Source organism: Psychrobacter nivimaris (assembly GCF_904846365.1).
Taxonomy (GTDB): Bacteria; Pseudomonadota; Gammaproteobacteria; order Pseudomonadales; family Moraxellaceae; genus Psychrobacter; species Psychrobacter nivimaris_B.
In genome coordinates, this window is sequence record NZ_CAJHAL010000009.1 from 57672 (window position 1) to 98490 (window position 40819).

General features: G+C 43.3%; 33 protein-coding genes and 4 tRNA genes. 18 read left to right on the plus strand and 19 right to left on the minus strand.

What is annotated here, in order from left to right; genetic code table 11:
* Window positions 1-10 precede the first annotated feature (10 nt).
* Entirely contained in the window at window positions 11-796 is a 786-nt protein-coding gene (rpsB, locus tag JMX63_RS05710) for a 30S ribosomal protein S2 (RefSeq protein WP_201571511.1), read from the plus strand.
* A gap of 376 nt (window positions 797-1172) precedes the next feature.
* Window positions 1173-2054 (plus strand): translation elongation factor Ts, encoded by an 882-nt coding sequence (gene tsf / locus JMX63_RS05715; protein ID WP_057758434.1) that lies wholly within the window; start codon window positions 1173-1175, stop codon window positions 2052-2054.
* A 156-nt stretch (window positions 2055-2210) separates the two neighbouring features.
* On the opposite strand, the gene JMX63_RS05720 is transcribed toward tsf, so the two are convergent.
* The 4 genes from JMX63_RS05720 to hflX form a co-directional block, all read right to left on the minus strand.
* Entirely contained in the window at window positions 2211-3017 is an 807-nt protein-coding gene (locus JMX63_RS05720) for a lytic transglycosylase domain-containing protein (protein WP_201571512.1), read from the minus strand.
* Window positions 3018-3502: 485 nt separating this feature from the next.
* Entirely contained in the window at window positions 3503-4192 is a 690-nt protein-coding gene (locus JMX63_RS05725; RefSeq protein WP_201571513.1) for an LrgB family protein, read from the minus strand.
* A gap of 16 nt (window positions 4193-4208) precedes the next feature.
* Window positions 4209-4643, minus strand: coding sequence for a CidA/LrgA family protein (locus JMX63_RS05730; RefSeq protein WP_201571514.1), 435 nt, complete (start codon window positions 4641-4643; stop codon window positions 4209-4211).
* Window positions 4644-5021: 378 nt separating this feature from the next.
* Window positions 5022-6449 (minus strand): ribosome rescue GTPase HflX, encoded by a 1428-nt coding sequence (gene hflX, locus JMX63_RS05735; protein WP_201571515.1) that lies wholly within the window; start codon window positions 6447-6449, stop codon window positions 5022-5024.
* Between the two features lie 306 nt (window positions 6450-6755).
* Between hflX and JMX63_RS05740 the strand changes: the two genes are divergently transcribed.
* Complete coding sequence (locus JMX63_RS05740; protein WP_201568507.1) at window positions 6756-7556, plus strand: lysophospholipid acyltransferase family protein; 801 nt, start codon at window positions 6756-6758, stop codon at window positions 7554-7556.
* Between the two features lie 173 nt (window positions 7557-7729).
* Here JMX63_RS05740 and JMX63_RS05745 read toward each other — a convergent pair whose 3' ends face one another.
* A complete protein-coding gene (locus JMX63_RS05745) occupies window positions 7730-8770 on the minus strand; it encodes an aldo/keto reductase (RefSeq protein ID WP_201571517.1) in 1041 nt (346 codons plus the stop codon).
* Window positions 8771-8869: 99 nt separating this feature from the next.
* Complete coding sequence (locus JMX63_RS05750) at window positions 8870-9367, minus strand: FKBP-type peptidyl-prolyl cis-trans isomerase (RefSeq protein ID WP_134292630.1); 498 nt, start codon at window positions 9365-9367, stop codon at window positions 8870-8872.
* 175 nt (window positions 9368-9542) lie between these two features.
* Here JMX63_RS05750 and JMX63_RS05755 point away from each other — a divergent pair, with 175 nt between their 5' ends.
* Entirely contained in the window at window positions 9543-10211 is a 669-nt protein-coding gene (locus JMX63_RS05755) for a DUF1294 domain-containing protein (protein WP_227673251.1), read from the plus strand.
* 137 nt (window positions 10212-10348) lie between these two features.
* Here the strand turns inward: JMX63_RS05755 and lspA are convergent, their stop codons facing one another.
* From lspA to JMX63_RS05775, 4 genes are all read right to left on the minus strand, one after another.
* On the minus strand, window positions 10349-11005 hold the full coding sequence (gene lspA / locus JMX63_RS05760; protein WP_201571520.1) for a signal peptidase II: 657 nt from the start codon (window positions 11003-11005) through the stop codon (window positions 10349-10351).
* A complete protein-coding gene (gene ileS / locus JMX63_RS05765) occupies window positions 10998-13859 on the minus strand; it encodes an isoleucine--tRNA ligase (RefSeq protein WP_201571521.1) in 2862 nt (953 codons plus the stop codon). Before ileS ends, lspA begins: the two co-directional genes overlap by 8 nt.
* Before the next feature lie 450 nt (window positions 13860-14309).
* Entirely contained in the window at window positions 14310-14858 is a 549-nt protein-coding gene (locus JMX63_RS05770) for a protein disulfide oxidoreductase (protein WP_201571522.1), read from the minus strand.
* Window positions 14859-15044: 186 nt separating this feature from the next.
* Window positions 15045-16682 carry a carbon-nitrogen hydrolase family protein gene (locus JMX63_RS05775; protein ID WP_102094613.1) on the minus strand — a complete coding sequence of 546 codons (1638 nt, stop codon included), beginning with the start codon at window positions 16680-16682 and terminating at the stop codon, window positions 15045-15047.
* Between the two features lie 513 nt (window positions 16683-17195).
* Here JMX63_RS05775 and JMX63_RS05780 point away from each other — a divergent pair.
* Window positions 17196-17825, plus strand: coding sequence for a BLUF domain-containing protein (locus JMX63_RS05780; protein WP_114701153.1), 630 nt, complete (start codon window positions 17196-17198; stop codon window positions 17823-17825).
* A 92-nt stretch (window positions 17826-17917) separates the two neighbouring features.
* Here the strand turns inward: JMX63_RS05780 and JMX63_RS05785 are convergent, their stop codons facing one another.
* The gene (locus JMX63_RS05785) at window positions 17918-19354 is read right to left on the minus strand and encodes an FAD-binding oxidoreductase (RefSeq protein WP_201571523.1); all 1437 of its coding nucleotides are present in this window, start codon (window positions 19352-19354) and stop codon (window positions 17918-17920) included.
* Window positions 19355-19690: 336 nt separating this feature from the next.
* Between JMX63_RS05785 and serA the strand changes: the two genes are divergently transcribed.
* Window positions 19691-20917: a phosphoglycerate dehydrogenase gene (serA, locus tag JMX63_RS05790; RefSeq protein ID WP_057758460.1), complete on the plus strand. Its 1227-nt coding sequence runs from the start codon at window positions 19691-19693 to the stop codon at window positions 20915-20917.
* A 150-nt stretch (window positions 20918-21067) separates the two neighbouring features.
* Here the strand turns inward: serA and trhO are convergent, their stop codons facing one another.
* From trhO to metX, 4 genes are all read right to left on the minus strand, one after another.
* A complete protein-coding gene (gene trhO, locus JMX63_RS05795; protein ID WP_201571524.1) occupies window positions 21068-22126 on the minus strand; it encodes an oxygen-dependent tRNA uridine(34) hydroxylase TrhO in 1059 nt (352 codons plus the stop codon).
* A gap of 259 nt (window positions 22127-22385) precedes the next feature.
* Window positions 22386-22967 (minus strand): tetratricopeptide repeat protein, encoded by a 582-nt coding sequence (locus JMX63_RS05800; RefSeq protein ID WP_057758462.1) that lies wholly within the window; start codon window positions 22965-22967, stop codon window positions 22386-22388.
* 413 nt (window positions 22968-23380) lie between these two features.
* Entirely contained in the window at window positions 23381-23989 is a 609-nt protein-coding gene (gene metW, locus JMX63_RS05805) for a methionine biosynthesis protein MetW (RefSeq protein ID WP_160021497.1), read from the minus strand.
* Window positions 23986-25371, minus strand: coding sequence for a homoserine O-acetyltransferase MetX (gene metX, locus JMX63_RS05810; RefSeq protein ID WP_227673254.1), 1386 nt, complete (start codon window positions 25369-25371; stop codon window positions 23986-23988). The genes metW and metX overlap by 4 nt, the downstream gene beginning before the upstream one ends.
* A 468-nt stretch (window positions 25372-25839) precedes the next feature.
* On the opposite strand from metX, the gene hemH reads away from it, so the two are divergent.
* Complete coding sequence (gene hemH, locus JMX63_RS05815; RefSeq protein WP_134292812.1) at window positions 25840-26859, plus strand: ferrochelatase; 1020 nt, start codon at window positions 25840-25842, stop codon at window positions 26857-26859.
* A gap of 113 nt (window positions 26860-26972) precedes the next feature.
* Here hemH and JMX63_RS05820 read toward each other — a convergent pair whose 3' ends face one another.
* The 4 genes from JMX63_RS05820 to JMX63_RS05835 all read right to left on the minus strand — a co-directional run bounded on the left by JMX63_RS05820 (window position 26973) and on the right by JMX63_RS05835 (window position 32060).
* Window positions 26973-27347 carry a hypothetical protein gene (locus tag JMX63_RS05820; protein ID WP_134292811.1) on the minus strand — a complete coding sequence of 125 codons (375 nt, stop codon included), beginning with the start codon at window positions 27345-27347 and terminating at the stop codon, window positions 26973-26975.
* 288 nt (window positions 27348-27635) lie between these two features.
* A complete protein-coding gene (locus JMX63_RS05825) occupies window positions 27636-28094 on the minus strand; it encodes a hypothetical protein (RefSeq protein WP_201571526.1) in 459 nt (152 codons plus the stop codon).
* 365 nt (window positions 28095-28459) lie between these two features.
* Window positions 28460-31438 (minus strand): DNA polymerase I, encoded by a 2979-nt coding sequence (gene polA / locus JMX63_RS05830; protein ID WP_201571528.1) that lies wholly within the window; start codon window positions 31436-31438, stop codon window positions 28460-28462.
* Between the two features lie 208 nt (window positions 31439-31646).
* Entirely contained in the window at window positions 31647-32060 is a 414-nt protein-coding gene (locus JMX63_RS05835) for an organic hydroperoxide resistance protein (protein ID WP_201571530.1), read from the minus strand.
* Window positions 32061-32326: 266 nt separating this feature from the next.
* Between JMX63_RS05835 and JMX63_RS05840 the strand changes: the two genes are divergently transcribed.
* The 11 genes from JMX63_RS05840 to JMX63_RS05885 form a co-directional block, all read left to right on the plus strand.
* Window positions 32327-33229 carry a hypothetical protein gene (locus JMX63_RS05840; RefSeq protein ID WP_201571532.1) on the plus strand — a complete coding sequence of 301 codons (903 nt, stop codon included), beginning with the start codon at window positions 32327-32329 and terminating at the stop codon, window positions 33227-33229.
* 182 nt (window positions 33230-33411) lie between these two features.
* Window positions 33412-35007 carry a peptide chain release factor 3 gene (locus JMX63_RS05845; RefSeq protein ID WP_102094627.1) on the plus strand — a complete coding sequence of 532 codons (1596 nt, stop codon included), beginning with the start codon at window positions 33412-33414 and terminating at the stop codon, window positions 35005-35007.
* A 203-nt stretch (window positions 35008-35210) separates the two neighbouring features.
* On the plus strand, window positions 35211-36062 hold the full coding sequence (locus JMX63_RS05850) for an RsiV family protein (protein ID WP_201571533.1): 852 nt from the start codon (window positions 35211-35213) through the stop codon (window positions 36060-36062).
* A 157-nt stretch (window positions 36063-36219) separates the two neighbouring features.
* On the plus strand, window positions 36220-37482 hold the full coding sequence (locus JMX63_RS05855; protein WP_201571534.1) for an FHA domain-containing protein: 1263 nt from the start codon (window positions 36220-36222) through the stop codon (window positions 37480-37482).
* Window positions 37483-37656: 174 nt separating this feature from the next.
* Window positions 37657-39153 carry an anthranilate synthase component I gene (gene trpE, locus JMX63_RS05860; RefSeq protein WP_201571535.1) on the plus strand — a complete coding sequence of 499 codons (1497 nt, stop codon included), beginning with the start codon at window positions 37657-37659 and terminating at the stop codon, window positions 39151-39153.
* A 192-nt stretch (window positions 39154-39345) separates the two neighbouring features.
* Window positions 39346-39421, plus strand: a tRNA-Thr gene (locus JMX63_RS05865).
* Window positions 39422-39488: 67 nt separating this feature from the next.
* Window positions 39489-39572: transfer RNA gene (locus JMX63_RS05870), tRNA-Tyr, on the plus strand.
* Between the two features lie 84 nt (window positions 39573-39656).
* A tRNA-Gly gene (locus tag JMX63_RS05875) sits at window positions 39657-39730 on the plus strand.
* Window positions 39731-39833: 103 nt separating this feature from the next.
* Window positions 39834-39908: transfer RNA gene (locus JMX63_RS05880), tRNA-Thr, on the plus strand.
* Between the two features lie 209 nt (window positions 39909-40117).
* Window positions 40118-40435, plus strand: coding sequence for a DUF6122 family protein (locus JMX63_RS14490; RefSeq protein ID WP_227673252.1), 318 nt, complete (start codon window positions 40118-40120; stop codon window positions 40433-40435).
* Window positions 40436-40713: 278 nt separating this feature from the next.
* On the plus strand, window positions 40714-40819 hold a 106-nt coding region (locus JMX63_RS05885; RefSeq protein ID WP_087553676.1), incomplete at its 3' end, for a GTP-binding protein.

Below are 40819 nucleotides of genomic sequence, written 5' to 3' on the forward strand. Positions count from 1 at the left end.
ATATATTCTCATGGCTACAAAGAATCCAACCAAAATCGAAATGCGCGACTTACTACAAGCAGGCGCTCACTTTGGTCACCAAACACGTTTTTGGAACCCAAAAATGGGTCCATACATCTTTGGCGCACGTAACAAAATCCATATCATCAACTTAGAGCACACCGTAAAAGCGTTCAACGAAGCGTTGACTTACGTAAACGGCCTAGCTGCTAAGAAAAACAAAGTATTATTTGTTGGTACTAAACGCGCTGCAAGCGGTATCGTACGTGAGCAAGCAGCTCGCGCTGGCATGCCATACGTTGACCATCGCTGGTTAGGTGGTATGCTGACTAACTGGAAAACTCTACGCCAGTCAATCAACCGTCTAAAAGAGCTAGAAAAGCAATCAGAAGACGGTACTTTTGCGAAGTTAACCAAGCGTGAAGCGCTAGAGCGTACCCGCGATATGGAAAAGCTTGAGCGTTCACTAGGCGGTATCAAAGACATGGGCGGCCTACCTGATGCAATCTTCGTTGTAGACGTAGATCACGAAGCCATCGCTATTAAAGAGGCTAAAAACCTAGGTATCCCAGTTATCGGTATCGTTGATACTAACTCTAGCCCAGACAACGTTGACTACATCATCCCAGCTAACGATGATGCTATCCGTGCTGTGACTTTGTACGTAACTTCTATGGCTGATGCTATCATCGCTGGTAAAGAATACGCACAAACTCAAGCTGGCGGTAAAGCTGAGCAAGCACCTGCTACTGAAGAAGCACCAGCTGCAGAAGAAGCTACAACTCCAGCAGAGTAAATAGCTGAGTTAAAAAGTTTAACTTTGTAAGGATATCTTGATAGTGTGGCTATCAGCATCCATATAATGTTATGAACAGCGTATAAGCTCATAATAGGCATGATGTAGTTTTACTCGTCATGCCTTGTTATTGAATAGAGCATTATTAATGAGGCCGTTATACATAACTGAGTAGCTAATGGGCGAGTATTATCGTTCGTACTGGCTATAGCACTATGTTTTTAAGATGTTATCTTTTTGACATCATTGATGGCTATATTAGAAATGACTCAAAATGAGCTGTCTGCTAGACTTTAAGTAATACCAAGATATCGAATAGAAATACAGCATTTAGAAATACAGCACTCCTATACATAACTATACTAAGGTGACTCTTATGACAGAAGTAAAAGTATCTGCCAAAATGGTAAAAGAATTGCGTGACCGTACTGGTCTTGGCATGATGGAATGTAAAAAAGCGTTAGAAGAATCAAACGGTGATGTTGAAGTTGCCATTGATAACCTACGTAAATCTGGTCAAGCTAAAGCAGCTAAAAAAGCGGGTAACATCGCAGCTGACGGCGCTATCATCATCGCTCAAGGCGAAAACAAAGCATTCTTGTTAGAAGTTAACTGCCAGACTGACTTTGTTGCAAAAGATGATAGCTTTACTGCATTTGCAGAAAAAGTTGCTAACCTTGCGCTAGAAAACAACGTAACTGACGTTGCTGCTATCTCTGAATTGTCTTATGGCGAAGGTCAGACTGTTGAAGAAGCACGTGTATCACTAGTTCAGAAAATCGGTGAAAACATCCAGATTCGCCGTGTTGAAACACTTGAAGGTGCTAACATCGCTGCATACCGTCATGGTCTGCGTATCGGTGTAGTGGTATCTTTTGAAGGTGGCGACGCTGACACTGGTAAAAACCTTGCTATGCATATCGCTGCATTCAACCCTGTTGCTGTAGATGACGAAGATGTTGCTGCTGACGTATTGGCACGCGAAAAAGACATCATCGAAGCGAAAGCTCGTGAGTCTGGCAAGCCTGACAACATCGTTGAAAAAATGATCGAAGGTGGCCTACGTAAGTACCTAGACGAAGTAACTTTACTACGTCAGCCATACGTTATGGACAACGACAAGAAAGTTGGCGAAGTCCTAAAAGCTGAAGGCGTAAAAGTACTTGGCTTTAAACGTCTAGAAGTTGGTGAAGGCATCGAGAAGAAGCAAGAAGACTTCGCTGCTGAAGTTGCTGCAACTCAGGCTGCTAACAAGTAAGTAGCAAATAGTGTTGGATCAGGCTGTGAGTCCTTAATTGTGGCTCACAGTTTGGCTTTATTACTCTTAATGCATCAAGATATAAAGCATCCAAACACAAAAAAGCCCATTAATTCGTTAATGGGCTTTTTTATGTTTGGATTTTAGGTAACTGGCTTAGCGTAAAGCAGCATAGGCTGAGTTGGCATAGCTGGCACTATTCACATTGCTGCTAGTGCCATAACTGACATTTTGTAAGCCATTACTTGTACTGGTGCTACTGGTTTGATTGTTAGCACTGATACTTGCACCAAACAGTCCTGCATCGTTCTTATACAAGCTATGATAACGGCTCATCACTCTTTGAACATAGTTACGTGTTTCTTTGAATGGAGGGATGCCACCGTATTTATCGACATTGCCTTCGCCCGCATTGTAGCCTGCGACAGCATGTTCGACATTGTTATTGAAGCGGCGCATGAGCCACGCGATATACTTGGCTGATCCTTCGATATTATCTGCAGGGTTCCAAGGATTGCTCACATTGAATCGGCGCGCAGTCGCTGGCATTAACTGCATCAGGCCTTGTGCGCCTACTGGTGAGCGTGCATTTGGATTAAAAGCTGATTCAGTGTGCATCATTGCTTTCATTAGGGCAGGGTCCACACCGTTGCGCTCAGCGGACGCACGAATGTAGCTGTCGTAAGAGTTGCGACTTCCGCTATTGCTAGCGGCGCTGCTACCATAGCTATCGCTGCTTCCGTCATACATCTTAGAGTCTTTATAATAAGTTACTTTTACTTTTTTCGTAAACTTATCAAAATTTCCACTAGGATTGACGTTGGTCAACAGTACTTGTCCACCTTTGTCTTTGTAGATATACATGTTACCTGCATTGGCAGCGACAGAAAAGGTCGAAAGAGCAATGGCACTTAGTAAAAGGGGAGATAAGCAGCGAGTCATCAAAGTAGCCGTATTTATCATAGTAAAATCACTTTTTATCAAATAACAGCAAATTATTTTGCCTACATATGCGTTGATTTAGGCGCTTAAGCGGTTACTGATTTTGCAGAATTATTTAGCCCACTGTGAGGACAGCAGCTTAGCAATTATCACTTTCAATAAGGAACCACTTGTAATAGATACAAAAAATAATAGTTGCTTACTATAACATATAATAACTTTTTGGCGCATCAGATTGACAAACTAAGTTGTAAAATCAGATTTCTATTATTAAATAACCTTAGATAAATCAATGTACTAACTTTTCTAAGTGACTTAATGAGCCATTTGTAGTCGGTTTTTTCGTTTATGAATTCAGACAAATAAAGTGTCTCAATTTTTTAAGAAATAATAATGACATTTGAGTAGTCGAGGTAATATTCAATCTGAAATTAATAATAGGTAAGCCTATTAATGGTTAGGTTCTTAAAAATATAAGAATAGTTTAGGTAGGGTTCTAGTTACGACTAGATACCGATAGCACTGATAAAGATAGGCACCCAAACCGCGGTAACCAACCCGTTCACTGCCAAACCAAATGCAGCATAACGTCCGGCTGTGTGACTGATTTGCCATGCCTCTACTGTACCAAACGCGTGAGCTGCTAACCCCAGTGCTAGACCTTGAGCACGGTCGTCATTGATACCGCGGAACAAAAAGCGAGCGACCGTACCACCTATCAATCCTGAGACGATGATAATTAGGTTAGCCATTGCCAATGGTGCTTTGATTAAATCTGCGACACTCAAGCCAATCGGCGTCGTCACAGAGCGGGTAGCGAAAGCCAATAGGGTCTCATGACTGAGCGAAAATAAGTAAGCCAGGGACATAGGCAGTAATGCGCCAACGACGCTAGCAATAGCGACAATTAGAGTGAGCTTTTTGACTGGTAAGCCTTTAAAGTTCATCGCCGCCAGTGGCACAGCCAAGAGTACTGTCACATATCCCAACAGATGGTCAAATACAGGTTTTGCCGCGCTGTAATAGTTGTTGTAATCCCACTGCAGTACAAATAGGAAAACAAGTACCAGGACAAGTGCGGTAATGACCATCGGTAGCCATGACCACTTACGTGCCAATACACGTGCAATTACGTGTGCTGCTAATGTCAATAATATTGCGGCTAGGGTTGCCATAAATACGCTGTCAAAAGTCATAATATCTCTCCGCAGCTCACGGCTGTCCTTTTGGCTCATTGGTAGGCGTACTATCAGTGTTTGCAGCATGGTTAAGCCAGCGATTGGCCAATAATGCCAGTCCCCACAATGGTATGAGCGTACTAACAATCATCGTTATCATCACACCCAATAGCTCATCTCCTAGAGCAAATAGCAACAAGCCTGCACCAGCAGAAACTGGTAAGAAGGCAAAACCACTATCGACTAGTAAAGTATTACTGGCCTGTGTGAGCCAGCTCGGCAACCCTTTAAGCAGTCGCCACGCCATCAAAATAACAAACATCGCAACCAAACCGACAATGTTGGCCGCTTTTTCGATGCCTGCCATTTGACAGAGAACAACCGCCGTTTCTCGAACAACGATGACCATGGTCAACGTTAGAATTAACGCAAGCCATAGTGGGAGATGGGGAGAGTGAGCAGGCTTCATAAGCAATTCTGGCCAAGTCAGATATAAATGGATGGTGTACCAAACAAAGTATGTTGATTACACCAAGAACACAACGTAGAAAATGATGCTATAAATACTGATAGTAGCAATGATTCACTTTTAAAGTATTAACGCTATCTATCAATATTTGTTGAATGTATAACAGGCGATTATATAGAGAGTGGAGCAACTAATAAAGCCTATGCGCCGTGAATCGTCATATCCAAAAAAAAATAGACGATATCAATGGATATCGTCTATTCTATTTTAACGTACTATATAAGGGTTTTTGGTCTAACAGTATGAATCAAACGTTCATTCAACTACTGTCGCAAATGACTCACTTTAACCATAGTTCTTATTTTGCAGAAATGATCATTATTTTTCTGAATCAGCTATTTCTGAGTGTAATGCATCAAACTCATCAAATGCTTTTTCCTCAGCCTCTGTCATAGTCGGCTCTTCAACGTCATCAACTTTTTCAAACTCTTCGAGTACCGGCATCAGTAGTGTTGCTTGTGCAAGCGGCAACACATTGATAGGTTTCAAGTTAGCTTGACCCAGTAGCTGTCTTAGACGGTCACTTGGCAAACGAATCGTCAGACATTCACGACCCGTATCGTCATAGCTTTCTTCTTCAATAACACCTAATTCATATAGAGTGTTTTTGAACTGTCCAGCATCATACGGCAAGGTCAAATCAAACGTCGTCAGTTTACCTGTCAGTAGTTGCTGTACGGCAAGCGTTAGCTCTTCCATACCGAGATTCTGTCTAGAAGAAACATAGACGCGGTTTGGCTGACCTTCGCTAGCATAGCCGATATGTGCAGGCTCATCAGTCAAATCAATCTTGTTGTAGACATTGAGCACAGGTACATCGTTATCGATTTCTGCCAATACCTCTTTGACCGCCTGAATCTGCTCGTGCATGTCTTCGCTAGAAGAATCAATGACGTGCAATAACAAGTCTGCTTCTAACGTTTCCTCTAAGGTCGCATGAAAAGACTCAACCAGCTCATGCGGCAGATGACGGACAAAACCAACCGTATCGACTAAGACGACACGACCAACTCCCTGCCAGTCTAAACGGCGTAGAGTAGGGTCTAGCGTCGCAAATAGTTTGTCAGCAGCGTAGATGTTTTCATCGACCAAACGGTTGAACAAAGTAGATTTGCCCGCATTGGTATAGCCGACCAGTGAGATGGTCGGTACGTCTGATTTTTGGCGACGGGCACGACCTTGCGCACGGGTCTGACGGACTTTTTCTAGTTTGCTCTTTAGCTGATTGACTCGCGTCTGCAATAAACGACGATCGGTCTCAAGCTGGGTTTCACCAGGTCCACGTAGACCAATACCACCTTTTTGACGTTCCAAATGCGTCCAACCACGTACCAGACGCGTTGATAGATGGTTAAGCTGAGCCAGCTCTACTTGCAGCTTACCTTCGTAAGTACGAGCGCGCTGCGCAAAAATGTCCAAGATTAAACCAGTACGATCCAACACGCGGCACTTCACTAGCGCTTCGATATTACGCTCTTGTGATGGCGACAAGCTGTGGTTAAACAGTACGATATCGGCTTCGTGTTCGCGCACCAATTCTGCGATTTCTTCTGCTTTTCCGCTACCAACGAAGTATTTGGCGTCAGGGCGCGAGCGTGATCCCGTGACCAGTGCCAAACGATCGGCACCTGCTGAATCAGCCAACAGCTCAAATTCACTAAGATCGTCAGGATCTTGAATTTGGCGGATGTCTAAATGTACTAAAATGGCGCGTTCGCCACCTTCATGTCTTTCAAAATAATCCAAAGAGTATCACCTATTTAATAAAGTAAATGTCTCGCTATGATCAGCTCAAGAAGCTTTGACGTAGCGTTCATATGATTATCTATATATGGTCTTATCACTTGATATTAAAGCGTATTAGCATAATTAGCGATGGTTTTATGTTACAGCGTTTGCTGCGGATAATTTTTTATAAATCTGCTTTATTACCCATTTGTATAAAAGTCAGCATTCACTGAGTGAACAAGCTATCACTGAGTGTGCGAACTTTGTTATACTGGGCTCGTTTTTTGACTATTAAACACCCGTTATTTAATCATGAGGGCGAAGATGAGCCAAGCTAAATCAAGCTTTTCACTCAGACGACAGTTGAGCCGAGGCCGTCAGGTTGCTGGTATGACCACGACCATGGTCGGTGGCATACGCGCGGCAAAGCGTATCGGTGCATTTAAGCAGCCACCACGCGAAACCCTACCACGCTATATCCAGACATTCTGCCGCAAGATGGCAGGCTCTTTTGGGGTAAAAGTGGTAGAAGTGGAACCTGTAGAGCAGTTCCATGGCTTGTGGGTATCGAATCACGTGTCATGGATGGATATCCCTGTCGTTGGTACTGTGAGCCCAGCGTTCTTTTTATCCAAGGCTGAAATCGGTGAATGGCCTGTATTTGGCAAACTTGCTCATGCCGCAGGGACGCTTTTCATTGAGCGTGGTTCCGGTGATGCAAGCTCAGTATCGGCGCAGATTGCTGACTTTTTAGCCAAAGGTTTTTCGATTATTTTCTTCCCTGAGGCGACGACCACTAGTGGTAAAAAAGTAAAGCGCATTCATGGAACATTGCTGCAAGCAGCCATTGATGCTGATGTGCCTATCAGACCGATCATCATCGCTTATGTCAATAAAGATGGCACACTAAGCGACGCATTGCCATACTATGGTAAGCTGACAATGAAAGAAAGCATGAAGAAAGTGCTTGATAGCAAAAATGTGACCGCTTACGTATTGCCACTCGCGCCTATAGATCCAGAAGGTCGTAATAAAAGCGAGCTGACCAATTTATTGCAAGCACGCATGAACGAAGGACTAGCAGATCTACATTCAAGAGTCCTTAGCGCACCAGTTGAAGACTGATTATTTACAGTTGAACTAGTTAGAGTTGAGCTAGTGTAGCTAATCTCAGCCAGTTAATAAAAGGGCGCAAATCGAAACGATTTGCGCCCTTTTTTATAAGAGATTTAATATAGCACGCATAATGTCATTTATTCAGTAAGCTCTATTAACATCCAATCTCTATAAAAGACCAACTATGGCGATGGATTAGGCTGCTGTGTATGCACCGCTTCAATCGCTTCTAAGACATCTGCTGTTAGCTCCACATTGACACTGTCGATGTTTGATTTGAGTTGCTCGGTCGTCGTCGCTCCAATGATATTACTGGTGACAAAATGACGAGAGTTTACAAAAGCCAAAGACATCTGCGCCATGTCCAGACCTGCATCTGCAGCTATCTTGGCATATTGCTCAGTGGCTGATTTGGCTTGCTCATTCACATAACGTCCAAAACGATCGTACATAGTCAGACGTGCACCAGTTGGACGTTTGCCATCAAGATATTTACCAGACAATACACCAAAACCAAGCGGAGAATACGCCAGTAGACCAACGTTTTCACGATGGGCAATCTCAGCCATACCGACTTCGTATAAACGGTTCAATAGGCTATATGGGTTTTGCACGGTAAGTGGTGGAATTAGACCGTTTTTATCTGCTTCCCACAGGTAGCGCATGAGTCCCCACGCGGTATCATTCGATAAACCATAAGCACGAATACGACCTTTGTTGATTTCATCGTTCAACGCTTGAATAGTCTCTAAAAATGGCGTTAAATCATCTAATGACTGTGCTGACATCTCTTCGTCATAGCCGCGCTGACCGAAAAAGTTTGTTTTACGTTCAGGCCAATGCAGCTGATAAATATCGATATAATCAGTTTGTAGACGCTCAAGGTTGCCATCAATAGCGCTGCTAATATGCTCGGCGTTAAAGCGCGTTTGACCATCACGCAAAAAGTCCATTGGTGATATTTTGCTAGCAAGGATGACTTTGTCACGCTGTTTGGTTTTATCAAACCAAGTACCCATAAAGCGTTCGGTATCACCCTGTTTGTCTTTATCTGGTGGTGACGGGTACATCTCGGCGGTATCCCAAAAATTCACACCCTCAGAGAGTGCCATATCCATTTGCTCATGTGCTTCGGACTCAGTATTTTGCTGTCCCCATGTCATCGTGCCTAAACAGATTTTAGATACTTTTTCATCGAGTTGCGGTAAGGTTTGATACTGCATATAAGTCTCCCTTTTGGCTTTTTTATCGATATTAATTTTTATCGTCGCGAGCTTTTATCTTAGTTAATGCCTAACGAGTTTTTGTTAATTTTTAAAAGGCTACATCAATTTGATACCAGTGACACCGGGTGGTGTGACTTTGAAGATTTTTACTTTGAACAACACGTCTTGTCCAGCAAGCGGATGATTAAAGTCGACTTCGACTTGATCATCATCGATGGCACTGATCGTACCGGGCAGCGTGTTTTTACCTTTGTCTTCGAACTCAACCATCATGCCAATTTCTGGATTGTCAGCGACTAGCGCAAATTGAGTACGGCTAAAATGTTGGATGTTTTCAGGATTCCACTCACCAAATGCTTGCTCTGGTTCAAGGTGTGCGGTACGAGTGTCACCGGCGCGTAGATTCATCAGTACTTGCTCAAAACCAGGTAACAAGCTCTCATCACCAATGGTCAAAGACACAGGTGCATCACGATTAAAGGTTGAGTCGATGATGGTGCCGTTCTCTAGTGAAACTTCAAAGTGCAGCTTAACGAGGCTGCCGTAAGCGATACGAGTGTCTTCGTTTGGGTTAATAAATTGAGATTGAGTCATAATAAAAAGCCATCGGTTGCTAGAATAGAAAATAATGAGTTTGATTAAAGTGTTTTTAATTGCAGTATTATAGTGTAAGAAATAATAAGCCATCTAAGACCAGATGTAAGCGTCAATAATGTAACGCAGATGGTGTACTATAATTGGCAATTCTAAAAGATATGAGGTGTCGGTAGTGAATAAACAACAAGGCACTGTCAAAAAATGGCAGGACGATAAAGGGTTTGGCTTTATTGAAACTGAAGCGGGCGAGTCTGTCTTCTTTCATGTGAGTGAGTTTAAGGCTCAGCGCCGTCCTAACATCGGTGAGGCAGTGGTCTTTAGCATTGGACAAGATGCGGAGGGACGCAAGCGAGCCACGCAAGTACAAGAGCTTGGGTTTGTACAGCAAAAAATGGCACAAAAAAATCAGCAGATCCGTCAGCGCAATCAGAAACGTAGCCATCAAGCAGAGTTTGAAGCGGGCCAAAAGAAACGCTCGTTTCTTGGACTGGCTTTTTATGGTGTCTTAGCTTTATTAGCAGCGACAGATAAACTAAGCTGGCTAGTGGTCGGCTGGTACGTCGTGCTAGGGATTATTACTTATGGCATGTATGCCAAAGACAAAGCTGCTGCGCAAAGTGGCGACTGGCGTACGCCTGAGTCTAAATTACATATACTAAGCGCGCTTGGCGGTTGGGTAGGTGCGCTATTGGCTCAGACGTATTTGCGTCACAAATCACAAAAGCCTGAGTTTCGAGTTACTTATTATTTGACCGTCGTTGTGAACATGGCAGGATTACTGTTTTTATTGGCAGGTGGTGGGTTAGAGACTGTCACTGATTTACTATCAGAATTGCTATAAATAATAGCATTCACGATTAGCAGTATTGCTACGGGTATGACGAAAGCACTAAAGCGATCGATAAAAAAGGTGGGTTACGAATACGTAACCCACCTTTTTTGTTTATGAATTGAACTGGTTTATCTAACTACACATAATTATGACCGTGGCATTTCACGCTTTTTTTCCAAAAATAGCATATCAATGACAATTAATAGTACACCGATAGATATACCGATATCCGCGATATTAAAAATCGGATAATGCCAAACATCAGCATAATGCACATGGATAAAATCAATCACATGACCATGTAATAAGCGGTCGATTAAATTACCAGCTGCACCGCCCAATACTAAGGCTAGGCCGAAAGATAACAGCGTGGCTTTGCGTGGTGCTTTAATCAGATAGATGATTAGAAATAGCGACATTAGTAAAGCCAGTCCTGAAAAAAACCACTTCTGCCAGCCGCCAGCATCTGCCAAGAAGCTAAAAGCTGCGCCATAGTTGTAAGCCAATGTCCAATTGAGAAATGGCTCAATCACCGGCACTGGATCATGAAAGGTCAGTTTGGTTTCTGCCAACCATTTGGTCCACTGATCGATAACGACGATAACCAATGCCAATATATACCATACAAAAGCACGACTGCCATTGGCCATCAGCTTTGGTGTCCTATTTGTTGACTTGGTCAGGCGACTTCTAGGTGTAGTCGAGCTACCCGTAGTTGCATGAGCAGGCTTAGGCGAATGGTCAACCTTCACCTGCGGCGGCTGGTCATGCTGGCTTTCAGACGAATCAGTTGGGTTAGGCATAGTGACGTACCTCGCCATCGCCACTGACATTAGTCACGCAGCGCGCGCATAGCTCCGGATGGGCGCTATCCGTGCTGATATCATCACGGATATGCCAGCAGCGTACGCACTTAGTACCAGTAGCAGCGCTAACTTGTACCACTAAATCTACAGCCTCTTCGGTATTGGTATCGGTCGCTTCTGCTGTCTGTGTGATGCTATCAGCAGGCGCTTCGTTCATTGGCTTTAGTTCTGCGTTGCTAGTAATGAGTACAAAACGAAGCTCTTCATCAAGCTTAGCTAGGCTTTCATACATGGCACCGTCAGCATATAGACTCACGTCGGCAGACAAGTTGGCATTGATGATTTTTTCGCCACGTGCAGTCTCGATATGTTTGTTCACCATATCTTTGGCGAACATGATGCGCTGCCAGTCATCATTGCTAATAGCACTTAGCTCAAACGCTGGGAACTCATACCACTCTTGAGTAAATACATAGCCACCTTTATCCGAATCACGTTGGTTCAGCACTTCCCAAGCCTCTTGCGCCGTGAATGACAAGATTGGGGTAATCCAGCGAATCAGCGCATGAGTAATATGGTAGATAGCCGTCTGTGCAGAGCGACGAGGCTGACCATCTGCCTGCGTGGTGTACTGGCGATCCTTGATAATATCTAGATAGAAGCTACCCAAGTCTTGTGAGCAAAACGCCGTCACGTGCTGAGTGACTTGGTGGAAGTCCATTGCATCGTAAGCGCTAATGATTTGCGCTTGTACGGTTTGTGCGCGCTCAATGATGAATTTATCAAGGCTAACCAATTCATTGATATCAATGCTGTCGGTCGCTGGATTGAAGTCATCGGTATTGGCAAGCAAGAAACGTAAGGTATTACGGATACGGCGATACATATCGATCGCACCTTTAAAGACCGTCTTACCCGCGCTCATCTCATAACGATAGTCACTTGAGGCAATCCACAGACGCAGCATATCCGCGCCTGTCTTATTGATTTCTTCTTGTGGGGTGATGATGTTGCCCAGTGACTTACTCATCTTGCGACCGTTTTCATCGACCACGAAACCATGGGTCAATACTTGCTTAAACGGTGGGCGCTCATACATTGCTTCTGACGTTAGTAGTGACGTCTGGAACCAGCCGCGATGTTGGTCAGAGCCTTCTAGATACATATCAGCTGGATTGGTCAATTCATCACGTTGATCAAGTACCGCAAAATGCGTGGTGCCTGAGTCAAACCAAACGTCTAACGTATCAGTTGCTTTGTCATAGTCAGCGGCTTCACTACCTAAGAAGTCTTCACAGCTGGCATCGAACCACGCTTCTACGCCGCCTTCATTGATTTTTTGCGCTGCAGTTTCCATCAGCTCAAGCGTGTTTGGATGCAGCTCGCCTGTTTCTTTATGCGTAAAGAAAGTAATCGGCACGCCCCACGTACGTTGACGCGAGATACACCAATCAGGACGACCCGTCATCATTGATTCGATACGGTTTTGTCCCCACGCTGGCGTCCAACTTACCGATGGAATGTCAGCAAGCGCGCGAGCACGTAAGCCTCTGGTTTCCATGTTGATAAACCACTGAGGCGTAGCACGGAAAATGATTGGCGACTTATGACGCCAGCAATGCGGATAGCTATGCTCAATTTTGGTATGGCTGATTAGATGACCATTTTCATGTAGTGCAGCAATGATTTTTGGATTGGCTTTATAGATGTGCTCGCCTGCAAATACTGCAGCGCTATCTAAATAAACGCCCGTACCGCTTACGGGGTTTTCCACTGGTAAGTTGTATTTTAGACCAACGATATAATCGTCTAAACCGTGACCAGGTGCAGTATGTACCAGACCAGTACCACTATCAGTAGTTACATGATCGCCCAAAATGAGTGGCACTTGACGGTCTGCAATTAGTGGATGCTGGGCATGTAGGCCTTCAAGCTCGCTGCCTGATACAGTTGCTAGGATGCCGTTATTTTCTAGTTTTAGCTCACTTAACGCAGTTTCGACAAGATCCGCTGCGAGTAACAGATTGCCTTTTTTAGTAGCGACCACGCTATAGTTATGCTCAGGATGTACTGAGATAGCTTGGTTGGCAGGTAGTGTCCATGGCGTGGTGGTCCAAATAACAGCAGCGATATTGCCCGCTATTTCAGCCAATGCAGCTACTTTATCTGTACCAAGTACATCAAAACTGACATAGATCGCGTCAGAGACTTTGTCTTGATATTCTACTTCTGCTTCTGCTAGGGCAGAGCTACAGTCCAAGCACCAGTTGACCGGCTTCATACCGCGAGTCACATGACCATTGTCATAGATTTTGGCAAGCGCACGTACGATGTTGGCTTCTTGATGGAAGTTCATGGTCAGATAAGGGTTGTCCCAATCACCAAACACACCTAAACGCTTGAAATCTGCTTTTTGCAGTTCAATCTGAGTACTCGCATATTCGCGGCATAGACCACGGAATTCGGTCGCAGACACTTTTTGACCAACTTTACCGACCTTGGCTTCGACTTTTTGTTCGATTGGCAGACCATGACAATCCCAACCAGGGACATAAGGCGCATCAAATCCTGACAAGGTTTTTGATTTTACAATAATGTCTTTTAGTACTTTATTGACTGCGTGACCCAAGTGAATCTGACCGTTGGCGTATGGAGGGCCATCGTGCAAAATATATTTGGTTGCACCAGCACGCGCCTGACGAATTTTACCGTACACGTCATCCGCTTCCCAAGCAGCAAGCCAATCTGGCTCGCGTTTGGCAAGGTTTGCGCGCATCGCAAATGGCGTATCCGCAAGGTTCAGCGTGTCTTTGTAATCTTGGCTTGGTGTGTCAGTGCTTTTATCAGTCATAGAAGGTATCTTTTTAAAAGGTAGGTTTGTGTGTCGGTTCAAAACCGGATACAAGGCTCGATTTTCAATATAGTTCAATATAGTACTGAGGGTCACGCGGTATTGATAATGCTTAATTACTAATAGTAGGTATATTGCTCATCATAGTCGGTTTATCAACCATCATGTCAATAAATACCCATTGTCGCTCATTAGTCGGTAAATAGTTACGTCAATAATAAATGGTAACGAGACGATTGCAACATAAAATATGCTGGTAAAAATAATTCAAGAAAATACTTAGATCGGCAGCTATTATATGACAAAAAGGGTAGGGTAAAAAGAGCTGTGCGAGGTCAGCCCAATTTTGTCCAATATCAATCGTTTATCTACGTCATATATCCTCAGCAAAGATGCAGCTATAAGCTCCTTGAATGCTTATTTATTGAAATATAAAGTACGGCTCAAGTGCTAAAAAACAGATGCTAACCACAAGCGCAGTTTCAATGACCATAACGGCTGAATACCTGTCAGCCCTTGTGTCATCTCGCCATTTTCTAATACCACATAAGACGGTGTGACTTGTCCTTGCCAATCTGCAAAGATATTGCCTTGTTGATCATTTATGGTGGTGAAATCAAACTGATGCTGATCGAGGTAGCTGCGTAGCTCTTGGTTTGAGCCTGACTGTACGGCAATAGTGACCACGGGATAATTATCTGCTGCTAGTTTATTGATGGTGGGCGAAGTAAAACTACAGACTGAACACCACGTACCCCAAAAGTATACCAGTGTAGGACGCTCGTGACTCATCGCTGCTAGATCGATAGTCTGTCCTTGGTAATCGGTCAGTTGCAATTGAGGGTTGGCAGGCATGACAGGCTGTCGCCACCAATTGACCACGCTATAGATCACGACAAACATAAGACCATATAACATTATCGTTTTAAGTATCGAAATGATCTTTCGCTTCGGCTGCTTCTTTGGCTTTACTTCTGTTTGCTCAATATCAGTCGTCATGACATCCGCTTTTTAGTTTGTATATTGTTTTCAGTTATTTTCAAATAATGGCTTATCGTTACTGCTTATCTTATCGTGATTGCCTATATGATCATTGCACAAAGAGTGGACAGTAGATAAAAATAAACGGCTGAAAATCAGCCGTATTATTTATAAAGTCTACTATAAGTGTGCGACGTCAACCTATTATGGCTTTTGTGCTCGGTTTTGTAATGGATCACCAATCAGTACGCTACCTGAATTTTCACGGCGCTGCTCATCACTCAACTTGCTCGCTGGCACTTTGGCCTTGCGCTTCCACTTTAAGCTAAACAAATCATCACGGCGGTCAATCAGGTTATGTACTGAGCCTTCGTGACGAACGTGAGTAAGCTTGTCTAAGTTTACATCAGAGAAGAATACCATCTCCGTGTTGGCAGTGGTCTCTGCCATAATCGCATCATGTGGGAACGCAAAGTCTGAAGGTGAAAAAATCGATGACTGAGCATACTGAATATCCAAGCTCTCAACTTGCGGCAAGTTGCCCACTGACCCGCAAATCATCACATAGCATTCGTTTTCGATAGCGCGGGCTTGCGCGCAGTGGCGAACACGTAGATAGCCGTTCTTGGTATCAGTCCAGAAGGGCACAAACAAGATATCCATGTCATCAAGTGCCATCAAACGTGCAAGCTCAGGGAACTCAACATCGTAGCAGACCAAGATACCGATACGGCCTGCATCCGTGTCGAATACTTTGACTTCATCGCCACCTTCGATTACCCAAGCGCTGCGCTCATGCGGAGTAATATGAATTTTGCGTTGCTCTTCAACCGTACCATCACGGCGGCACAGATAGCTGACGTTGTATAAGGTATCGTCTTCGTCCAGTAAAGGCATCGAACCGGTAATGACGTTGACGTTATAACTGACGGCTAAATGCGAGATTTCGTTTTTGAACCACTCGGTATAGCCCGCCAAAAATCGAATAGCGATATTTTGATCGGTTTCTTCGCATAGACCCATCAATGGCGCATTGAAAAACTCTGGTAAGCAAGCAAAGTCTGAGTTGTAGTCAGCCATGATATCGACAAAAAACTCAACCTGTTGCAGTAGCTCTTCAGGTGATTCGACTTCACGCATCTGCCACTGAATACCACCAATACGCACTTCAGACTTGCGAGTATTAGGCTTATAGTCTTTAGGCTCGTAGTAGATATTTGCCCACTCAAGCAAGGTAGCAAAGCCCTTTGATTGCTTATCATCTGGTAGATAAGCGGTCAAAATACGTTTAACGATAAAGCCATTAGATAGCTGGAACGACAAAGCTGAATCGTGAATTTCACGGCTTTCAACGGCATCAATATATTCACCTGGAGTCAGATCTTTATGGTTATGATAGTTAGGTATGCGTCCGCCAGCTAAGATAGCGCGGAAGTTCAGCTGTCGGCATAACTCCTTGCGTGCATCATAAAGACGACGACCGAGACGGTAGCCGCGATAATCAGGGTCGATGAGTGCATCTAAACCATAAATGGCATCACCTTCTGGATTGTCTCTGATGATTTCTTTTTGCCCAATCAAATCGTCATAAGTGTGCGGGTTTGAAAACTTGGCATAGTCAACGCGCATGGAGAGCACGATACCAATCAGCTGATCATGATCAAACAAGGCAATCTGACCTTCAGGGAACGCGTCAATCAAAGTATGAATGGTTGTCTTTGACCACGCGCCCCCCAAGTTTACATAGACACGATCCATCAATGCCTTCAATTGTGGATAATCTTTTTTCTTAATCTCAGCAATCGTGAGGTGAAAATCATCTAGTTTTTCCATCTTACTCATAAGTTTCCTGTTTTAAATAGCTATTGAATGTAGTGGTATCAAATAATGGGGTCATAGCACCTTGATGTGCCGATTTTTGTGCAAAAAAGTAATAAAAACATTCCAATAGGAAGATATTGTCGTTACAATAATTTATTGCCGTATTTACAATAGGTTATGTTGATATCTTAGGCCGTTTTTGACTAACGTATAGGGTTAAAGGATAGCAAACGCCGCATTCTATATCACTTTATACTTATTGGGTTTGTGAGCACCGATAAGCGCCTAACTCTGCATTATCATTGTACCTGCGACTGTCTTGCTATTTATTATCTCAATATAGAATCTAAATAATATCTATCAGCACCTTTTGTTTTGCTTGTTATCATAGCAAGCTGTAACGGTAATAACAGTCTCACGTAGTAAATATTTGCTACGTTTTTGTGAGTCAATTTTTTGGTTCAACTCAGGCATAGTATTGTGTTGCTTGTATCGTTTAGCCGTATCTCATCGGCTTCTTAGGATTATTTTATTATGCCTTTAAATCATACCAATAGAATCATGAAGTGGGATGACATAGATGACTCCGCTTTGGTTCAGTTGGTTTATGTCAGTACGCTGACTCTTGGCTCGCGTTTGAGCACCTCTATTTTTGATGAAGTAGAAGGCCACGCACGTAACTACAATCAGCAGCATAACATCACAGGCACGCTATGCTACGGTAATGGTCACTTCTTGCAATGTATTGAAGGTAAAAAGTCAGACGTATTTAATCTGCAAGAGCGTATCTTTGTCGATAGTCGTCATAAAAATGTAGAAGTGTTGCTATTACAAGTCATCAATCATCGCAGCTTTGCCGACTGGCGTATGCGCTTGCTGTTTTTAGAGCGTTGGTTGTGGTCCCCCGCGACCAAGAAACAGGCCGTACAATTATCTCCGTTTTTACCATTTGCGCCGCACGGCTGGTCATCTGATCGAACTGAGCAGTTTTTACAAATTATCAAAACTTTTGATAGTCCACCCCATATTAAGGCGGCAGGTATTACTTATAATGCATTGGGTAATATGGTGCGCCATATCGCGGCACCGCATCAGGCATTTCTGATTATTCAAGGGTTCTTGAGCATATTACTGGTCGTCGCATTGATACTGTTATATTTATAGATTGTAGTTTTTGCGAATTATAAAGCCATAAAAAAGACGCTAGCCTTTCGGGTTAGCGTCTTTCTATTTAGGTTAAGCGTTTAGCGTGCTCATCACATGTCAAAAATCTTACCGCGGTTCATAATGTTGTTTGGATCAAAGACTTTTTTGACTTCTTTTAAGTATTCAATCTCAGTCTCACTGCGGCTATAGTGCAGATACGGCTTCTTCGTCATACCCACCCCATGCTCAGCAGACACTGAACCACCATATTTCTGTACTGTCTCAAATACATATTTATTGACGACCTGACACTCAGCAAAGAAATCATCTTTGCTCATGTTTTCAGGTTTTAATATATTCAGATGCAAATTACCATCACCGATATGACCAAACCAACAGACTTCAAAGTCTGGATAGTTACTGCTGACAATATGATCAATCTCTTCGATAAAGGTCGGTACGTGGCTTATTAGCACCGATACATCATTTTTATAAGGGGTAAATACTGAGATAGTCTCTGAAATATACTCACGTAGCTTCCACAGCTCTGCCGCTTGTGTGAGATTTTGGCTCATGACACCATCGACAACCCAACCTTGCTCCATACAATGCTCAAATATGGCCATGGCTTTGTCCATGATTGGCTCATAAGGCGCTTCAAACTCTAATAGCGTATAGAACTTGGTACGTGATTCAAAGGGTTCTTGTACTTGACCATGTGCCATCAGCTTATCAATCGCTACATCGTCAAAGAACTCAAACGCTGTTAAATCAATCTGTGCCTGAAAAGCAGAGAGTACGTTCATCACATCGTTAAAGCTGTCCATGCCAAGTACCATGACGTTTAAGTCTTGTGGCTGACGCTCAAGCTTGATTTGCGCATGAGTAACAAGGCCAAGCGTGCCTTCACTACCGATGAACAATTGGCGCAGATCATAACCCGTGGCGTTCTTTACCATGCCGCGATTCAGCTGCAAGATATCGCCTTTACCAGTGACAACAGTCAGACCCATGATCCATTGACGAGTCATGCCATAGCGAATGACTTTGATACCGCCAGCATTGGTACCGATATTGCCACCGATTTGACTAGAACCTGCTGAGGCAAAGTCGACAGGGTAGTATAGGTCTTTTGATTCAGCGAATTCTTGCAACTGCTGGGTGACGACGCCTGCTTCAATCTCGACCATGCGATCGGCAGGATAAAACTGTCCGATATGGTTCATTTTATCCATGCTGACGACGATTTCACCGTTGGCTGCGACGGCACCAGCAGACAGGCCTGTACGACCACCACTAGGGGTGAGGACGACGTTGTGTTCATTAGCTAGTAGCACAATAGCTTGTACTTGCTCGGTGGTCTTTGGAAAGACGATGGCAGCAGCAGCAGGGGCAAAGTGCTTGGTCCAGTCTTTGCCCCAATGCTCTAGACTCTCAGCATCAGTTTTGATTTGGGTCGGGTCGAAATCATGGGTATCAGTGAGCGTGCTCAAGATGGTTTGCACGGCATTGGTTTCGGATGTGTTCTGAGCGGTAGTTGGCGTCATGGTCAAATCTCAATATTGGCGTAAGCACGATGCTGGGACTGCTTATTATATAGCGAAATAACTATAAATTCAGTGGTGAGTCAGCTCGTAGAGGTAATAAGTGGATGATAATTTTTACCTATAAGAAAAGGTAAGTAATAAATAATTGATTCGAGCGGTTTTAAACAGAATAATTCACTATAGCATAAAAATTTTTCAGGCTTGATAACCAATAATTCATCTAATCTGCTAACATCGACCTCAAATTTTGTGTAAGATATCGGGACTGTTTTCGTTTCATCCATCATAGATTATCCAACAGGTAATCTTATAAAACAATTATAGGACAGTTCTCATATGGCGTTATCACTACAAAAAGACAAAATCCGGTTTTTATTGCTTGAAGGTCTACATGACAATGCCTTAAAAGTATTGGAAGGAGCTGGTTACCACAACATCGAGAATATCAGTCACGCTTTAGATCAAGACGAGCTGATCGAAAAGATCAAAGATGCTCACTTTATCGGTATTCGTTCGCGCACTCAGTTGACGCGTGAAGTACTTGAGCACGCACACAAGCTTATCGGCATTGGTTGCTTTTGTATTGGTACCAACCAAGTAGATCTAGACGCCGCTCGTGATCTTGGTATCCCTGTCTTTAACGCGCCATTCTCGAACACTCGTTCGGTAGCTGAGCTAGTATTGGCAGAAGCCATTATGCTGTACCGTGGTATTCCTGAGAAGAATGCAACCGTACATCGCGGCGGCTGGGGTAAGTCTGCGACTAACTCACACGAAGTACGTGGCAAGACTATCGGTATCGTCGGTTATGGCTCTATCGGATCGCAGCTGTCTGTCTTGGCAGAAAGCTTCGGCATGAAAGTCATCTATCATGATGCTGTGACCAAATTGCCACTAGGCAACGCGGTACAAGTTGGTAGCCTAGAAGAGCTACTGTCAACAGCTGATATCGTGACATTGCATGTACCTGATGTACCAAGCACCCGCTATATGATGAAAGCTGAGCAGTTCGCTCAAATGAAAGAAGGCAGCTACTTTATCAATGCGGCTCGCGGTACGTGCGTCGAGATTGATGATCTGGCGGATGCTCTTGAGTCTGGTAAAATCTTGGGCGCGGCTATTGATGTGTTCCCAAAAGAGCCAAAATCAGCTGACGAAGAGTTTGAGTCACCACTACGTAAGTTTGACAATGTGATTTTGACGCCGCATATCGGTGGTTCAACCCAAGAAGCACAGGCCAATATCGGACTGGAAGTAGCAGATAAGTTTGTTAGATACTCTGACCAAGGTGATACGGCTACTGCTGTGAACTTCCCAGAAGTTTCTATTCCGTTCAAAGAAAACTCGCATCGTCTACTACACATTCACAAAAACGTGCCAGGCGTACTGTCTCAGATTAACCGCCTATTTGCTGAAGCTGGCATTAACATCCTAGCGCAGAGCCTGATGACAGAAGGTGATGTTGGTTATCTAGTGATGGATGTCGATTACAATGATTCGACCGCTGCACTAGATCAATTAAAAGATGTAGAAGAGACTATCCGCGTACGTATCTTATTCTAATATAGTCAATCCGCTTTCAGATTGGATTAACTATATCAGTGCTAATAGTTTTGATACGCATTGAAGATTTGTCATAAAAAAAGAGAGGCTCTATTGATTAGAGCCTCTCTTTTTTATTTCACTTCTTTTTTTATTGTACTAATGCTAAGTTTAATTGGCTTTCGTGTTGTTCGCAGCTTCTGCCTGTAGACGAGCTTCCGTCTTAGCGGCTTTACGTTTTTCGATTACATCCATCACGTCACTACCGATATGGGCTTCACCACGCTTTTTCGCCAATTGCATTTGGTGCTCACGCTCACGGAAACGGGCTTTCTGTTCATCAGTCGCTTTGTCAATACAGTGTGGGCATGACTCGCCTTTGATATAGGCAGGACTTTGCATATCATCGACAGTGATCGGCATACGGCATGCAAAACACTGCTCGTAGCTGCCTTTCTCTAAGTTGTGGTTGACCGAAACTCGATTATCAAAAACAAAGCAGTCGCCTTGCCACATAGAGTCACTGGCAGGGACTTCTTCTAGGTATTTTAGGATACCACCTTCTAAATGATAGACCTCTTCAAACCCTTGCTCGCGTAAATAGGCAGTAGATTTTTCGCAGCGGATACCACCTGTACAGAACATCGCCACTTTTTTATGCTTGGTTGGATCGAGCTCTTTTGAGACGTATTCTGGAAACTCGCGGAACGTTTCAGTGTTCGGATTGACCGCATTTTGGAAGGTGCCGATTTGCACTTCATAGTCGTTACGCGTGTCGATCAAAGTGACTTCAGGATCTGAGATTAACGCGTTCCACTCACTAGGTTTGACATAGCGACCAACGGATTCCAATGGGTCGATATTCTCGACACCCATAGTGACGATTTCTTTTTTCAGCTTCACCTTAGTGCGATAAAAAGGTTGTGCGTCAGTATAGGATTCTTTGAAGGTAAACGTACCAATCGCCTCGATACTACGCAGGTAGTCAAGAACAGTATCGATAGCTTGACGCGTACCAGAAATCGTACCGTTAATGCCTTCGCTTGCAAGCAACAACGTACCTTTCACATCGTTATCGAGCATAGTGTTTAGTATGGGCTCACGATACTGTTCAAAATCAGCAAAGCGTGTGAACTTATATAGTGCAGCAACGACGATATTATTAGTTACACTATCGTATACAGGGGCTGAATTGTTGTCAGTTATCGCAGTTTCTTTGTTGGTGCTCATGTCTTTCTCCTGCTGGCTAGGCCGCAAACCTAGTGCGTTGGGGTTAAAGTAACTTTTCAGTTTAAAGCATTAACAAAATTGTGGAATTGGTTAATGCGCGCGTAGTGTAGCAAATTTTAGATGGGTTTTGAATAGTTTGTATTGCTTGGCTTGCTGTTATGGAAAACGTTCGACCACTGATGAATATGATAAAAAACAAAAAAGCCCAGTAAAATACTGAGCCTTTTTTATATTCAATTCGTAATACGAAAGTTAGAGTTTACTTACTCTGGAACCAAGTATCTGCTTTGCTACGAGCACTGGCGATGTCATCACTTGATAAGTTTAATGCCAACTGACCAATTTTACCGCGTGCTTTGTTACGGACTTTTTCGTCTAACATGCCATCACGGGCAGCCAAGTCATACCATTTATAGGCATCGACCAGATTTTTTTGCTTTTCATCTAATAGCGCAAGCGTGTAACTGGCACGGTTATCGCCACGCATCGCAGCTTTTTCTAACCACAGACGGGCTTGTTGCAAGTTAGGCTGTACACCTTCGCCGCGCAAATACATGATGGCAAGGTTTAACTGAGCAGGGGCAACACCTTGCTGAGCGGCTTTGGTGTACCACTGGATTGCTTGTTGGGTATTTTGCGCAATACCTTCACCTTTTTGCAAACGCTTGGCCAGATAGAACTGAGCGTGATCGTTACCTTGGGCGGCACGACTAGACAACTCGCTCACAGGCATCAGCTCAAAACGTGAGGTATCAAGCGGTACGTTTGATATTAACTCAGCATTGGCTAAACCAGCACAAGAAAATAATGCAGTAAACAACGCAGCTTTTAATAATTTCATAGCAGCTCCAAAATTAGGCAGTTAATAAGCAAAAAGAATTGTACCGCTAAACATTGTCTCGCTAAAGACAGTCAGACGGCGATAACAATTAGGTGGAATCTTGCGATATGAACTTACCTAATCATTAGCAAAAGGGGGTTGTCATCTCTAAATCAGAGATTTCACCCTAACTGATTAGACAAACGGTCGTAATAGTGGGGTGGCTGACAATATTTTGCTAGCTTAACACCCAAACTTACGAAACTCAAATACTAATTACAAGGTCTCATAGACGTTTGTACTTGATTGTCCTTAACAAAATCAGACAGTTACTAAAAAATTATATTAAGTTAACAATCTATTAAGGTTAATATCAGTACGTACAGCACTGTTTGGTATTCTATAAAACATAAAGACAGCTGAGCATTCACCGGTTATTTCTTGGTCACTCGGTAGATAGCGACGTCTGCTAAAAAGTTAGGGGCTTGTCTTATTAACGCTTTCATTAGCGGTGTGTGACCTTTCTCAGAATCGCTAACGGCAAAACGATTAATAATATGAATATCATGCTGCGCACATAACAGTTCAAAATCTTTAAAGGTACATAGGTGAATGTTCGGCGTGTTGTACCATTCGTAAGGCAGCGCTTCAGAGACAGGCATCATACCTTTTAGCCCTAAATGAATACGGTTTTGCCAATGCGCAAAGTTAGGGAAAGTGATGACTGCTTCACGGGCAACTCTCAGCATATCAAGCAACAACTCGTCAGGTGCTTTTACTGCTTGTAGGGCACGTGCCATGACGACCGTGTCAAAGCTGTTATCAGCAAAGCGCGCTAGACCATCGTTGAGGTCCTGCTCGACAATTGACAAGCCATTGCCAATTGCCTCATTGATTTTGTCTTCATCAATCTCTAGTCCGTAACCTGTTACGCCTAGTTTTTGCTGTAAGTGGGCAAGTAGCTCGCCATTGCCACAACCTAAGTCCAGTACATGTGCTTGCGGCGCAATCCAGCGCTCTGCCAGTTGGTGATCCATTCTCATGAGCGCTCTCCTGTGGCTGGGCGGCTAGGGGTAATAAATGGCGCAGTCAAAAACCCTTTAACCGCACCCATGTAGCGAGGAATATCAAACAAGAATGAGTCATGTCCGTGCGGCGCGTCAATATTGATATAGCTGACTGGTTTGCCAGTGGCCATCAGCGCATCGACAATCTCTTGCGAGCGCTCAGGTGCAAAGCGCCAGTCAGTGGTGAATGATACGACCAGATATTGGCATTGTGTATGAGCAAAGGCTGCTTTAAGCGCAGAAAGCTCTTGTTGACGATCAGACTCAATATCTTCAATCGTCGTGACCGCATCTTCTAACTCACTCTGTGCCTTGGCTTTGCTAGATTCGACTGACGCCGCGATTGAGCCTTCTATTTGTACTGTCGACTCTGTAGTATCTTTTGCTACAGTTGATGGATAGTCGCGTATTGGATAGTCGCGCGTCGGATCAAAGTAATCTAAGGCTTTAGTCATGAGCAGATAGGTATTGGCATCAAAGTTTTCACTAAAGCGCTCGCCTTGATAGCGTAGGTAGCTTTCGACCTGAAACTCGACATCGTAGCCATACATGAATTTACCTGATTTTAAATCACGGCCAAATTTGGCTTTCATCGCGTCATCAGTTAAATAGGTAATATGCCCAACCATACGCGCCAATATCAGTCCGCGACGAGGATAAGTGCCTTCTTGTATATAGCGTCCGTCTTTGAAGTCAGGATCGGATAATATAGATTGGCGCGCCACTTCGTTAAAGGCAATATTTTGAGCAGATAGCTTTGGTGTGCTGGCGATGACCACACAGCGCTTTAACCGCTCTGGATAATCAACAGACCATTGTAGCGCTTGCATACCGCCCATTGAGCCGCCGACAATCGCATGCCAAACGTCGATGCCTAGGCGATCTGAGAGCATTGCTTGGGTTTTCACCCAGTCTTTGATGGTGATCAGCGGAAAATCAGGGCCATACACTTGCGGCTCATCGCTGCTATCTGAATCAAGGCTGTCCGAACTAACACTATCCGAACCAACGCTATCAGGGTTAATAGTGGTAGGCCCTGTTGAACCAAAACAGCTGCCGATATTATTGACACACACCACATAAAACTGATTGGTATCAATTGCTTTATTGGGGCCAATCATATTGTCCCACCAGCCTGCTTTTTTGTCATCAGCGCTATGGAAGCCAGCTGCATGATGATTGCCCGATAACGCGTGGCAAATCAGAATCGCATTTGATTTATCGCGATTGAGCGTACCGTAAGTTTCTACCATCAAGTCAAACGAGGGTAGGGTACGGTTGCATTCTAACGTTAAGGGCTCAGCAAAATGGAAATTCTGAGGCGTAACGATACCCACAGACCCTACAGCACTGTCAATATTGGCTGAGCTATTAGAGTGAGGTTGTGAATTAGGATGCTGGTCACTGGTATTATCAGAGCGTGCGTTCAAAGCTACCTCGCAAGACTACAATCATCAATAAAATAAAAGCAAAATGGCACGTTGCTAACAGGCTATTTTAGCTACACGGTTTTTATAAACTGGGCCTGCCTATTGTATGGTGATGCGCGTTGGAGTACAACCATCGAGCGCGCCTTTCGAGCGTATCGATCGTAGTTTTTATGGAACATACTTTATAAATGAATAACGAATAAGTCGCCAGCATCAAGTAATCAAGAGTTAATAAATAGCAACTGCGTATCAAATTGTATAGGAGCGCTTTTAGCCCGCGTCATTAATAGATAAAATGCTACACTAATGAGGTATTCATTCAACTGTGTCTTAACAGTATCCTCTATTATTACTTTGACCTAACCCTTAATAACTTACTGCTAATAAAGTGCTGCTATGAAACCTAAATTGCCCCCACGTATTGCCGTTTTGTTAGTGAATCTTGGTACACCAGATGAGCCAACGGCATCTGCCGTACGTCGCTACCTCAAACAGTTTTTGTCAGACCCACGAGTGATTGAGATTCCCAAATTTCTGTGGGCTATTATTCTGAATCTATTTGTCTTGCCCAGTCGTCCTAAGCGCGTAGCAAAGGCTTACGCCAGTATTTGGGAAGGTGACTCACCGATTCGTAAAATACTAAAAAGCCAAGTTGAGCTATTAGAACCACGTTTGGCTGATAGTGTGGCACCATTTCGTGTCTCTGTGCATCCGGCGATGAGCTATGGTAATCCTGGTTTGCCTGACGTCATGGATGCGCTACGCGGTGAAGGGGTTGATCACTTTGTCATTCTGCCATTGTTTCCGCAGTATTCTGCTTCTTCAGGCGGTGCTGTATATGATGCGCTGACGAAATGGACGCTCAAGCAACGCAACTTGCCAAATTATACGATTGTCAAAGACTACTTTGCCCATCCATTATATATTCAAGCATTGGCCAACTCTATTCGCCGTTTTCAAGAGAAGCATGGCAAGCCTGAAAAGTTGATGTTTAGTTTTCATGGTATCCCGCAGCCTTATGCTGATAAAGGCGATCCGTATCCTAAACGCTGTAAATGTACCGCTGCACAAGTGGCGCATGAACTTGGCCTGAACGATGACGAATGGATTATCAGTTTCCAGTCCCGCTTTGGTAAGCAAGAGTGGGTTAAACCGTACACCGATGTAGTGTTGGAAGATTGGGGTCAGTCAGGTGTGCGCTCGGTACAGGTGATCAGTCCGGCGTTTTCAGCAGATTGTCTAGAGACACTAGAGGAGCTAGCCATTGAAAACCGTGACAACTTCCTTAATGCTGGCGGACAAGAGTATCATTATATTCCTGCATTAAACCTTGATGAGACACATATTGAATTGCTTGAAGCGTTGAGCTTGCCTCTAGTAAAAGGTTGGGCTGGCACGCTAGATGGCTGGGTTTAGTTAGTCGAGCGTAGTTGTATTGGTGAGTTGAATAGTAGAATAAAAAAGCACGCTTAATATAGTTAAGCGTGCTTTTCTGGTTTAGAGGGGTAGGTCAACAATCGTATTAAGTTCTAAAAATCATCATCGTTGCTACGTTCGGCTGCTTCTCTATCAACAATATCCATCGCATCTGGATAATCACTGTCATCAAGATTGTCTTGAACCAAAATCTCATCGACACGAGACTCATCGATATTTTGACGATGCGCAGGTGTCAGCCCTTGGGTCGCATCACTACCGACTTCTGAGTTATTAAATCCCGCACTATTATCAATCACATCATCGTTGTCGATGGTATGCAGCATAGGATTGCCCAAATCGACCAATTGATTGTCTTGTTCATCCTGATTATTGTTATCTGAGTTATCGACGCTGTCATTGTTATCACGACGATTACCGTCAATATGATCCATCTCTTCTGGTAGTGGATTTTTTGAGTTTTCCATGAATAATTCCTTATTGTAGTTATTAGATGTCGCCATCATTAAAAGTAAAAATATCGCGCTGGCTTGTTAAAGCATCGCTCATTGCAATGTAGATAATATGCTTCTCAGTTTGTACGCTTAATCAACTTTTCACTAGTAGTAAGGTGTGACAGGATGTTCAAAAAATGTAAGACGTTGATTAGAACGCAAAACGACTACTCAAAATGAGCAGCCGTAATTGTTTATAAAATTTGTGCTAAGGCCCTGTACGATAGCCAGATTGCTACATAAGCAATCAAACTTATAGTTTTAATTATTGGCGTGGTCGAACTTGTAATTTAACTTCTGTACTAGACATGACTCATAGTTAGCCAGTTTAAATTGCCATAAATAGGTCAAGGCAATACCGTAGATTGCAGTCTCAGCTAGCTCTTCGACAATTTCACCAAATGTATGCGGGAACATAATAGCGTTCTCGCCCATGTACTGAATGACAGCAAGTACAGTAACGCTAAGATAGAGCGAAACTGGCACGTTTTTTAGCACTGCCCATAGGTAATGCCTCGAATAGACCAGCAAACCAAGCGCGACGAGATAGATAACGGTAAGGACGCTGTCCTCCCACCAGTCATAAGATTGACCAAGCATCGAAAAGTCGCTTGGAACCAGTAAGTCTGGTAGATAGTTCAACTCTCGACGAATGACAGAAACAAATATAATTACGGCTGCCAGCCAAAAAGCCTTAATTTGTTTGACATGACTTTTCATAACATATTGTAAAATACGCAACAGGCATGCTATCAAAAGTATAATGCCAGGGACTTCAATGATGCCATCTGAGCTCAAAATAAATGACTCCTGCGTATCAAAAAGAATGTGTTAAAAACAAAAAAGTGAGCCCAAAGGCTCACTTTAAAGCAAAAAATATCGAATAGTTAATGTTTAACAGATGACCTATTATAAACCCCGTACCTAGATATTACTGTTATGAAATATAACTAACTGGTCATAAGTGATTGCTGAGATAAACAATATATAATGACTTATTGTAGTGTCAGTTATCAAAAACTGTCATATTTGCAAAGTACATGAATAATCATACCTTACATATTTGATAAAATGGCAGTGAGTGATTAGTGTGCCTCATCCCAGTTTTGACCGCTATCAGTCTCGACTAATAAAGGTACTGCAAAGTCTACATTCCAGCCTTTTTCTACTGCTGTAGTCGTCAATACATCTTGCATAGCATTAGTAATTAGCTGGCTAACTTCGTCTACTTTATCGGCATCTACTTCAAACACCAATTCATCGTGAACCTGTAGCAGCATTTTGGCTTGTTCTTTTGGCAGCACTTTATCAACGGCAATCATAGCAAGCTTGATTAAATCAGCAGCAGAGCCTTGTAGTGGGGCGTTAATCGCCGCGCGCTCAGCACCTTGCTTGACCATACGGTTACTATGATTGATATCAGGCGTATAGAGCTTACGGCCCAATATCGTCTCGACATATCCTTGCTCATAGGCACTTGCACGAGTATTGATCATATAGTTTTTGACGCCTGGATAGCGCTCAAAGTACATATCAATATAGTCTTGTGCTTCGCCGCGGCTCATCTGTAGCTGCTTGGCAAGTCCAAAGGCACTCATCCCGTATAGCAGACCAAAGTTAATGGCTTTAGCATTACGGCGCTCGGTTGAAGTGACGTCTGCGACATCCTTACCAAGTACTTCGGCAGCGGTGGCCGCGTGAATATCTAACCCTTCGTTAAAGGCATGAGTTAGGTTTTTATCACCTGAAAAATGCGCCATTAGACGCAACTCAATTTGTGAATAATCCGCTGCCAAAATAACGCGACCTTCTGGGGCGATAAAGGCTTGACGAATGAGGCGACCAGTCGCAGTACGAATGGGAATGTTTTGTAAGTTAGGATCTGTTGAGGATAAACGCCCAGTACTCGTTAATGCCTGATGGTAGCTAGTATGTACACGATCGGTTTCGCTATCTGCGACATTATCTAGCGCATCGGTATAAGTGCTTTTGAGCTTAGACAGTCCGCGATACTCTAGCGTAATATCGACCAATGGATGATCGATTTTTGATAGTACAGCCTCACCAGTCGAGTATTGACCAGACTTGGTTTTTTTACCACCAGCGACGCCTAGCTTTTCAAACAGCATCTCACCGAGCTGCTTAGGAGAGCCAAGATTGAACTCTTCACCAGCTACTTCATAAGCGCGCTTCTCTAGAGCGATAATTTCTTCATCGAAGCGTTTAGATAGTTCGTTTAAGAATGAACGTTTAATCAAAATACCATGCGCTTCCATTTGGCAAAGTATCTCTGCCGTTGGAATCTCTAGCTCGTGTAACAATTTGGCATTATTGGCATCGTTAGCCAGCTCAACGCTGAACACGTCAAATAATTGATAGGTGATATCAGCATCTTCACAAGCATAATCGCTCGCGATATCGATGGCCACTTGGTCAAAGGTAACTTGCTTAGCGCCTTTGCCTGCGACTTCCTCAAAGCTAATCGTCTGCGTTTGCAGATAATGGCGTGCCAAATCGTCCATACCGTGTCGAGTCGCTGCCGCATTGATAACGTAGCTGGCAAGCATGGTATCCATCGCCCAGTTATTTGGCTGCTCATGTATCGCACCGACTAGGTCGATATCATAGTGAGCAAGGATATGCGCATCGTACTTTAGATGCTGTCCGATTTTACCGATATTAGGATTTTCTAGTATCGGTTTCAGGCGCGCCAGCACGGTATCGCGGTCGAGCTGTTTTGCTGTCAGCTCATCACCTTCTAAGCTATGGGTGAGCGGAATATAATAGGCTTCATGCGCTTGTACCGCAAAAGACAGCCCGACGATTTGTGCGTCACGCCAATGGACGCTAGTAGTTTCGGTATCGATAACAAAGTGCGGAGCTGCTTCTAATAATTCGACCAAGCTATCAAATGCTGGCTCGTCGAGTACAGTGTGCCACGCTTTATCTTGATGGTTACTGCCCGTCATATTATCAGTGTTGGTCGATTGCAGCGATTTGGCAACTTGCGCTTGTGACTCCGCGTTTGCTTTGCTATCAGCGACACTTTGTGAGCCATTCGCAGGATGGTTTGGATGATCAAGAGATGCCAGCTCATTTCTAAATTCAAGCTCGGTATATAGGGCGCGAAGCTCCTCTATATGCGCACAAGGGTCGGTATTTATTTTTAAGTCGTTCCAGTCTTGGCCGATTTCCAAATTGGTGACGATGGTAGCAAGCTTTCTGTTAAAAGGAATGTCATCGGCATGTTCAATCAGACCTTTCGCCCCGCGGCCTTTGATAAAGCCAATGTGCTTTAACATATTAGCAATATCACCATACTCAACGAGTAGGTCTTTAGCGGTCTTTTTACCGATACCTGGCACGCCTTTGATTCCATCAGAGGCATCACCCATGAGCGTTAAGAAATCAATCATTTGGTTTGGGTTAATGCCGAACTTATCGATCACCGCTGGTGTATCCGTGACTTTACCAGTAAAGCTGTCTTCTAAGATGACGCAATCATTAACCAACTGCATCATGTCTTTATCACCCGTTGAGATGACTACATGATGGCCTTGCTCGACAGCGCGATGGGCAAGTGTACCGATGATATCATCGGCTTCCGCACCCTCGATACGCAACAGTGGAATACCTAATGCAGTGACTAAACGATGAATATAAGGAATCTGCTCTACCAGTTCTACATCGATGGGCGGACGAGCTGCTTTATAGTCAGACGACATATGATGGCGAAAAGTCGGTGATTTGGTATCGAAGCAGACGGCCATATGAGTAGGGTGATAACGACGCATCAGCTTCAGTAATGCGTTGAGTGTACCGCGTATCGCATTGGTGATTAGGCCCTGCGAGTTTTGCATGGTTTTTGGTAGAGCGTGATAAGTGCGGAACAGATAATAGGAACCATCAACCAAAATAAAAGGCGGCTGATCTTTGTCTACATGACTGGTATCCATCAGCGCCACGTTAGGCATGGTATCGAAGTTCGGTAGTGCTTTGGGGTCAAGCGCTTGGTGAGAGTTGTGGTCATTATCGGTGGTATTGTCAGCTATGTCATCAGTCATAAAAGTCACTTATCAGCTATTAGATAAAAATATATACGCTTATTATAACGATAAAATCAGCGCATGCCGAACTGCTTAACCGTTACGAGATGTTGTAGCGATAATCTTTTTCACCAAGATTTCAAACAAAAAAAGAACCCAGACTAACTGGGTTCTTTTATAATTAATATATTTTTCATTATTAGTTGATAATGGATCTCATAATACGTTATTTTACTTCTGAAGAGACTTCAACATCGATGTTACCACGTGTGGCTTTAGAATATGGGCATACTTGATGTGCTTTTTCAACTAACTGTTGAAACTCATCCGCTGACAAGTCTGTATTTTCACCAACGACATGAATTTTGGCTGCAAGCTTATATTCGTGGCCTTCGCCTTGTAGTAAATCTACTTCTATTGAAGTAGTCGAGTCAAATTTTGCCTTTTCCATCTGTTTGACTGCACCAAGTGCACTATCAAAGCAGGCGCTGTAGCCCATGGCAAAAAGTTGTTCTGGATTATTACCTTCTTTTCCAGAGCCTGGTGGTACCATGTTGATGCTAAGATCATTATCGTTCAAGCTGACTGAACCTGCTCGGCCGCCCACGACAGTTGCTTTGGTAGAATATAGAGTTTTCATAACACATCCTTTGTTGTGAGTTTTTATGTTTATATCTGAATGGTAAATCTCAACGTGAAACCTAGCATAACAAATCGCAGGCGCAGCTCAGTGCACTGGGAGTAAATATATACTACTAGTTTGTAAATGAGATTTCGGGCACAGTTTTATTCGTTCCTAGATTTACAAGCTTATTGTACAGTCGTCAAAGAGGTGCAATAGCGGTAATGAGCCATATATATTATCAGTACGGATAATAGAAATCTGAATCATAAGGACATTGTTTGATGAATAGATGGATTGCGATACCTAGTGTTTGTTTTTTGACGACGCTTGCTTTGATAGGGTGCGAGGAAGAAGACGGCGCTTATGGAACGGCTAGTAGCGAGATTACATTGACAAGCTTTGCTAATAGTTATGATAGCAAAGCCAATGCTACGGCAATTGCGCGAATTGACGAAACGTATCGTACTGGTGCGCGCGAGATCAAAACAACCAATCTTATCAACAGTTATAGCAACCAAAGCCTGAATGATTTAGACAGAACCGTAATAGCAGATGACTTCGAGGGTCGACTTGAAAATAAAGACATCGAGGTTGATAATCGGACGGTCAAACGCCCCATCTATGAAAAAAACACCAACAACCAGCTAGACTACCAAACTACTTATAAGACGCTTAACTTATCAGGGCTGCGTGCTAATAGCTATGTTGCTAGTACAAACGTGAACAATAGATACGGTATTATTACCGACTTAAACAACTATTCTAAAATTCCATCTAATGTTGCCTTTCCTGAAGGGTCGGTTTGTTATATCCCTGTGGTAACTAGTGAGCGCTGGTTTTTGGCATTTAATGAGAAAAACAAAAGCGGATACGCTACAATAGATGAATGGCTTGATGCAGCCAAAACTCGCTTTAGTGCAGATAGAGATCATAGAACCTCTCAGTTCGGAGTTGGCATAGGGAATCAGCAACAAGCCGCGCAAGTTATGTTTTTCGAATACGATGAACAGCCTGCTTATGAATATAGCGGTGTTGAGTACGAAAAGGACGTCTATGAAGCAAACTATGTCGCCAAAGGTAGCACTGACCCGAATATAGATAGCCGCTTTGGCGTGGTAGATTGTACGCTTGTTAATGAGGTCGCAGGAGACTTCTTAGCTGAGCAAATCGAACGCTACTATTAAAATCAAGCAAGCCCTACGCTGACGGTTAAAAACTTTGTTAACACGCTTTGTCTGACTGATAGAGCGTGTTTTTTTATACGCTAATTCTGCACCCTGATGCTAAATCCGCTACAATACGCCCATTATTTATTTTATTTATTTAGAGTCACTTCTAAATCACATAACTGTTGAAGCTGAAAATTATGAGCGTAGATCCAAAGAAATTAAACAAAGAAGTTGCTAAGCGCCGCACCTTTGCCATTATCTCGCATCCCGATGCTGGTAAAACCACCATGACCGAAAAGCTCCTGTTATGGGGTCAAGCGATTCAGGTAGTGGGCGAAGTAAAAGGCCGTAAGACGGATCGTCATGCAACCTCAGATTGGATGAGCATGGAGCAAGAGCGTGGTATCTCGATTACGACGTCTGTCATGCAGTTTCCGTATAAAGACCATATGGTCAACCTACTAGACACCCCAGGTCACGCCGACTTTAGTGAAGATACTTACCGTACTTTGACTGCAGTAGATAGTGCGCTGATGATGGTCGATGGTGCAAAAGGTGTCGAAGAACGAACCATCAAGCTGATGGAAGTATGTCGTATGCGCGATACACCTATCATCTCATTCGTCAACAAGCTAGATCGTCAGATTCGTGAGCCGCTTGAGTTGCTTAGCGAAATCGAAGCAGTGTTGAAAATCAAATGTATCCCAGTGACTTGGCCTATCGGTATGGGTCAAGATTTTATCGGTGTCTATCATTTGACTGAAAATAAAACTTACTTTTATGAAAAAGGTAACGGCGGCAAGATGACGGTCTCTGAGACTCGTGAAGGCTACGATTATCCAGATATCCGTGAGCGTCTAGGGCAATTGATGTTTGATGCTTTTGAAGAGTCGCTTGAGCTGGTACAGATGGCGCTAGAAGAGTTCAGTGTTGAAGCGTTTCTGGCTGGCGAGATGACGCCAGTATTGTTTGGCACAGCATTGGGTAACTTTGGGGTAAACATGGTACTTGATACCTTGGTCAAATATGCACCGCCGCCAAAAGCTCATCCAACGACTGAGCGTGAAGTATCAGCCACCGAGACAGATTTTACAGGCTTCGTCTTTAAGATTCAGGCCAATATGGATCCGCGTCACCGTGACCGTATTGCGTTCTTGCGAGTGTGCTCTGGTAAGTACGAGAAGGGTATGAAAATGAAGCACGTGCGTCTGGGTAAAGACGTCCGTATCGCCGATGCTCTGACCTTTTTAGCAGGTGACCGCGAGGCACTAGAAGAAGCCTATCCAGGTGATATCATTGGCTTGCATAACCATGGCACCATCTCTATCGGTGACAGCTTCACTGAAGGCGAAGAGTTGAGCTTTACGGGTATTCCGCATTTCGCTCCTGAATTGTTCCGCCGTGTGGTACTAAAAGATCCGCTTAAATCAAAAGCTCTGCAAAAAGGTCTTCAACAATTAAGTGAAGAGGGCGCAACGCAGGTCTTTATGCCGCAGATTAATAATGATTTGGTTTTGGGTGCGGTCGGTGTCCTACAGTTTGAGGTGGTCGCGCATCGTCTCAAAGAAGAGTACAAGGTTCAATGTACCTTTGAGCCAGTATCGATAGCTACGGTACGCTGGATTCATTGCGATGATGAAGTAGCATTGGCGAAGTTCAAGAAGAAAGCTCATGACCAATTATCAATAGATGGTGGTGGTTATTTAACGTACCTTGCACCATCACGTGTTAACTTACAGTTGATGCAAGATCGTTATCCAGAAGTGACTTTTAGCAGTACGCGTGAGCATTAAAATCAGCCACATCGCTGTATTGTTTATCTATTAAGACACGCTAGCCGTGTCTTTTTTATTGTCTGTTATTTATGTGATAAATGCGAGGAGATAAGCATTTAATTGTCAACAGAACCTTAAAAACACAAACAGTGTTCCTACAATACAGTGCAATTGTTACGGTAGAATGATAAACAACATTTTATATTTATAAAAGAGGACATATGCACACTACGACTCAAACTGATGATAAATCTATATCGGCTGATCTATTTTCGATAAAGGTAAGCCAGAGACGTTCAATTGCTATGTTGACTGGCAGCCTATTATTAAGTGCCGTTAGTATGTCGGTAAATGCAGGAAGCTTTCTTAGTAGCACTGAATATCTACCGTATCAACTACCCAGTAATATACAAGAGACATGTGACAAGCGTGATAACTGTCCAGAGATTGAAGTTAAATATCTCAAAAGTAGTCAAAACTGGATAGATGAGATTGCCAATGCCCGTATCGATAACTTAGTCGTCAATAGTCAGATGACAGAGTCAGCACCTATCAAGGGTGAAAGCAGCGAAAAAGAAGTTACGGATGCTCTTGATAGCTTTGTGAGCTCGCAATTCCGAGATATGCCTGATGATGTGTCGTGGGGTTATAATCTGATGGTAACGCCCAATTATCTAGGTCATGTCGATGAGTTTGAACTGTTTGAGATTAGTTCCTATGTCTATACGGGCGGTGCACACGGCATGCCTTATAGCGAGTACCTAGTGTTTGACCCAAGTACCAAAAAGCAAGTCACGCTTGACGATATGCTTATCTCAGGTAAAAAACCTCGTTTTGAGGCGCTTGCCTATGATGCGTATAAAGGATGGGTTAAAACGGTTGCTGAAGATGTGAGCAGTTATGAGAAAAACTGGCCATTTACGTTAAGCGATAATGTGACCTTGACTGATACAGGCGTTAGCATTCGTTACCAGCATTATTCTATCGGTCCATACGCTTACGGTATGCCTGTCCTTAATATACCGTATAGCAAGCTTGATAAAGTTATAAAACCTCGCTTTATACCAAAGTAAATGCTGTATGGTGTTTGAGGAAAGTACTTAATAAACCGTGCTAGGCAAATATTATTAAAAAAATAGCGACAATACTTATCACAAATTGGCAGTAATATTTTAGAGTTATTATTTTTAGCATCATTGGATATTCAATAGAAAAATAAGGAGTTATAACATGACAAACGAGACAGAAAGTACGAATACGGCAGCAAGTACAACTTGGCAGCTAAATGCATTGACCGAAGCGCTAGGTGACCTAACACTGACGGTTAGTGATAGCTTATCTATAGGTCGTGGTAGTGATAACGACGTAGTACTAGGTAGCAAGCAGGTTTCTCGCAATCATGCAGTGCTCAGTGTGCTAGATGGTCAGTTGTACGTGAAGGACTTAGACTCTTCTAATGGCACGTTTATCAATGAGCAACGTATTGCAGGTAATGAATCTAGTCATCTCAAAGCAAATGATACGCTTGGCTTTGCAAGTTTTAGCTTTCAAGTACAGGCATCTGCTGCACCTGTGACGACGTCAGAGAGTGAAACGCTAGCGCCAGTAGCCACAGAGGAGCTAGTAGCAGATACACAGGATAATGCTGACACAGCTGCCGTGCTGGAAACTCCTGCCAGTGAGCCTGTGACCGAAGAGCAAGTAGTTGAGGAAAGCGTTCTTGAAAAAAGTTCGAGCAAAGAAGCTTTAATTGAAGAAGATCTAATCATAGAGCAAACAGTTAATGAGCCAGTGATCAAAGAGACTGGCATCGAAGAAATGTTGCCTGCTACAGATGATTCGGCCCCTATATCTGTAGATACTGGCTCAGATATGACCGAAGAATCAGTAACCCCTACGCACGAAACCGTTGAACCAGCTGTTGAAGAGCTAGCTACTGAAGAAGCCGTTGCTACAGAGCCAGTTGTCAAAGAAACAGGGATTGATGAAGTACTGTCTGACGCGGAAGCAGCATCGCCTACGCCAGTAGAAGAAACGCTAGTTGCCACAGAAGGGGTAGATGACACATCTGTACCAACAGCAACCCAAACAGAAGCTGTGACGTCTACAGAGTCATCACATGCAGCATCTACTGATAGCGCGCCAGTGGTAGAAGAGCAGCCAGCAGTGCATGAAGAGCCAGCAGTGCATGAAGAGCCAGCAGTCCAAGACGAACACGACAAAACGACAAAAACAGAGTTACAAGAAGAAGCTGACCCTGAAGTTTTAAAAGCCAAACAGGCAGCTAGTGCACAGTTTTCAGGCACGGCTAATTTAGGGCAGGCGCGCGATCTTGGTACCGAAGGCAATAATGCGATGGATCAAGAAATCAGCAACCCTGCTCATGCAGGTCATGTAGAGAAAAAAGCGAGCGGCGGCTGGTTTATATGGGTATTTGTGACCATTCTAATTATCGGTTTGGCCTTATGGTTGTTTAATATGGGCGGTGCATAATTCAACTCTACACTAGGTCTTTGTCGTAATTTTTGACAGAGGCCCTTGTGTGCGTACCATTTTTTAAACAAATGACTCATTATAGCGTCGATATTTTAGCGAATATTGGCGCTATATTTTATAGAGCAGCTTATAGTTTTGTTATTGCCTATAAGGTGCTAAGAGAGCGCTATTATGATGACTTTTGAAGAATACCAAGCTTTTAGAGATAGAGGCTTTAGTCACGCACCGCTAGTAAAAAAGCGTCTGATGGATGCGCAGACTCCCGTATCTGTATTCTCCAAAGTACGTGACCTAAATGGTTCTGCCTATCTGTTTGAGTCTGTAGTAGGCGGTGAGCGCTGGGCACGATACTCCATGATTGGATTGGGTAGCGATCTGATTTTGCAGTACGCTGATGGCAATATGACGACCAAACGAAACGATCATATTGATACAGAGTCAGTAGAGAATCCCTTTGATTACCTGCGTGAGCTGATGGCACAATATCATATGCCAACCGCTGAAGATGTGCCAACGATGCCGAGCTTTAGCGGCGGTCTAGTCGGTTACTTTGGATACGATATGGTACGTGTTATTGAGCCAAGTGTCGGCTTATCTGATGCGCCCAATCCAATGTCGATGCCAGATATGTGGCTGATGCTTTCGATGAGCGTTATTGTATTTGATAATTTAGAGAATACGCTATCAATCATCGTCTATGCTGATTGCCAGTCTGAGGATGGCTACAGTTCAGCTATTCGCGAGTTAGAACAAATCGAGGAAAAGTTAGCTGAGCCGTCCAACTTGCGCGCACCTGTAATGCCTACGCCTAAATTTGTATCGCAAACAGGTGCCGAAAAATACTGTAGCGATGTCAATAAAATAAAGGACTATATCGCCGCAGGTGACGTCATGCAGGTAGTGCCAGCGCAGCGTTTGACCGCGGACTATACAGGCGACTCTCTAGCCGTCTATCGTGCGCTTCGCTACCTAAACCCATCACCGTATCTGTTTTTGGTGCATGGCTACACACTCGATGATCATAAACGCTTTGATATTATCGGTGCTTCTCCTGAAATCCTATCCCGTATCGAAAATGGCAAAGTGACGGTAAGGCCGCTAGCAGGGACACGGCAACGTGGCCGAGATGAGTCTGAAGACCTAGCGCTTGAGCAAGAGCTGCTCAATGATGAGAAGGAAACAACCGAGCATTTGATGCTCATTGATTTGGGTCGCAATGATATTGGCCGCGTTTGCGAGTATGGCAGTGTTAAAGTCACAGAAAAGATGTTTATAGAGCGCTACTCGCAAGTGATGCATATTGCATCTAACGTTGAAGGTACGATACGAGCTGACAAAGATGCACTAGATGTATTTTGTGCCACTTTCCCAGCTGGGACGCTATCAGGTGCACCCAAAATCCGCGCCATGCAAATTATTGATGAGATAGAACCAGTACGCCGAACGGTGTTTGGTGGTTCAGTTGGTTATGTAGGTTGGAATGGTAATATGGACACGGCCATTGCTATCCGTACTGCGGTGATGCGCCGTGGTGAGATACATATTCAAGCCGGAGCAGGGGTTGTTGCTGATTCTGTGCCAGAAAAAGAATGGGATGAAACCAATAAAAAAGCATTGGCATTAATAAAAGCGGTAGAAATGGCCTGTAATGGCTTGCGTATTCGCTAATTAAATAGCCAGTAATATGACAAAAATAAGGGCTGCAAGTAAAAAGCCAATTTATCGTCATATTTTTATTTACAAAAAAACGAGATTAATCAGTAACTTAAATATTTATATCAAATTAATTTAAAAAAAGATGAAAAAGTACTTGCGCATCTCAAAAAATTTGATAGAATAGCCACCACTTTAAGAGAACAAGCCGACTTAGCTCAGTTGGTAGAGCAACTGACTTGTAATCAGTAGGTCGCCAGTTCGATCCCGGCAGTCGGCACCATCTCTCTTAAAGTAGCTTTTTATGAATTTGTCTTAAATGTAAGTCATTTTTGTTCAAAGCAACCTAAGGTGGGGTTGGGGAGCGGTCAAACCCAACAGACTGTAAATCTGTCGCGAAAGCTTCGAAGGTTCGAATCCTTCCCCCACCACCATATTTTCTAAAGTTTGTCATAGCGCCAAGCATACTCTCTATATCTCATAACTCTCGATTAGAGTTATCCTGAATAAGAGTAAATGCGGGTGTGGTATAATGGTAACACCTTAGCCTTCCAAGCTAATGACGCGGGTTCGATTCCCGCCACCCGCTCCATATATACACCATCGCAAAGCATAACAATAAATCATCACGAGAGTCAGTAATTATTGCTGCATCGTGATATTTTTTTTAGTGCAACTCAAAGGTTTCAATATACGCTCATATAGCTCAGCGGTAGAGCACTCCCTTGGTAAGGGAGAGGTCTCGAGTTCAATTCTCGATATGAGCTCCATTTATTGTTTATACCTTTTATGCTTGTTTTGCTATTTATATAACTTTGCGTCGATATCGAAATTATAGAATATTGAAATATATAACAGTAGTGCGGTAGACAATGATTCAAAGGTGACACTGAGGTGTTGCCTTTTAGTGCTGTCAGTATATTAATAAATATTGGTTTTGATGGTCTTATATAGAGAAGACTAAAACTAATAGGTCAGTATGCAGACGTTAATACATTATTTTTTGCATTTTGGTTTTCCTCTCTTTATCGCGATTGCGTTTTTTAGAAAAGAGTGGAAAAAAGCATATCTGATTTTGCTTGCGACCATGTTGGTTGATATAGATCATCTGGTAGCAAACCCAATATTTCAGGCAAATAGATGTAGCATTAATTTTCATCCGTTACATACTTATTATGCGATGCTAGTGTATTTTGCTTTACTCTTTCTTCGTAAGCCTTTTAACATCATTGGAATTGGATTGCTGTTCCATATGTTAACGGATTTTACGGATTGTTTGATGATGTCGGTCAGCTAATATCGCGACCTTGCATATCAAGATAATTATACGGTTATAAGAAAGGTTATAATCAATCGAGCTTTATATCTACTAGTTAGAGAGAAGTTGATTTCGATTGAGAGATGTATGACTATTTAAGACAAGTCAGCGTATAATAACGGATACAAGAATTAGTTCGGAGCATTGTTTAAGCAGTGGTTCGTGCGGTTGATAGCTAGGTTTATGATGATTTAATTCTATTATGAGCCATTAAACAGCTTTTTATTGATCATTCACCAAAAAAAGAGGAAATACCCATGGCAAAGGCCAAGTTTGAACGTAACAAGCCACACGTCAACGTCGGTACAATCGGACACGTTGACCATGGTAAAACAACCCTTACCGCTGCAATCGCAACCGTAG

Excerpts from the sequence above, each read along its gene's own strand:
- lspA (WP_201571520.1), bottom strand. The coding sequence starts at position 11,005 with ATGCCTAACCCAACTGATTCGTCTGAAAGCCAGCATGACCAGCCGCCG.
- ileS (WP_201571521.1), bottom strand. The coding sequence starts at position 13,859 with ATGACTGATAAAAGCACTGACACACCAAGCCAAGATTACAAAGACACG.
- JMX63_RS05845 (WP_102094627.1), top strand. The coding sequence starts at position 33,412 with ATGAGCGTAGATCCAAAGAAATTAAACAAAGAAGTTGCTAAGCGCCGC.
- tsf (WP_057758434.1), top strand. The coding sequence starts at position 1,173 with ATGACAGAAGTAAAAGTATCTGCCAAAATGGTAAAAGAATTGCGTGAC.
- JMX63_RS05730 (WP_201571514.1), bottom strand. The coding sequence starts at position 4,643 with ATGAAGCCTGCTCACTCTCCCCATCTCCCACTATGGCTTGCGTTAATT.
- JMX63_RS05745 (WP_201571517.1), bottom strand. The coding sequence starts at position 8,770 with ATGCAGTATCAAACCTTACCGCAACTCGATGAAAAAGTATCTAAAATC.
- JMX63_RS05780 (WP_114701153.1), top strand. The coding sequence starts at position 17,196 with ATGCCTTTAAATCATACCAATAGAATCATGAAGTGGGATGACATAGAT.
- JMX63_RS05800 (WP_057758462.1), bottom strand. The coding sequence starts at position 22,967 with ATGAAATTATTAAAAGCTGCGTTGTTTACTGCATTATTTTCTTGTGCT.
- JMX63_RS05855 (WP_201571534.1), top strand. The coding sequence starts at position 36,220 with ATGACAAACGAGACAGAAAGTACGAATACGGCAGCAAGTACAACTTGG.
- JMX63_RS05720 (WP_201571512.1), bottom strand. The coding sequence starts at position 3,017 with ATGATAAATACGGCTACTTTGATGACTCGCTGCTTATCTCCCCTTTTA.
- JMX63_RS05820 (WP_134292811.1), bottom strand. The coding sequence starts at position 27,347 with ATGGAAAACTCAAAAAATCCACTACCAGAAGAGATGGATCATATTGAC.
- JMX63_RS05835 (WP_201571530.1), bottom strand. The coding sequence starts at position 32,060 with ATGAAAACTCTATATTCTACCAAAGCAACTGTCGTGGGCGGCCGAGCA.
- JMX63_RS05740 (WP_201568507.1), top strand. The coding sequence starts at position 6,756 with ATGAGCCAAGCTAAATCAAGCTTTTCACTCAGACGACAGTTGAGCCGA.
- JMX63_RS05850 (WP_201571533.1), top strand. The coding sequence starts at position 35,211 with ATGCACACTACGACTCAAACTGATGATAAATCTATATCGGCTGATCTA.
- polA (WP_201571528.1), bottom strand. The coding sequence starts at position 31,438 with ATGACTGATGACATAGCTGACAATACCACCGATAATGACCACAACTCT.
- JMX63_RS05770 (WP_201571522.1), bottom strand. The coding sequence starts at position 14,858 with ATGACGACTGATATTGAGCAAACAGAAGTAAAGCCAAAGAAGCAGCCG.
- serA (WP_057758460.1), top strand. The coding sequence starts at position 19,691 with ATGGCGTTATCACTACAAAAAGACAAAATCCGGTTTTTATTGCTTGAA.
- JMX63_RS14490 (WP_227673252.1), top strand. The coding sequence starts at position 40,118 with ATGCAGACGTTAATACATTATTTTTTGCATTTTGGTTTTCCTCTCTTT.
- JMX63_RS05725 (WP_201571513.1), bottom strand. The coding sequence starts at position 4,192 with ATGACTTTTGACAGCGTATTTATGGCAACCCTAGCCGCAATATTATTG.
- JMX63_RS05785 (WP_201571523.1), bottom strand. The coding sequence starts at position 19,354 with ATGACGCCAACTACCGCTCAGAACACATCCGAAACCAATGCCGTGCAA.
- trhO (WP_201571524.1), bottom strand. The coding sequence starts at position 22,126 with ATGAGCACCAACAAAGAAACTGCGATAACTGACAACAATTCAGCCCCT.
- trpE (WP_201571535.1), top strand. The coding sequence starts at position 37,657 with ATGATGACTTTTGAAGAATACCAAGCTTTTAGAGATAGAGGCTTTAGT.
- JMX63_RS05750 (WP_134292630.1), bottom strand. The coding sequence starts at position 9,367 with ATGACTCAATCTCAATTTATTAACCCAAACGAAGACACTCGTATCGCT.
- rpsB (WP_201571511.1), top strand. The coding sequence starts at position 11 with ATGGCTACAAAGAATCCAACCAAAATCGAAATGCGCGACTTACTACAA.
- hemH (WP_134292812.1), top strand. The coding sequence starts at position 25,840 with ATGAAACCTAAATTGCCCCCACGTATTGCCGTTTTGTTAGTGAATCTT.
- JMX63_RS05825 (WP_201571526.1), bottom strand. The coding sequence starts at position 28,094 with ATGAAAAGTCATGTCAAACAAATTAAGGCTTTTTGGCTGGCAGCCGTA.
- metW (WP_160021497.1), bottom strand. The coding sequence starts at position 23,989 with ATGAGAATGGATCACCAACTGGCAGAGCGCTGGATTGCGCCGCAAGCA.
- JMX63_RS05775 (WP_102094613.1), bottom strand. The coding sequence starts at position 16,682 with ATGAGTAAGATGGAAAAACTAGATGATTTTCACCTCACGATTGCTGAG.
- JMX63_RS05840 (WP_201571532.1), top strand. The coding sequence starts at position 32,327 with ATGAATAGATGGATTGCGATACCTAGTGTTTGTTTTTTGACGACGCTT.